Genomic DNA, 57,671 nt, shown 5'->3' with positions numbered 1-57,671 from the left:
TGCAAGTTCAAATCGGTGGTGCGGACCAATGGGGAAACATCACTTCAGGGCTTGAGTTAATCCGTAAAGTAGAAGGCGCAGAGTCTCGTGCGTACGGTTTAACAATTCCATTGATGTTAAAATCAGACGGTACAAAATTCGGAAAATCAGCTGGTGGTGCGGTATGGCTCGACCCTGAAAAGACAACTCCATACGAATTCTACCAGTTCTGGTTAAACCAAGATGACCGCGACGTGATTAAATACATCAAGTACTTCACATTCTTAGACCGTGAAGAAATCGAAGCTCTCGAAGAAAAAGTGGCGACAGAACCACATAAACGTGAAGCACAAATCCGTCTTGCTGAAGAAGTCACTCGCTTCGTTCACGGCGAAAAAGCCCTAGAAGACGCGAAGAAAATTACAAACGCGCTCTTCACAGGAAACGTACAACAATTAACAGCCGACGAAATCGAACAAGGCTTCAAAAACATGCCAACATTTGAAAGTTCAAAAGAAAGCCAAAACCTAGTAACATGGCTCGTTGACCTTGGCATTGAACCTTCAAGAAGACAATCACGCGAAGACATTCAAAACGGCGCAATTTCTATCAACGGGGAAAAAGTAACGGACCTCGAATTCGAATGGACGAAAGAACAATCCTTTGAAGAACGCTTCGTCATCGTCCGCCGCGGTAAGAAAAAATACTTCTTAGTGGTGTTGAAATAAAAGACTTATGGATGATTCTTTTGAATCCTTGCGGATTTAATTATCATCACTGTAACGTTGCATCAGCGCAAGCATTGGTCTTGCGCCTTAAAAGCCTCAAAGCGGGAGTAAGACAAAAGACAAAACAGGACTCACAGTGTGAGTCCTGTTTGCTTTGTAGTCTTACCCCCGCAAGGCTGATTAGGCATAAGCAAATCACGAGTGATGAAGCTTGTGCCAATCAGCTACTGCGTCTAATTTTATAAAGTACTTTAAGTACGGATTATAAATCCTACGCCCTCTTAGCACAGTGGTTGAATGGAATGAGTCTAGCTGTAAACAGCTATCTCATTCCTATTCAACTTTGTGGGGGAAAGAAAACGAAATGCCATAGATACAAATGTATCCATGACATTTCTGTCTTTCTCCCTCGTTTTTATGCTCTACCACGTTACTGTGATGATAAAATCCGCAGTATTCTCCAGAATCATCCTGTGCCTGTTATATATAAAGTCACTTAGAAAATTACTCTTAACTAACCTGACGATAACGAGCAGTTCACAAAGTTGAAAATAAAAAAAGTTTTTAAATAGATTTTTGAATCCTCTATAAACGCCTACACAATAACATTTCAAAAGCGAATGTAAAAAACACAATATGACATATACGTTATATTGCAAAATAACTTTTTGGTCAAAAGCCCGAATTTGTTGGCTCAAAAACTCACGATTTTGTGTGCGCATTCCGAGTGCAAAAGCTTTGCATTTTTCCATTTAAAACAGCACTCGCTCAATCCATAGAAGCTCAATTTACTTTAAAGCAGAATTCGCAGAGTTATATTCAAGCAGAGAAAATATAAAATTCCAAAGAATGGGCGGATTTTATAATAACCGTAATGGGGAATAGGATTAAATGCGAAATAGCGACCGTCAGAAATTTTTCTGTACGGCCGCTTTGAGGCTTTAAAGGTGAGAGACTTCGGCTCGAACCGGTCTCCCATTACAGTTATTATGAATAAATCCGCAAGGATTCTTTGGAATCATTTTTACTTATACTTTCTCCACGGTTACCGCATTGAAAATAGTATCGAAGTTTTCCATGTTTATAAAACCTGTCTGAGCTTCCATGGCATTGAGCGTACCTGCAGTCACTGCAGTTTTCAAAATGGACTCAACGCTTTCGCCTTTTGCAATCGCATGCGCTAACCCAGCAATCGTTGAGTCTCCAGAGCCAACAGGATTCACGGCGTTGACTTTGGGAATGTTGACTTGATAAAAGACACTTTCATGTTTTGCAAGTGCGCCTTTTGATCCAAGCGAAACAACCACCCAATCCACCCCGTCAAATAACGGAGAGTTCAATTGCTCCTTCAATTCTTCAACCGTTGTCGCTTCAGGAACCCCTAATAACCCAGCGAGTTCTTCTTGGTTTGGCTTAATTAAGGCTGGTTTAGTAGCAGCTTCGAGCGCAATCTTTAATGTCTTTCCAGAAGTATCTAAAAGTACAGGGACTCCGACTGCAGCAGCTTTTTCGATAATCGTTGCGTATAAAGTCTCATCCATTCCACTAGGTAAGCTGCCAGAAATCGTGATGAGATCGACCTCTTTTAATAAGGTTTCAAAATGAGCGAGGAACCCCGCTTGTTCCTCTGGTGTAATGGTAGGGCCAGCCTCTAAGATTTCCGTTTGAAGCCCTTCATGTAGGATGGCAATACAATTACGAGTTTCCGATTGGATAGGGTAGAAGTTGTTTTCTAAGGCAACTTCATCCAATTTTTCTTTAATAAAATCACCGATGTGGCCACCTAGTAAACCTGTTGCGAGTACTGGAGAACCGAGTTGCTTTAAGACACGACTCACGTTGAGGCCTTTTCCGCCAGGTGTCTTGCTTACCTTTTTTGTTCGATTGACGGTATCAATCTTTAATGTGTCAACGGTATATCCGATATCGACCGCTGGATTCATCGTCAATGTTAAAATCATAAAAATAGCTCCCTTCTATTTGTTTGAAATTAATTGAGTAATGTTATTAAGATTGTAAAAATTATATAAATCAGTTTTCCCAAATTTAGTAGAATCTATCAATAAATATTTTTCCGTCGAATTGTCTAGAGCAGTTGCTTGAGTCTGACCTTCTGTAAGAGTAGCTGTCATAATTTTATTGTCTAAAATCCCGTTTGCACTAAAAAACATTTTATTAAATGTTAAATGTGAAATTGCGATATTAGCTAATTCTCCAACAAAAGCTTCTGTATGCTTGCGGTATTCACCACCTACTAAAAACAATTCTAATCCTTCAAGTTTTTTCCTACTTAAAATATTAAAAACTGAAAGGCTGTTCGTAACAACTTTAAGATTTGGAATATCTATTTTCATTGTTAACTGCTCTATAGTAGTTCCAGGGCCTAAAAAAATATGATCATATTCCTTAATTAGCTTCACAGCTTTTTCCGCAATAATTTCTTTTTTATCAACATTTATTACTTTCTTTTGCTTATGAGAAAGTTCGATGGGAAGGTCTGAACTTATATTTGTCGCACCACCATGAATTTTAATTAATTTGTTTTCTCGATCCAACTCTGTTAAATCTCTTCGTACAGTTGCATCGGTAACGTTAAGTAATTTCATTAACTCTGACACAGTTACACTGGATTTTTGTTGAAGTGTACTAAGTATAATTTCGTGTCGTTGTGACTTAAGCATAAATATCCTCCTTTCCCGATATTTCTAATCTCCCTCAGTTAAAATATAGCATAAACAAAAACAAAAAGAAAGAATTTAAACAAAAGCAGACAAATAAAAACGACATAAAAAGAAAAAATAAAACAAAAACAAACAAAAATATGTTGACTTTTATATATTGAGTGCTATAATCGAGGTATAAGAAAGCGGTTTATTAAATATTGGAGGGCTATAATTATGAAAGTAATCATTGGTTCAGATAATGAAGGTCGTGAAATGATGAAAATAATCAGAAAATATCTAAAAAGTCTAAATTTGTCGGTTTTAGACGTGACGAGTTATGAGGAAACAGATTGCGTGACGGGAAGTGTACGGGTTGCAAAAGAAGTATTATCTGATAATGACAGTTTAGGGATTTTTATTGATGGTTACGGTGTAGGAAGTTTTATGGCAGCCACAAAAGTAAAAGGAATGGTTGTTGCCGAGGTGTCTGATGAAAGAACAGCTTATATGACTAGAGAACATAATAACGCAAGAATGATAACACTAGGCGCGAAAATTGTTGGTGAAGAATTAGCAACGAATATTGTAAGAGATTTTTTAAACGGAAAATATGCAGCTGGAAGACATCAAATAAGAGTAGATATGTTAAATAAAATGGCTTAGGAGGTATAAACATGAAAATTGCATTGGGATGTGATCATATTGTCACAGATACAAAAATGGCCATTTCTAAACATTTGAAAGAGTTAGGGCATGAAGTTATAGATGTTGGAACATATGATTTTATGAGAACACATTATCCGATTTTTGGAAAAAAAGTTGGAGAATTAGTTGCTAGTGGCGAGGCTGATCAAGGGGTCGTACTTTGTGGCACTGGCGTAGGTATTTCAAATTCAGTTAATAAGGTCCCGGGGATTCGAGCAGCGTTAGTTAGAGATATGACTTCAGCGGTATATGCAAAAGAACAATTTAACGCAAACGTAATTGCTTTTGGAGGACGAATAACTGGGGAGTTTTTAATTTGTGATATTATTGATGCATTTTTACAAGCTGAATACCATCCGAATTCAAAAACAGAAGAATTAATTAGGAAAATTGACAAAACTATTCATGCTGATGAAGACCAAAATGATCCAAACTATTTCTGCGAGTTTATCAATAAATGGAATCAAGGAGAATACAAAGATTAAGGAGGACTTAGGGTGAAGTATTTATTAGCTAGTCATGGACCTCTAGCAAAAGCAGCTATAGAAAGTGCCCAGATGATAGTAGGAGCTGTTGATAATTTACAAGCAGTGACAGTATCGATTGATTCTACTCTAGAATCTACGACAGATGAAATAAAGAAAATACTAGATTCTTGTAAAAATGAAGAATGGATTATTATTACCGATATTATTGGGGGAACGCCTTTTAATGCATCTTATCGACTTCTTGACGAATATTCTAATATTTTGTTAGTTACAGGGTTAAACCTCCCGATGCTATTAGAACTATTAATGAGTAATAACAAATCTGTTGGTGACTGTAAGTTACAAATAGAAAACATGAAAGATACAGTAATCTCAATTGTTGAAAAGGTTTCGAATCATCAAATTGAAGATGATTCAGAATATGATTTATAGGAGGTGAAAATATGGGTATAGAGTTAGTAAGAATTGATGATAGATTGATTCATGGACAAGTAGCGACAACATGGACAAGAAATTTTGATATCGAACAAATTTTAATTATCAACGATGCTGCTAAAGCAGATCCTGTGCAACATAGTGTTGCAAATTTCGCTGTTCCATCTGGAGTAAAAGTAATTATTTTTGGGGTTAAACAATTTGCAGAAGTAATGAAAAAAAGCGAAATAAAGAAACGAACTATGCTGTTGTTTACCAATCCTATTGATATTAAGTTTCTTGTGGATGAAGGTTTAAAAATATCAGAAGTCAATGCTGGTGGAATGAGATACCAAGAGGGTAGAAAAAGATTAGAAAAAGCGATTTCGGTTACGGAAGAGGAACATAATGCATTTCTGTATTTAATTGAAAAAGGAATTCACATTAATGTTCAAATGATTCCAAAAGATCCAAGAGTAGACTATAAAACATTATATTAATAATAATTAAGGAGGAATAGCAATGATTTTCAAAGCGATAATCGTGGCCATTTGGGCTGGTTTGTGTGCGTTAGACCAATTCGGACCACATTTAGGCTTCAGAAAACCATTACTAGCAGGTGTCGTGGTAGGTATTTTGCTTGGGGATCCAATGCAAGGTTTAATTATTGCTGGGACGCTTGAATTAGTATGGTTAGGAACAAACAATGTAGGAGCGTATCAACCACCTGATGTAATTTCTGGATCTGTAGTAGGAGTTGCAATAGGTATTCTTTCTGGCGGCGGTGAAGCAACAGGTGTCGGAGTAGCAATCCCAGTTGCTCTTCTTGTTCAACAATTAAGTATGATTGTTATGACAACAAATGTTTCTTTAGTTCATGCGGCAGATAAAATTGTACAAAGCGGAGAATTTGGGAAAATTGATAAACTTCAGTATCTAGGAGGTTTAGCATTTTTCTTAAGTAGAGCAATTCCTGTTTTTATCGCAGTCTGGTTAGGAGCTCCTGCAGTAGAAGCGGTATTAGCCTTTATTCCTAAATATATGTTAACAGGATTGACAGTTGCTTCAAAAATTATTCCAGCTGTAGGTATTGCAATGTTACTATCTATGATGTTAAAGAAAAATATGTGGGTATTCTTAGTTTTAGGATTTGCATTAGCAACATTCCTTAAAGTTCCAACGATCGGTATAGCAATATTTGCCTTAGTAGCAGCAGTTCTATATGACATTATGATGAATAATGAAGGACGAGTTGATAGTTCTAAAGAAGATGACGACACTCATGTAGTCATTGCTGATGGGGAAGGAGAGTTTGATTTATAATGGCAGAGAATAAAATCACTAAAAAAGATTTAAATAAAATGTTCTGGCGTTCGCAGATGATTCAATTTTCCCATAATTATGAGCGAATGCAGAGCTTGAGTACTCTTTTTGCGTTGACTTCTATTTTGTCTAGATTGTATAAAGATAGACCAAAAGAGGAACGAGTTAACGCCCAGAAACGTCATTTAGAGTTCTTTAATAGCCATCCAGTGCTTATTCCTTTTATTTTAGGTGTAACTACTGCTTTAGAGGAAAATACTGAGGAAAATGAAAAAGAATCAGTGATTGCTGTAAAAACTAGTTTAATGGGACCTTTAGCCGGTTTAGGAGATAGCTTATTGAACTTTACGTGGTTTCCAATCGCTGGAAGTATAGGTGCTTCATTTGCCGTTGAGGGCAACTTCATTGGACCGATTTTAATGTTCCTAATGATTAATCTCTTGTATTTCCCATTAAAATATTATGGAATCCATTTGGGATATCAAAAAGGTAGAGATATTCTTACATCTAAATCAGGGAAGAAAATCTTGGATAGAATTACTACCTCCGCAAACGTTCTAGGAGTTATGGTTGCAGGTGCTCTTATAACAAGTACGGTCAAACTGAATCTAGGTTTGCAGTTTGGTGACGGGGATGGGGCAATCAAGCTCCAAGAAATGTTGGATAAAGTATTACCAAATATGCTTCCATTATTAATCACACTTTTATGTTTATATTTAATTAAGAAATGGAACGGAAAGCATATTGTTGCTATTATCCTATCGATTATTGTAGTTGCGATGTTGCTGTCAGCTGCAGGTATTATTGTGTAAAGGAATGAAGAAAAATGAGAGTAATATTGGTGTTAATGGATACTCTTAGAAAAGATTTTCTAAAAACATATAATCCAGAGACTTTTGTTAACACTCCGAATTTAGATAAATTTGCAAGTGAATCAACGGTGTTCGATCATCATTATATTGGGTCGACACCTTGTATGCCGGCTCGAAGAGATATCATGACTGGAAGATTAAATTTTTTAGAAAGGTCATGGGGACCGATAGAGCCCTACGATATTACCGTTTCGAAAGTGCTTCAAAAACATAATATTTATTCTCACTTAACAACTGACCATACCCATTATTTTAGATTGGGTGGGGAAGGATATATTAATCAATATACCACTTGGGATTTCCATAGAGGTCAAGAAGGAGATCCGTGGATTTCTCGTATAAAGGATCCGGAATGGATGCCTGAGCAGTATTATGGGAAGTTAAGAAGACAATATCAAGCGAATCGGGAAACTTGGTATGAGGATGAAGATAAGTATCCGACGCCTCGAACCTTTAAATCGGCATGTGATTGGTTAGAACTAAATAAGGATGAGAAAGATTTCTTCCTCCAAGTTGAAGTGTTTGATCCACATGAACCTTTTGATGTTCCTAGCAAGTATATGAAGATGTACGATGATTCGTATACCGGACCATATTTTGAGACACCAAACTATGGATCAGTAGATGTCCCAGAAGAGGCTGTTGATTATATTAGAAAAAGATATGCAGCGTTAATGACAATGACAGATGTGCATTTTGGCAGATTAGTCGACAAAATTAAAGATTTGGGAATGTATGATGATACGTTAATAATTGTGACTTCAGACCATGGATACTTTTTAGGAGAGAGAGAGCTGTTTGGGAAAAATTATATGCATAATTATAACGAACTGGCTGCTTTACCATTATTCTTAAAAGATCCTCTTGGGAGAAAAGTAGGAGAGAGAATTTCAGCAGTATCTCAAAATATAGATATAATGCCAACAATTCTAGACTATTTTAATATTGAAACCCCAACCGAAGTTCAAGGGAAATCCTGGTTGCCACTAATTGAAGACCAAAATTATGATAAAAAATATGCTGTTTATGGTGCTCATGGTATTACAGTAAATATTACTGATGGCCGATACACTTATTTTAGATCGCCTAATAAAGACAATAGTCCTTTATATGAATATGCAGGGATTCCAACTACTATTCGACACTATCTTGGAGAGAAAAATCCTGAAGATATTGAAATGGGGCAGTTTTTGAAGAGAACAAAATATCCTGTTTACAAGGTTCCTATTGATAAACCTGCTATTTTGGACGGTTTAGGAGATATGCGAGAATATACTAAGGATAGTCTCTTATTTGATTTAAATACTGATAAAGAACAAAAACATCCTATTCAAGATGCTAAGATAGAAGACAGAATGAAAAGAGCTTTAGTTGAACAGTTGGAAGAGCTAGAAGCTCCAGAAGAACAGTTTAAGCGACTAGAGTTAGATGATTTAGAGTAAATTTTAACCGATTGTGGTGAGTATCTTACTACAATCGGTTTTATTAACGGAGGCAAGTATAATGAAGTTGATACCAGGTGGGTTTTATCAAATTGGTTCTAATAAAAAGAATGGATTCGAATATGATTTTGAAGGGCCAAAAGTAACGGTAAAAATTGATTCTTTCTATATCGATGAAACACAAGTAACAAATGAGGAATTCAAAAAATTTGTTGATTTAACAGGATATATAACGGAAGCAGAACGAATGGGTTGGTCTTATGTTTTTAGATATTTTCTTCCAGATAACATAGAAAATAAAATTGAAGTGCATAAGGCTCCTTGGTGGATAGCTATTGAAAATGCGAATTGGAGGGCTCCTTTAGGTGAAGGGTCATCAATAAATGAGATTATGAATCATCCGGTTGTTCATGTTACAAGAAACGATGCTGTTGCATACTGTAAATGGGCTGGAAAAAGATTACCTACAGAAGCGGAGTGGGAAATAGCCGCAAAAGGCGGAACCAACAATGAAGAATATTTCTGGGGTGACGACTTTAAATCAGAGATGAATAAATACTGTAACACTTGGCAAGGGGAGTTTCCAATCTTGAATACGAAAGAAGATGGATATGATGGAACAGCTCCAGTAAGAACGTATTTGCCAAATGGGTATGGACTATATGAAATGGTTGGTAATGTTTGGGAGTGGTGTGTCAATCCAGGAAAATTAGAATTAATAACTTTTGATAAAGTATCTGGAAAAGATTTTTGGAGAGAACATCAATCGATTGACGACGAACTATATGCAATTAAAGGAGGATCCTTTTTGTGCCATGCGTCATATTGTAATAGATATAGATTGTCTGCAAGAAACAGCAATACAGCGATGTCTAGTAGTCAGAATATGGGTTTTAGATGTGTTAAGGATGTTTAGATAAAAAAGAGTTACATTTTGGTATGTAACTCTTTTTAAATTTGTGCTTAACCAAGTTTTTTGTTCAATAAACATATTAAACCAGAACAGAGTTGAAACCGTTTGTAACAAAACTTTTTCATGTGTCATAAAGGGGAGTGCGCAAGAGTTAAAAAGCAGAAATTCGCTTCAAAAATCTCCAAAGATTCACATTTTAGCCTGTAATATTTTATAAATTTCTCCTTTTTTTGTATCAAAAAGGTCAGCTAATCGTTTTATGTTACAGCTTTGTTACAAGGTATTGTCAATTCAAAGAAAATCACCATCGGGCTAAAGTCCTATGGTATTATAGTACCAAGTTAAGTTTTATTTGAGCCGAATCGGCTACTTCGAATATATAATTGATTTTTTATTGGAACTATTGGAGGGACTCACTTGAAGAAACGTTTATTAACAGTATTAGTAACAGGGACAATATTAACATTAGGAGCTTTAACACCCAATGTTAGTGCGCAAGACTTTGACTCACAAATAAACTCAGTTAACTCAACAATTGCAAATATCAATGATAAAAAAGCTGCAGTTAATGCAACAATTGATTCATTAGTATCTGAATTATCAGGAGTGCAAACTAAGATTGATGCTACTCAAGTTCAAAAAGCTGAAGCTCAAGCAGCAATAGACTCATTAAAATCAGAAATTTCTAAATTAGAAAAAGTAATTGCTGAACGTAACAAACGTTTAGAAGAACAAGCTCGTGCAGTACAAACAAACGGAGCTCGTTCATATGTTGACTTCTTGTTAAATGCAGAAAACTTATCAGATATCGTTAATCGTATCGGTGTTGTTATGGATTTAATCAGTGCTAACCGTGATTTAATGCAACAACAAGCAGAAGATAAGAAACAAGTAGAGGCTAAAGAACAGCAACAACGAGCTAAATTAGCGGAACAACAAAAAGCTGAGGAAGAATTACAAGGCTTACAAACAAAATTAAATGAAACTTTTGACAAAAATAAAGTTTTATTAGCAAACTTATCTCAAGAAGAGTTAGCTGAAATCTCAAAACGTGATGGCTTAGTAGCAGAAAAAGAAACTTTCCAAAAACGTTTAGCTGAAGAAAAAGCAAAAGCTGAAGCTGAAGCAGCACGTATTGCAGAAGCCTCTCGTCAGGCTTTAGCAGCAGAGGTAACGAATTCTGTTGCCACAGCGACTTCTTATCAGTCTCCGACATCACGAGCAACATCTAGTGCTACTGCAGCAACACAAACTTCTAACTACACTTATACAGCTGGTGGAGGATTCCCAGCGGTTGACCCAAGTTACCGTGCAGCTTTAAACGGTGGATACTTCGGACAATGTACTTACTACGTATTCAACCGTATGGCACAAGTTGGAACACCAATTGGACACAGCATGATGGGGAACGCGGCTGAATGGCCAGCATATGCTCGTAGCTATGGATACTCAGTATCTAACTCACCTTCAGCTGGTTCAGCAATCGTATTCCAACAAGGTTTAGCGGGTGCTGACCCAACTTACGGACACGTAGCATTCGTAGAAGCAGTTAATGCAGATGGTTCATTATACATCTCTGAAATGAACGTACAAGGATTAAACGTAATCTCTTACCGTACAATTTCAGCAAGCGTTGCAGCTCGTGCGACTTACATCCGTTTCTAATAAGAAATAAAATAACCGTCTCCTGAAAAAGGAGGCGGTTTTTGTTTGCACAATTTGGCCCAACACACTTCAAGTATAATTTGACATCCTACACTAGATTTTCTATGATAACAATAAGTCGCAATAAAGGAGTGTAAAATGAAGAAAATAATTAAATTATCGATTGTATTATTAGGAGCATTTTTTGTTTTATTAGGATGCCGGTCTGAAAGTAAAGCGGAATTTGCCTTAGAAGTTTCTATTTCTAAGCAAAAAGTAACATACATGTACGACCAGGAAAAAGATTCGGTTTCCTCACTAACTTTTAACATCAGCTATGATCTTTCTAAGAACAAGGAGTACGAAGAAAAGGCACGTAGACAACGTGAGAAAATCGTAAAAGAAATGGATGGGATTGATGGAATTAAAGTCACTCAATCGGATAGTGAAAAGGAAATCGCATTTACGGTTGAGGTTGACCTTAAGAAGTTCAAATATGATGATGAAGAGAGTCGTTCGAAAGCACCAGCACTCTATAGCAGTGTTCATTCAGCTTTGGTGAAGAAAAATGATCGTTACAGTTTCGAAGAATCTAAGAAAAAGATTTTAGAAGAAGGATTTAAAGAGGTTAAGTAAGGTTTTCAGTGCACGTCAATAGATGTCAAAATATTGATTTTAAGCGATTTTTGATTTTTTGAAACTCATTATATCGCACTACAAATCAATAAAAACTCTAACCTTTTTTAGATAAATATATCATCTGGATATTGAAGTTAAGCCCTGCTATCATTTCGATGGCAAGGTTTTTAAATATTTGGTACCCTAACTTCTTATCTATATTTTGGTGGATTTTAAGTTGACATCTACAAAGTTTAATGTTAGAATTCATTCAAAAATATATTTGAATGAGGTACTTTATGATTCAAAATGTTGTTACTTCAATAATCCTGTATTCTGGGACAGCCGTAGACTTACTTATTATCCTAATGTTATTTTTTGCCAAAAGAAAAAGCAGAAAAGACATCATTAACATCTATTTAGGACAATTTCTAGGCTCTGTTAGTCTAATATTGCTAAGTTTGCTTTTTGCATTTGTCTTAAATTATATTCCTAGTAAAGAGATTTTAGGTTTGCTCGGTTTGATTCCAATTTTCCTAGGCCTCAAAGTCTTGCTTTTAGGAGATTCTGATGGAGAAGCTATTGCAAAAGATGGTTTGCGCAAAGATAATAAAAACCTGATTTTTCTAGTTGCTATGATTACTTTTGCAAGTTGTGGTGCTGACAATATTGGTGTTTTTGTCCCATATTTTACTACCTTAAATTTAGCGAATTTGATAGTAACTTTACTTACCTTTCTAGTCATGATTTATCTCTTGGTTTTTTCTGCCCAAAAATTGGCACAAGTCCCTTCTTTTGGAGAAATTTTGGAAAAATATAGCAGATGGTTTATTGCCAGTGTTTATTTAGGACTGGGGATACATATCCTGATTGAAAACAACATTTTTGACATGCTATGGACTGTGTTAAGCTAGGAGAAAATATTATGAAAAAAGATAGTATCTGCCAAGTGAATGTTATAAATCAACAAAATGTTACAACCGCAACGAACTACCTTGAAAAGGAAAAAGTCCAAAAATCACTTCGCATTTTATCAAAGTTTACCGATAATAAACAGATAAATATCATATTTTATCTCCTTGCTGTTGAAGAACTCTGTGTCTGCGATATAGCCCTTTTACTAAATCTCAGTATGGCATCTGCCTCCCACCATCTTCGTAAACTAGCCAATCAAAACATCTTGGGCACTAGAAGAGAGGGGAAAATTATATATTATTTTATAAAAGATCAGGAAGTCAGAGATTTTTTTAATCAACTAGGATAACAACTATTTTTACTACTTATCCATGAATATAGGGAGCTTATCTATAAAATTTTTTGATGAAAATTACTCATAAGAAATACCTACTCGTATTAAATGTTTAAGACAAAGTATAATTTAAAGCAAAGCGACATAGATAATGCAGGTCAAGTTAGCCAAGTTGAATTTGAAGAAAAGACTAGCAAGTTTAGGATTACCAGATTATGGTTTCTATTTGTTTCGACACACTCATGCTTCAATGTTGCTTAATGCAGGCATAAATGGAAAGAACTCCAAGTCAGAACGAGGTATAAGTCAATTTCAACTACTATGGATATTTACACAGAGTTAGCACCTCAAAGAAAGCTAGAAGCAGTCAGCATTTATTTAGATAAGATTGCTGAATTAACTCATTAACTACTTTACCTTTCGCTATACCTTTTGAAAGACGAACCTCATAAACGTTGATATAACAGTGTTTAAACTCGCTAAAACAGAAAATTCTTAACCCTTACAGCAGTAAAATAGTCGAATAGAAACTTGGATTGCAGTGGATGTAATCCAAGTTTTTTATTAGAGAAACAGCATAAATTCACCTTTTTGAGGCAGAGAGATTGCCTAAGTGGCTACATGGTGCTACAATACAAACATAAATAACATTTTCGGGGCAAGGTGAAATTCCTGACCGGTGGTATAGTCCACGAGCCGCTTGGCATGATCTGGTGTGATTCCAGAACCGATAGTATAGTCTAGATGTGAGAAAATGGCACTATTTCAACGAGTCTATTTGACAAGCAGTATTGGAAGGTCCATTTCAATACTGCTTTTTTATTGGAATTGAGTGAAAAGTGCAATTTCCTTCGCCCTAAGAAGGAGGATGTACGATGAGTACAGATGTAAAAAAGTCGACAGGAGCAGCGACTAAAAAAATTGTTCTAGTAGGTGTTTTTGGTGCCTTCAGTACCGTTTTAATGTTTCTATCTTTTAACGTGCCGTTTATTCCAACATTTGTGAAGTTGGATTTTTCAGACTTACCGGTATTGTTGGGGGGATATATTTTAGGTCCAGTTTATGGAAGTTTTATCGCCATTATCAAGATATTATTGAATTTTGTCTATAATGGGTCGATGACATATGGAATTGGGGAAACGGTGAACTTAATAGGAAGTTTAAGCTTTATGTTACCAGCAGTCATTTTGTATCAACGAAATCGTAATTTTAAAACGGCAATTATGAGTTTAATCGTTGGGACGATTGCCGCTACAGTTGTCTTATTAACAGCAAATTATTTTGTGATGTTTCCTTTATATGCGACTGCTATGAATTTTCCAATGGAAAAAATTGTCGCTGCAGCTCATGCACTAAACCCTTATGTAACAGACTTAGCTTCATTAATGACGTTTGCATTATTGCCATTTAATATCATTAAATTTGGGCTCAATAGTATTCTTGCATTATTCTTATATAAACGTCTTGCAAAAGCATTAAAATTTGAACATTAAACAAGAGCCAGGGACTGCCCTGGCTTTTTTATTTTGGGGAAAATTTTCCTATATTAATATAGAAGAAAAGTGATGGCGGATTCCAAAGTTTATTCCTAGTTTCAATAGCAATCTGATCTAAAATGAGGTAGGATAGATAAGAATGAGGTGAAACAATGAAAGGAAAAAATTGGACGAAACCGCAGCGATTCATTATTGCAATTAGTGGTATTTTAATAGCTATTAGCGGTTATTTAACCTTTACACAAGGGACTCTTTTTGGATTAGCAGCACCAACGATTTCTATTTTATCCATTTTTTTGAGCAGTTTATTGCTATGGTTATTTGTTGCAACTGATTGGCCAAGCGTTCTCTGCTATGTACTATTAGGAATCGGGATACTTCCAGGAGTATCTTATGGGCAGATTTTTAATCTGTCGTTTGGAAATACGACTTTTATCTTCCTATTATTTACATTTTTAATGACCTATGCTTTGGAGCAAACTCCGGCTCTTCGAAGATTTGTCGCAATGGCCTTGGGAAGTTCATTTGCAGGAAAAACACCTTGGCATTTTATCGGAGCTTTCTATACAAGTGTCTTATTTATTAGTCTTTTTATTTCGCCGACGATTCTCTTTATGATTGTTTTTCCAATTTATGAAGAGATGATGGCTCTGTTAGGATTTAAAAAAGGAGATAGAGAAGCTTCCATTTTATTAATTGTGCTATTCTCGACAATTGCCATCGGAACCGCGATGACACCAATCAATCACGTCTTTTCCGTAACAGCGATGGCGCTCTATAAGACCGCAACGGGAATTGCGATTTCCAATGCACAGTATATGATGATTGGCATTCCAGCAGGATTTGTTCTTTTCATGGTGATGGGAGTGTTTCTACGATTCTTTTGGCGAGTGGATTTATCCCAAGTAGAAATGAAACAAATGACTTCGCTAGAAAATTTACCACCAAAAAGTAGACGTGAGAAAGCAACGGTCCTTATTTTTATGAGTGTTGTCCTTCTATGGGTTCTTCCAGAGCTCATTGGAGGACTATTGCCAGACGTGGCTACCTTCTTAAAAGGCACTGGAATGGCATTTCCTCCGATGATTGGAGTAATTCTTTTAGCGATTCTATCATTTGAAGGGAAACCACTCCTCTCTGTTCAAGAAGGCCTACAAAAGGGTGTTTATTGGCCAAGTATGTTCTTGGTGGGAGCAACATTGAGTATGGGCACCTTAATTACGAAACCTGAATTTGGGATAATTAGCTTACTCGAAAGCTCGTTAGTGCCTCTATTTGCGACACTTTCGCCATTATTGGTTGTGATTATCTTTGTATTGTGGGCAGGATTTCAAACAAATGTCTCTTCAAACTTAGTCACCGTTTCGGTTGTAACAACGGTGTTAACGACTGTTTATGCTACAGGATCTATTGAAGTTCAAGCTGGAACGATTGCCTGCCTGATTGGGTTCATGGCGAGCCTGGCGTTTATGACACCACCATCAATGCCTTATGTAGCCATTTCGGTTGGTTCTGGATGGACGAACGCAAAAGATGCATTTCTTTATGGGGGAGTTTTATTCTTGCTTAGTGCGATTAGTGCCATTGTTATCGGCTATCCATTAGGAGTCTTTTTTGGAATTTAGGAGGTTTACGATGTTAGACAAACAACGTACTGAAATTGATGCCATCGACCGCGAAATCGTCTCTCTTTTTGAAAGACGAATGCAAGTCGTTATGGATGTTGCTCGAATTAAAAAGGAAAATGGGATGGCCATTTTCGATGCCAGTCGTGAAAAAGAAGTGATTGCCAAGGTGCAGTCGTATTTGAAAGATGCCACATTGAAAGAAGAGTTGGCAGAAGCGTACGAGACTTTGATGAAAGTTTCAAAGGACTATCAACAAAAACAAATAAAAGCATAAATCGTGAGTGAAGCGGATTCCTTCGAATGCTCACGGATGTCTTTATATGAACTGTTACAGGGCACCGGTTCGAGTCGGTGCAAAACAGAAGAAAGACATGGACTCACAGTGTGGGTCCATTTTTTATTGATTTCTGTAAGACTGATTCGACATAAGCTTTGTCATCCTTCTTTTATAGAGGTAAGAGTGATAAAATAAGAGAGAAGATTCGAAGGGGGAGGAGGAGCCTGATGTTAGAGCATTTAGCTTTTAAAGGCGAGTGGCGCCAGTACCAAAAGCGTATTTTAGAAAAGAGCGATACGATTATGGCGGATGGCCATATTCATTTGGTGGCGGCTCCAGGTTCTGGGAAAACGACGTTAGGAATTGAATTTATCCGTCGGAATAGTAATCCTGCGCTCATTCTAGTGCCGACAGTGACGATTCGCCAGCAATGGGTTGACCGTATTCGTGAGGCGTTTCTGGATGATGAGCTTCTAGCCGATGAAATGATTTCGCAAAATCTCAAACAGCCAAAGACGATCACCGTTGCGACGTATCAAGCGTTGCACAGTGCCGTCAACCGTCTGGAAGGCGATGCGGAAGTTGAGGATACGGACGATGTCGTCGAAAATGAGCATTTTGATTTTAAAGGAGTAGATATCGTTGGGCTCTTTGAGGAAGCAAATCTTGGAACATTGTGCCTCGACGAGTGCCATCACTTACGAAATGAATGGTGGAAGAGTCTGGAAATCTTCCGCAAATCCTTTGCGGATATAAATGTGATTTCGCTGACGGCAACACCTCCATATGAAGGAGAGCCTGCACTTTGGGATCGTTATGTGGCTATGTGTGGGGAAATCGATGAAGAAATTACTGTTCCAGAACTCGTCAAAGAAGGCAGTTTGTGTCCGCACCAGGACTATGTGTATTTCTCTTTCCCAACGAAGGAAGAAGAGAAACAACTCGATCAGTTTTCTACGCAAAAGAGAACCTTCTTGAAAAATCTATCCTCTGACTCGATGTTTTGCGAGGCGGTGAGAACTAGCCGTGCGCTCGATGGAACCATTTCGGAAGATGAACTCTTAAACGAACCGAAGTATCTCTCGGCTACACTGATTTTTCTACGTCATAAAGGAATCGAGTTCCCGAAACAGTTTCAACAATTACTAGGGGCAAGCCGCCTTCCGATGTTTGACTTGGCGTGGTTTGAAATCCTCTTACAAGGAATGTTGTTTGATGTACCACATTGGTATGATTTATCCGAAGAAGATTTGAAAGAGTTGAAGAGTGAATTGAAATCTCTGGGGTTAATCGACCGCAAACAAGTACAGTTATGTCGCAATAAAAAAATAGACCAGCTATTGAACCAATCTCTTGGGAAATTAAATGCTGTCAGAGATATTTTTAAAGCAGAGTACGAAACTCTAGGAGGAAATTTGAGACAACTGATCCTGACCGACTTCATTCGAAAGGACTTTGAGGCGCACTTAGGAAATCCAAAAGTTCAATATAGCCAACTGGGCGTATTGCCCTACTTCGAAGTTCTTCGTAGAGAGCTTGTAGAGCAGCAATTAGACGTTCCTATCGCTGTTTTAACGGGAAGTATCGTGATTATTCCGACAGGTGTAAAATCGCGTCTAGAAGCTGTTTTTGGAGCTGATAAGATTACCTTCCAACCAGTCGGACAACTAGACGAGAAGGATTATGTAAAGGTGCGTTTAGTAGGTTCGCAACATGATTTAGTCAGAGCCGTGACGCAGCTCTTCCAAGAAGGGCATATTCATGTCGTAATTGGGACAAAATCGCTCCTAGGGGAAGGATGGGATGCGCCGTGCGTGAACTCATTGATTCTCGCTAGCTTTGTCGGAAGTTTCATGCTCAGCAATCAGATGCGAGGGCGTGCGATTCGTATTTGGCCGGAAAATCCCGATAAAACAAGCAGCGTTTGGCATCTTGTGTCCATTAATCTGGCCGAGAAAAAACTCTTCAAGAAGGAAGAAGACGAAGAGGTTGCCGTCGGAATCGATAGTCCGGATATGGAATTGTTGCAGCGTCGCATGAAGCAGTTCTTAGGACTACACTATAATGAAAATACAATTGAATCAGGCGTAGAGCGACTAAACCTTGGAACTATCAAGTTTACGAAGAAGGATTTAACAAAGCTTAACCAAGAAACTATCGAACGCTCGCGTAACCGCGAAGAGTTGAAGAAGCGCTGGAATGAATCCCTTCCGCTTTTAGAAGACATGGAAGTTTCCAATGAAGTTGAAGTGGATAAGACGTTCTTGCCAACCGTTCTGCTAACAGATGCGCGGAAAATTCTAACCTATGCGCAAGCAGTCGTACTGACGGAACTGATTGTCTACCTTATTCTCGATTTTGCGAAAGGACCGTCTCAACTCTTATATCCAGTGGGAATCCTATCGCTCATCGTGTTAAATATCGTCTGGTTGAGATATTTCCTATACAAGAGTCCGTATAAACGCCTCGAACTCTTTGCGGAAGCCGTCCGAAAAGCATTACTGGCGTCTGGACATTTGCAGACACAAAACTGTAAGGCCAGAGTCGTTCGCGGTGATAAGAATTCGATTCAAACAGCTACTTATCTAAAAGGTGGAACCTTGCGTGAGAAAGAACTCTTCGCACTGGCGCTATCTGAATTCTTCGCTCCAATCGAGAACCAGCGCTATATTCTAAGAGCTACGACTTGGGTCAATGACCAAACGAAATATTTTGCCGTTCCTAGTATGTTCGATAAACGCAAAGAAGACGTCATTGCCTTTGTGGCTAACATTGAAAAATACATTGGCAAGTACGAAATTATCTACACTCGTAACGTAGAAGGGCGTCATATTCTCTTGGATGCACGTCTGAACGCTTTAGGAAATAAACAAGAGCGTACTTTCTCAAAGAAGAAAGTCACATCTAAATTAAAATAATCCATAAAGAATCTATTCAGAAAACTGACTAGATTCTTTCTATTTTTACGTTAAAATCCTTGCATTCTATTTCAAACTATTGTAAGATATCTGAGTACGAAATTTTAATATTTGCTGGAGGGGTAGCGAAGTGGCTAAACGCGGCGGACTGTAAATCCGCTCCTTCGGGTTCGGCAGTTCGAATCTGCCCCCCTCCACCATTGGGGTATAGCCAAGCGGTAAGGCAACGGACTTTGACTCCGTCATTCGTTGGTTCGAATCCAGCTACCCCAGTCCTACAGGCACCGATTCCGGTGCCTTTTTTGTTGCCTAAAATTCCCATGAAAAGCACACACTCTGTACTGTCCTTCCCGTCCCACCGCTGAAACCATTCGTAATTTTCTTATTCACTCATTTTGCTGAGGTGTGCTGAAGGGAAAATTTTTAGAAAGTTGTAATTAAGAAGTAGTCTATGGAGTCTCAGAAGAACTCCTAATGGATTTCATCATAATAACAATAAGGTAATCGCAAGCAATGTGAATTACTGAGGGTTAGCGATTTATCACTTACCCTCAGTTTGAAGCTTGCTACCCTTGAGACAAAGACTCAAGGGGGTGCCGTTATTGTTATAATGATGAAAATAATCCATAGGAGTTCTAAGAGACTCCATCTACTTTTTACATAAGATTACTCTTATAATTTTTCCTTTAGCACATCAATCATCCAAAATTAGTTAAAAAGTGAGAAAATTACGAAATGTTTAAAAAAGGCACTAAAAATTTCCTAACAATAGGAAATCATTTTAGGTATAATGGAATCAAAGAATCTGATATAGTCAAATTGAGGTGGAGGGATTTTTAATGAAACAACGACACCAACAACTATTGCACTTACTTGCACGCCACGAATGGATTAAAGGACGCGAATTAGCTTCCTGCCTCGGCGTTAGCGCAAGAACAGTGCGTTCCGATATCGAACAAATCAATCGAGAAATGCCGCATATCATTCAAGCGGATCGCCAAAAAGGATATCACCTCGTGGCTTTCCAACAAAATCGATATGCAGACCCAGAAGGAATACTAAGAGCGCCACAAGATAGCGCAGAAAGAAGCGCCAACTTGCTGAAGCAGCTCTTGTTCAATGGGGAGGGCGTTTCTATCGAAGCTTTTTGCGAGCAATGTTTTGTAAGCGCTAAAACGATTGATATAGACCGCATTCGTGTCCAGCAACAACTTGAAAAATACGACGGCTTGGAACTCGTGACGAAGAATGGGGCACTTGTATTAGAAGGGCCAGAAGCCAGCAAGCGAAAATTGTATAGAGAACTACTGAAAAAAGAATTAAACGAAGACTTCTTGAATAGTTCAGAGCTCATGAATGTGTATCCGGAGTTGGATATGGAGCAATTAGAGGCGATTATTTGGGCGAAATTAAAAGAGTATCGCTATTCGATTCGCAAAACACTCATGCCGTTTTTATTATTGCATTTAGGATTAGTCTTGCAACGAATACGTCATGGACAAACGGTGCAAGAGAGTATTGTAGAAAAACTAGATTTAGAAGTCGAAGCTACGATTGTTCGTTCGATTTTTAAAGAAATTCTAGGCGACAAAGAGATTCCAGAAGGAGAAATTCTTTCCTATGCGAAACTCTTAAAGGCCTATCATAATTCAAGTGTGATTCAATCGGATATCTACTTTAAGGGCGAGAAAATCAACCTGGAGGAATTGACAAATAAGATTGATGGAATGCTCTTTAAACGAATGGGCATCTCTTTCGTGGATCAAAAGGAATTCAAGGTGCGATTCCAATTACACTTGCAAGGGCTACTCGAACGAGTGCAGATGAACTTAAGTCTACCTAATCATTATGTGCAAACCTTTAAGCGACAATATCCGCTGGTGTTTGATACGGCAGTTTCCGTGAGTCAGTATTTAATGAACAAGCTGCAATGTCAGATTACTGAAGAGGAAATTGGATTCCTTGCACTGCATATTGGTGCCGCGTATATGCAAGGAGCGACAAATGCGAAATTACGCGCGATCCTTATTGCAAATACACAATATCCGTTGATTGCTGGAAGTGTCGAACGATTGAAGGAGCAGTTCCAACATCGGATGGAGTGTGTCGCAGAAGAATCGACGTTTACCACAGGAGTAACCGAGTTTTATGAAGCGGATTTACTCATTACATTCGAGCAAATGGAACCACCCGTTGCGATTCCAGTCGTTCGATTAGGATTATTTTTCAATACGCAAGACGAAATTCAACTCATTAAAATGATGAATCAACTTGAAACGCAGAAGATGAGTGAAACGATTCGCACGCAAATAGGGCAGTTGATGGATGAAGCTTTCTTCTATGCGAATGTGGATGCGACGAGCCGAGAAGAAATCCTACAGCAAATGGGTTCGCACTTAGAAGCAGCAGGTATTGTGACTGAGGACTTTCTACCATCGGTCATGAAACGCGAAAGTCTCTCTTCGACGGATTTCGATTATTCGATTGCGATTCCGCATCCATTGCATCCATCTAGCAAGCGTTCGATGATTTCCATCGCGGTATTAAGAGAGCCGATTCAGTGGAATCATTTCCCAGTGAAACTCGTAATTTTACTCGCGTTGAAGGAAGAGGATATGGAATTCATGCAACTCTTCTTACGATGGCTCGGGAAGCAACTGGACTCCCCGGACAAAATGATGTGTTTATTAGAAGCAAAAAATGTAGAGTCGTTTATTCAGGCGATTCGATAAGGAAGGAGGAAATCGTATGGAAGGCATTGAGCTAGTGTGTTTTAAGATGATTAGCGCACTAGGTGCAGCAAAATCCAGTTTTATGGAGGCGGTGCAAGAAGCGCGTTTAGGCCATTTTGAAGAAGCGCGCCGTTGTATTGAAGAAGGAGATAAATATCATGCAGAAGGTCATGAAGCACACTTTGGCTTATTACAACAAGAAACATCCGGTGAGCCGGTGCAATTATCTCTCTTACTGGTCCATGCTGAAGACCAGTTGATGAATGCGGAATTTCTTAAAATTACAGCTGAAGAAATTATCGCCCTTTATGAACGGATTGAAAGTATTAAATAGAAACGGAAGGAGGAAATGAAAATGAAAAGAATTTATCTATTTTGTAGTGCGGGGATGTCAACCAGTCTAGTGGCTAGCAGAATGCAAGACGTGGCAGATAAGCATAATTTGCCGCTAGAAATTAAAGCGTTTCCAGACCGCAATATCGATACGATTTACGAGCAATACCATCCAGACGTAATCTTGTTAGGACCTCAAGTGAAATTCAAATTCAATGCGGTTCACGAAAAATACGATCCGATGGGAGTTCCTGTCGATGTCATCAATCTCGAAGATTACGGAAACGCAGATGGCGAACGTATCTTGAAACGTGCCATTCAATTATTAAAATCAAAAAAAGAAAAATAGGAGGTTAGTACAATGTTTGCAGGTTTAGAAAATACGATGGGGCGCGTGGCAGAACGCCTTAGCACGAACAAGGTGCTAGTTGCGATTCGTGACGGGTTCTTAGTCGGTACACCATTAATTATCGTAGCATCCATTTTCCTTGTTATTGCCAACTTCCCGGTGCCAGGGTATAGCGACTTTATGGCGCAATTCTTCGGTAAGGGTTGGGAAAACTCGATGGATGCCGTGATTGATTCAACGTTTAGTATTTTAGCAGTTTTAGGGGCAGTTGGTATCGGGTATTCTTATGCCAAACAATTAGAGAGTGACGCCATTGCAGGGGGAGCTTTATCACTTGTCTGCTACCTCATCATGACTCCAAAAGTTCATCCAGCATTTGTGAACGAAGCTGGTAAAAAATTTAGTGGTTTTGCATTCTCAAACCTTGGATCTGCAGGGGTGTTCTTAGCGATGATTACTGCCATTGTGTCAGTAAAAATCTTCGTAACGATTCAGAAAAAAGGATGGGTTATCAAATTACCGGATGCAGTGCCACCAGCAGTTTATCATTCATTTGCAGCTTTAATTCCTAGTGCGTTTGCGATGTTCTTTGCTTTTGCAATCTATCTCATTTTCTCATTAACAGAATATCAATACGCACAAACATTTATTTATAAAGTGTTACAAGCTCCGTTAGAAGGATTCGGTCAAACAGTATTCTTCGAACCAATCTATCAATTCCTATCAACTCTATTCTGGTTCTTCGGAATTAATGGTCCAGCTGTAACAAATACAGTATTTAACCCAATTCACTTAGTATTAACAAACCAAAACTTAGAAGCATTTAAAGCAGGTCAACCATTACCAAACATCTTCACTGGACCTTTCGGGGACTTCTTCGGTAACTTCGGTGGTGGAGGTAGTACTTTATCACTTGTGTTCCTTATGGTCTTCCTTGCTAAATCGGAACGAATGAAGAAACTAGGTCGATTAGCCCTCATTCCTGGTATCTTTGGAATTAATGAAATGGTTACATTTGGTTTGCCTGTTGTATTAAACCCAATTATCGCGATTCCATTCTTATTAACACCACTTGTAAATACAATCTTAGCAACAATCGCTACAATGGTAGGAATTATCCCTTATACAACAGGGGCATCTCTCCCATGGACAACGCCATTCTTCTTCTCTGGATGGTTATCAACAGGTAGTATCGTAGCCGGATTCTTCCAAATCTTCTTGATTCTTTTAGGCTGCTTAATCTACTTCCCATTCTTCAAAGCATTGGATAACCAATACTTGAAAGAAGAAGCAGGCCCTAGCATGTTAACAGGTGATGAATTAGACGACGTTGACTTAAACGACTTATCATTTGATGACTTATAAAATTACAAAAGCATAAGTCACAAGATTTCATAACATTGGGTGGCATGCAAAAAAAACGCTGCCACCTTTTTGTATAGAGAGGAGTGAACAGATGAGAACACTATTATTATTTGACCAAGTTCAAGCAGGATACGGCGGAAAGGAACGTGGCGATACAGAATTAGGCCTTGAAAAGGGTGGGGTTGGTTCTTATTTAATGTTCAAAGACGACTTCGAAAAAGCAGGACTTACAGCGCTTGCGACGATTTATTGTGGACCGGATTATTTCCAAGCGCATAAAGAAGAAGTGATTCATAAAATCAAAAATCTGATTTTAAAAACGAAAGCAGAAGTGCTGTTTGCAGGGCCATGTTTTAACTACGGCACCTATGCGCAAATGGCAGCAGAAATTGCGTTAGTCATTCAAGAGCAAACCGACTGCAAGCCTTATGTGATTTGTTCGAAAGAGAATGAAGAAACCATCGCAGCTTATAAAGATAAAGTCGTCTTACTCGAAATGCCGAAAAAAGGCGGCGTAGGCTTACGGGAAGCATTAGGCGGAGCCGTTGCGATTATTAGCGGAGCCAAAGACGAAAGTGAACAAAGATTTCAGTAAAAGAGGTGACAGAGAATGTGGGGTATGATTGCGACATGGCGAATGGCGCTCGAAGGAATCCAGAAGGTGACCCCGAATTTAGAAGCGGGCGGAACTGCTGGAGATGCCATCGAAGGCGCGATTAAAGAAGTGGAAGACTTCCCTTACTTTAAATCTGTTGGATATGGCGGACTTCCAAATGAAGAGATGGAAGTGGAGTTAGATGCCGCTTATTTAGATGGATCGACGTTTGATTTTGGTGCGGTCTGCGCCTTGAAACAGTTCGCCAATCCAATTTCGGTGGCGCGTGCCTTGAGTGCTTATAAAGTGAATAATGTGCTGGTTGGAGACGGGGCAGCAGCCTTTGCGAAAGCTCATCATTTCGAAGAAAAAGACATGCTAACGGACCGTTCGAAGATTCATTTCCATAACCGATTGAAGGACATTGGACGAGAGCAACTTACACCATATGCCGGACATGATACGGTCGGTATGGTGGGATTGGACCTAGCTGGAGACATGGTCGCAGGGACATCGACAAGTGGACTCTTTATGAAGAAACCAGGGCGTGTTGGGGACTCTCCATTTATTGGATCTGGATTATATGTCGATAGCACGATTGGTGGCGCCACAGCAACAGGCTTAGGCGAGGACTTGATGAAGGGCGTAATCTCTTATGAAATCGTCCGCTTGATGAAAGAGGATCTCAGTCCGCAAAAGGCATGTGAGAAAGCCGTGAGCGACCTTGCAGAACGATTGAAGAGAACGCGTGGTGAGGCAGGAGATATCTCTGTAGTGGCCATGAATGCCAAAGGAGACTTTGGAGCAGCTTCCAATATCGAGAACTTCTCATTTGTTGTTGCGACAAGTGCATTAGCACCAACGGTATTCCGTGTGCATCCGCAAAGTGATGGCACGATGCGACATGAATTAGCGACAAAAGAATGGCTAGAATCGTATTTAGAAGAACGAATGAAGCCATTGGAGGTCAAAGAATGAATCAAGAGGAATGGATTGCGGAACTAAAAGGAATTCAGCCTGCACTATTTGATGGACTGAGACGGATGGTCGCTATCCCAAGTATTCGAGGAGAAGCAGAAGATGGGGCTCCATTTGGTAGGGGACCTAGACAGGCGCTCGATGAAGTACTTGCGATTGCCAGTGAACTTGGATTTCAAACGAAGAATATTGATAACAAGATTGGATATGCACAGTACGGAGAGGACCAATCAGATGGCACTTACTATGGCATCTTTGGACACGTGGATGTAATGCCGCTTGGTGAAGGATGGATTTCTCCAGCATTAGCATTGACCATTCGTGACGGAAGACTCTACGGACGCGGCACATTGGATAACAAAGGGCCCATTCTATCGAACCTTTATGCGTTATACGTATTGAAGGAAAAAGGTGTTACCTTTGATAGACCGGTTCGAATTGTCTTTGGAACGAATGAGGAGACCGGATTTGGATGTGTAAAGCACTATTTAACCAAAGAAGTGCCTCCAACATTCGGGTGGACGCCAGACTGTAAATGGCCAGTCGTCTACGGGGAACGCGGTCGTCTCAGAGTACGATTGTCTCTCCCTTCGGATAAAGTGTCCGGATTGTATACATTTGCCAACGAAAAACTTCTCCATACAAACCATCGCGGGGAAGAATTGGGCATTGCTTATGAAGATAGTGATTTTGGGATGATGCAATTGCGAGGAGAAACGTTTGGAGTGGAAGACGGTCGTCATTATGTCGAATGGACGATGTGCTATCCAGCAAGTTGTACGAAAGGCGAGTTGATTGAGAAAATTAATGCGCATGTGCCAGAAGGTGGCGTGCTAGATGTGATTTCGCATTGGGATCCAGTGCTTTATGACAAGGATTCCGCCTATGTGCAAGCCTTGCAAAAGGTGTATACGGATATCACGCAGAGCGATAGCGTTCCAGTGACGACAACGGGTGGAACCTATGCCAAAATCATTCCAAATATCATTGCGTATGGCCCAAGTTTCCCAGGGCAAAGAGATATTGCGCATTTGCCAAATGAATGGATCGGTATAAAAGACTTAGAAACAGATACGATTATTTATGGATTAGCGCTACTCGCATTGTCGCGCATGAAAGAGGGGACGGTATGACAGTAGAAGTATGTGTTGGAAGCATCGCAGACTGCCAGATTGCCGAGCGTGCTGGTGCTGACCGCATTGAATTGAATAGCGCACTGTTCTTAGGAGGATTAACGTCAAGCATCGGGACTTTACAAAAAGTACTCGAGTCTGGAGTGAGCCTTCCGATTGTGTGCATGGTTCGTCCTCGTGGTGCAGGCTTTTGTTACACGAAGGAAGAGTTTGAAAGCATGCTAATCGATGCGAAACTCTTATTAGAAGCGGGTGCGAAAGGGTTAGCGTTTGGATTTCTATTAGAAGACCGGACGATTGACTGGAACCGTACGAAGCAGATGATTGAGTTGTGTCAGAAATATCATGCCGAGAGTGTGTTCCATAAGGCGTTTGACCTTGTGCCTGATGTGAATAGTGCCATCGAGGGCTTGATTAAGCTAGGATGCACGCGCATTTTAACAGGGGGACAACAGGCGAAAATTGAAAAAGGAATCCCACTTTTAAAAGAGTTGCAGTCTCGCTACGGAAGTCAAATTGAATTGCTTTGTGGCGGCGGTGTCACGAAAGAGAATGTGCAATTCTTAATGCAGGAGACGGGAATTTCGCAAATCCATGGAACGTTTAAGACGTGGAAGACGGACCCGACGACTGCAGGCGAGGAGTTGAGCTATGCCTATCATGAAAATGGAGATTACGAACAGACGGATGAAGCGTTGTTGAAAGAAGTAGTGGCGCTTGTTCGTGGACAGGAGGAAACGAAATGAGTAAACGATTGTTAAATTGTGTGGCCAGTGATTTCAGAAAAATGACAGGAAAAGAATTGAAAAAGGCGATTGAAGCTGCAGAAGGAAGAACGGTGTGCTGTGAAACGGTATGCTCACGTCCAACGATGCTGAATGAATTATCTAACGCAGAAATCGCAAAGGCGTTCGGTGGAGACATGGTGCTCTTGAACGGGTTTGACTGTATTGATCCACTGATTTATGGTGCTGAAGAAAGTGAAAATCCAGTACAACGCGCGAAAGAACTGAGTGGGTTGCCAATTGGGGCGAACTTGGAGCCGGTGGACATGAATGCAGAAATGCTAGAAACACGTATCGAAATCTCACCAGGGCGTCAATGTACGGTGGAAACAGTGAAACGTGCGGAAGAACTTGGTCTTGATTTTATCTGCTTAACAGGAAATCCAGGAACAGGGGTAACGAATGAAACGATTGAAGCGTCTCTTGCTATGGTGAAACAACATTATTCAGGGCTTGTCATTGCTGGTAAAATGCATGGGGCAGGCTCGAAGGAACCTGTGATGAACGTGGACATCGCGAAACGCTTCATTAAAGCAGGAGCTGATGTGATTCTTGTTCCAGCGGTTGGAACGGTGCCAGGGTTTACAGACGCAGAACTGGTGGAAATTGTGAAAGAGGCGCATGCCAATGATGCACTTGTGCTTTCTGCGATTGGAACAAGCCAAGAAGGTTCTTCAAGAGAAGTCATCGAACAAATTGCTATCCGTAATAAAGTTGCCGGTGTGGATATTCAACATATCGGGGACGCAGGATACGGCGGGTTAGCGACAGTGGAAAATATTTACGCATTGTCAGTTGCGATTCGAGGAATTCGTCATACAGTAGCTCGTATGGCACGCTCAGCTGTTCGATAACAGAGAAAAACCAGCACACTAGCTGAAGGCTGGTGTGCTGGTTTTTTATTTAGAGTTTTATAGTTACAAAGCGCAGGGAATTACATTGGAGTGGATATTGCAATGTTTTATATGACGTATACTACTATGCAAATGGTAATGCTCACATCCAAATTCTTCGCACTGTGAAGGATTTTCGAGTGCTCTTCGCAGTGGGTTATTGACTTTCTTTTCATCACTCGTGATTAAAGAAAGTCTAATAAACTGTGCGGGGAAAGACAAAGAAGCAAAAAGAGCTCACACTGTGAGCTCTTTTTTGTCTTCTGTCTTTCTGCCTTGTATCCTGTAGTTGAGTTCGCAAAAGCAGAGACTCAAGCCTTTCTTGCTTTGTCCGCGCGACTTTACAAGTCGCTTACGGCAAAGCTCGAACCGTCACCTAATATTCGCACTGCGAATATTAGGTGAGCGCTTTTGCTCACATCCTGTAGTTGAAATCGAAAAGGCAGAAACGACGTCCACTTCCCAGAAAAGTCGCACGACTGCAAGCAGTCCCTTGCGTTGTTCTGGTCCAGTGATTCGTTTCTAAACGCCTTTTCTCGTATCCTTGAAGTTGAACTCGCCATCGCAGAAATGGCGTGCGTTTCCCGAAACGTCCGCAGAACGTTGCACGTTCCTTCCGGTGTTCCGGTTCAACGTTCCATTTCTGAACGCTCTTCGCAGTGGTTTATTGACTTTCTTTTCATCACTCGTGATTCAAGAAAGTCTAATAAACTTTGCGGGCGAAAGACGACGAAGCGAAAAAGACTCGCACTGCGAGTCTTTTTCTAGCTTCTGTCTTTCTGCCTCGTATCCTAGTAGTTGAGTTCGGGCTCACAGGACTGACGTCCACTTCCCGAAATGTACGCAGAACGTTGCACGTTCCTTCCGTCATTTCGGTCCAGTGATTCAGTCCTGAGCGTTCGCCCTCACATCCTAGTTATTTTGCAAATCCTCCACCTCAGCGACTGAGTAGTCTTTTTTCTCGAGGCCATCGACGATTTGTTGAAGGCTGTCTTTTGAAACACCAGCAGGTAATGTAATCAACAGACGACGTAAGCTTTTATCTTTTTGTGTGTCAATCGTCATTACGTTGGCAATGGAAGCGTACTTGTTAATCACTTTAGAGATATTTGCAAGGGCTCCTTTTTCACCGCCTGAAATAATAGTCAATACATATGAACCATTTTTCACGTTCCAAGACTCTTGAAGCATGCCAAGGAGGCTACTGTGCGTTAAGATTCCATAGAATCGTTGTTCTCTATCTAAAACAGCAATATAAGGTAATTCTTTGATGGTAAAGAATACTTTGAAAAAAGAACTATCTACACTAATAAACTTCGTAGAATTCTTAATGAGATGTGTAACGGGAAGGCTCATATCGCCGCCGTTTGCTTTGTGGCGATAAATGTGCATTTTATAAATATTTCCTCTAAAGAAAGTTTCTGTTTCATCTAATACAGGCACACAACGATATCCTGATTCTTCTAAAATCGTAATGGCTTCTTCTAACGTGCAAGATTCTTTAACGACCGTTAGATTCTTTTTTGGAACTACAAGAGATTTTAATAACATATTCATTCCTCCTATATATGTCTTTCTTAATAATAGTACCATTTTTTGAGAGAAATGTAACTAGAAAAGTGAAGAAATGATGAGAAAATGAGAATGGATAGAGGAGAAAAACGATAAAATGAAGCTTCTAACATTAAAGAACCATTACAAAATAATACTAAATCTTGATTTTTCATCAAAAACTGATATGATATCTCTATACCATTTTCAATAATGGGTAAAATCTATAGTTAAAAGGGGTTAACAAAATTATGACAGCTGATTCAGATGGGAGTTCGCTGGGAGTCCAGATCTTAATCATTGTATTATTAACTGCATTAAATGCATTTTTTGCTGCAGCGGAGATTGCGTTTGTGTCGATTAATCAAGGGAAAATGGCACAAAAAGCGCAAGAAGGAGATAAAAAAGCGATTAAAGTAATGCGCTTATTAGAGAATTCAGATGAATTTCTCGCAACGATTCAAGTAGCGATTACATTTGCAGGATTCTTCTCGAGTGCGTCTGCCGCTACAAGTTTCTCTTCACGAATTCAACCATTATTAGGAAACATTCCTGGAGCCGAAGCATTAGCATTAGTCATTGTGACGGTTGTTCTATCATACCTCACTTTAGTTTTTGGGGAATTATATCCAAAACAAGTGGCGTTACAAGTGGCAGAACCAATTGCATTACATACTGCAGGGATTATTTTGTTTGTCAAAAAGATTGCAAAACCATTCGTTTGGATTTTGACGTTCTCAACAGGATTATTAAAACGAATTACACCAATTGAATTTACTCAGGTGGAAGAAAAATTAACACGAAGCGAGATGAAGTCTCTACTTGCCAATAGCCGTAACGACGGAGCAATTGATATTTCCGAATTTGCGATGATGCAAGGGGTGCTTTCTCTAGATACGAAACTAGCACGTGAAGTGATGGTTCCTCGTACGGATACGTTGATGCTGGATGTCGACGATGAGTTAGCCGAGAACTTAGAGATTATCTTGAATTGCTCTTATTCACGTCTTCCTCTTTACAAAGAAGATAAAGATACGGTGATCGGTGTGGTTCACGTGAAAGACGTTTTCCGTGCTGCAAGAGAGCAAGGATTCGACAATATTGACTTACGTACCTTAGCACATGAGCCAGTATTCGTTCCATCGACGATTTTCGTTGATGATTTATTTGTAGAATTTAGAAAAACTCGTCAACACTTAGCGATATTAAAAGATGAATACGGTGGGGTTGAAGGGATTGTTACATTAGAAGATTTGATTGAAGAAATCGTCGGAGAAATCGAAGATGAGTACGATATCGCAGAAAAAGAAGTCGTTGAAATCGACGAAAACAATTCGGTAATTGATGCCGGAATTTCGCTACACCGATTCAATCAAATCTATCAAACGTCATTAGAGTCTGATGAGGTGGACACAATGGCGGGTGCGATTATTGAGAAGCTTGGCTACTTCCCAGATGATGATGAGGTAGTGAAGGTGAGATTCGAAGGGTATCTATTACAACCAACGGAAATCGAGAATGATCGTATTCGTAAAATCCACGTGACAAAGCTTTCTGAAGAAGAACTCGAGCAATTAGCTGCAGAGGACGCAGAAGAAGTAGAAGTCATAGAAGAAAATGAATAATCAAAAAGGAGGGGGTAACCCCTCCTTTTTTGTGTGCTGTAAGTGCTAAAAAATGGATAGACTTACGTCTATCTTCCAGATTCCGCGGATGTCTTTATAATAGCCATAATGGGGGACCGGACTGAGCCCAAGGTCTCAATTCCTACCAAGCTTCAAACTGACTCTACGGGTTACACCCTAGAGTCAGTAATTCACATTGGTTGCACTTTCCCACTATGACTATTATAGAATCCGGAAATCTTCCAGATAGACCATTTTTTATAAGCATACAAAAAAGAGGGTTGTCGCCTTTATGGTTCTTCACGGTTTGTGCTGTAAGTGCCAAGAACTGAATAGACTTAAATCTATCTTACAGATTCCTCAGATATCTTCGTAATAGTGATAATGGGGGACCAGATTGAGCCTTTCGTCTCAATTCCTACCAAGCTTTAAATGGACTTGGCGGGTATATTTAAACAAAAGAGAATAAATGATATACTTTTGATACGGGGGTGATTCGGTTGAAAATTATCTTAAAAGAAGACATTGAATTGTATCGTTATTTAATTGCTAAATTAACTTTTCTTCAGACACATGCACACTATAAGGTAGAAGAGTCTTATCCAGATAGTAATTGTTTTTTATTGTTGAATACCTTAACTAATAAACGTGAGCTGGTCTCTCTTTTGAAACAGCCACAGTTCTCTAAAAAGAATCCACCTGATATTTCATTAGAGGCTCAAAAAAGAATCTTTATTCAAAATCCAAACGCAAAAATTCCGGATGACTTTACTGTAGAAAAGGCGGATAAAGTGTTTAATGACGCATTGAATAATAATATTCGATTGGGATTTTTAGCTCCAGAGCAATTGATTGAACAATGTGCAGTTGAGTTTAAAGAAGACATAGGGTTTTACTTCAAAAAAGCGGAACAGAAGATTTTAGAAGAGCAAACCTATTTTGTAAAATATTACGGAAAAGAAACTGTGGAGAAAAATGCCTATCAGGTGGCAGAGGGAAATGTGTCCTTTAGCCATCCTAAGTGGTTTAATGATCCTTTTGATTGTAATTGTTACTATGCGGATGGGAATACGATGATGGATGTTTTTAGAGTTTTTTGCTTCACGCATGCATACGATAATATATTAATGTGGTCCTATTATGCTAATAGTCATGAAGGATATGTTTTACAATATTCATACTCTAGCTTACTCGATAAAATTCAAGGAGTTGCTCTTGATGGATTATGTGTGTATGGGGAAGTCGAATATATCGATCAAAGGCCTAAAACAAGAAGTCGCAGTAATCGCTTTTCTTTTTCAAACTTGAATTTCTACATCCAAGCAACCTTCGCGAAATTCAAGGAATGGAGTCACGAGCGAGAGTATCGATTTGTGTTTATTCTCGATAACCAGGAAGCGGAGGCTACTAAGAGAGAAGCCGAAGAAAAATTGTCAGATTGGGTAGTTCTTCCTAAAGTAGATATTCTTCAAGGATATGCAGGGTGTCATGCAAAGAAAATCATGAAAGATACTCCGTACCCAATACGTCAATTGAAAAAAGATATTGTCAATTATCAACTCAAAGGGTAGAAAAAAGGAACAGAGGTCACTCTGTTCCTTTTATTGTTTTAGTTTTTCAAATGGATTCAATCGTTCAAAGATAGGAATCAGTAATATCCAAAAGGCAATGTTTCCAAGAGCATGATAAGTATCAAATAGAATTCCGTTGGCATAATAAATCCAAAAATTCAGACCGGGCATTGACAACACCCAAATGCCCGAAATGATAAACCCGTATAAATATCCCATCAAACCTGCAAAAATCGGGAAGATAAGAAAGCTTACTTTCGGATAGCGAGCCCTTTTTTTCCATAAAGGGGAGAGTAGGGTCGTACATAGACAAACAATTGAAAAACTGATCATCTGATAAAGAGTCCACGGTCCCATTGAAATGAGCAGATTCGAGATTAAAATGGAAAGGATGCTAATGGAAACACCGTATCTCCATCCTAATTCTAAAGTCATCCAAATGACGACGACTGTAATCGGCTGAACGTTCGGAAGGGCAAGCATTCCCAGTCTACCAATCACGCAAAATGCCGACATCATTGCGATAAATGCGATTTTTTGAGTCGAGATTTTCATAGATTATTGAAGTTTGTTTAATTTCCAGTCGATGACATCTCCAGCTTTGAGGAGAACTTCTTTTGCACCTACAGGACTCATTTGTCCATTTACATCAAATAACCAGTATTTTTGTTCAGATGGAACTTGTTCAACTCCGTTAATAGAAGAAATGAATCCGTCTTTTTCAACGATTTTTAGTTGTGCCTTCATGACATCTAGAAGATTATCTCCCTCTTTAAAAGTGAGCGTAAACGGACTGCCTTCAATCGCTTGACCATCTTTTGTAATGTTGAGAGTAACGCTAGTAGTTTGGACAGCAGTAGTTGTTTCAACACTTGTCGTTGTTGAAGTCGTATTTGCAGGGACTTGTCCACATGCAGTTAATAATAAAGTCGCTGTTAAAATTCCAATAATCTTTTTCATAAGAATCTCCTTTTTGCTGTTTTAATCAGCCCTCATTCTAACAATCTTCATAAAACTTGTAAAGGATTTTTTGCCAAAAACAATAAAAAAGACTTTGCATTTGTGAAAAAAATGGTATACTGAAGTGTAATTATTTTTAGGAGGAAATTTATGGAGCATACAAGTGAATTCAATATGAAAATCAAAAAAGCTTGTCATAAAAAAGAGGAGTTATTCGCAGAAAGTAAAGCGCGTTACGCGATTCGCTCAATGTTTGCGGGGGCTTTTTTAACAATGAGCACAGCTGCAGGAGCGTACGCTGCACAAAATATTGCAAGCATTAGCCCTGCACTAAGCAAGTTCACATTCGCATTTATTTTTGCATGGGGTTTGGTATATATTCTATTTTTAAATTCAGAACTTGCGACTTCAAACATGATGTATTTAACGGCAGGAGCTTACCAAAAGCACATTAAATGGTCAAAAGCTATTACCATTCTATTGTATTGTGGGATATTTAACCTGATTGGTGCAATGATTGTAGGCGCTGCTTTTGCGAACACGTCTGCTTTTAATGGATTAGAAGCTGGACAGTTTATTGCAAAAGTTGTTGAAGGGAAATTGGCGCGAGGGAACGAAGCCGTATTACTGGAAGCCATTGTTGCCAATGTATTCGTAAACGTTGCGATATTGTCATTCTTACTCATTAAGAGTGATACTGCTAAATTATGGATTGTAATCTCAGCCATCTTCATGTTCGTTTACTTAGGAAACGAACACGTTGTTGCGAATTTTGCATCATTCTCAATCGTAAAATTCACTGCAGTGGGAAGTTCGTTAGACTTTATGAACTGGGCCAACATTCTTCGTCACTGGATCGTTGCCTTTATGGGAAACTGGGTCGGTGGAGGTATCCTTATTGGAGTGGCATACGCCTATTTAAACCGTTCCAAAACAGTATATGTTGATTAATTGTAAAAAAAGAATCTCCAAATGGGAGGTTCTTTTCTTTTACTCTGAGGATATTATTTCTTAATGAGGAAAGAAGACTACATAAAAATTCCCCCTTTACTGGTTTGTCCAGTAAAGGGGGTACATATCAATCATTGCGAGTCTTTTTTTTGAACCAGTAGGCCTTTTATTTAGAAAGGTCTCTTTTTGTTTTCATATCCTAATAGAACCTCTGGGAATTCTTGGCTTACTGCAAAGAAGAATGGTTGTAGTAAGTCATCGGTGTCTTCGCCCACATTCTTAATGAGAAGAGTAGTTTTCTTTCTGCGATAAGATGTGTCTGAGGTTAAAATGATTAGTTGTGAAGTACGACTTACCGTCATTCCATATGATTTTTGGGTGTAGATATAATGGTAAATGCGGTCAGCTTTTGATAAATCATATACTTGAAAATTTTTGAATGTAGAAATAAGGTGATTTTTGTATAATATAATACCTAATTGATTATCTACATAAGTGGCATTTTCTAATACCGTATTCATTGAATAATTTAATTCTGGATAAGCTACATAAAGTTCAGCATAGGCTTTATCTTCTCTTTTACGAGTTGCATAGGCTGAGCAGAAAAATACAATGCCGAATAACACAGCTATACCTGCTCCAACCGAAGCATAGAGACGATCAGTATTAGCTTCATGAGCAGAAACATAGTATTCCGTTTCAGCTAACTGAGAAATAGCTTTATTCTCTCTAATCGTGTCTTTGAATTCTATACTATAGTTCTTAACAGCACCATCTGCTCCAGATTTACGAACTTTTGCGAGAACATAGACTGGGTTATCGAGTAAGTCATCCTGTTTAGCTTTGAGTTCATCAATCAGTTTATCCCCTTCTTTTATCTCAAGGCTTGTATAACCGTAATCTTCGTTATCTTTACGAGAAAACTCGATTAAATATAATTGGGTTCCTCCATCTACATTCGCAATTGGATCTGATAAAAAGCCAGTAATTTTAACAGAAGTTGTTGATTTGTCTTTCATAGGGCTTACACCAAAGATATTTCCTTGTTTATACAAATTATCTCCAGTTTGTAAGAAATAGAAGAAGCCCAAAAGTCCAATGGCAATAATAAATGAGATAACTCCCATAACAATTAGTGAAATAATCCCGCGAGTATTACGTTTTTCAATCATGATAATTCTCCTTTTAGAGGTGTATATAATAGACATAATATATCATAAGATAGTTTGAAGTGCAAAGGTTTGTTTAAGGATTCACTCACTAAAATTGAAGATACTAGAACTATTTTTTTCATAACCGACTTCTAAGTGAGGGAATTCGTGATTAGCTGTAAAGAAGAAAGGTTGTAAGAAGTTATCGGCTTCCTCACCGATATTTACAATTTGAAATTTTGCTTTTTTCTCATAAGAAAATGCACTGCTTAAATCATAGATTTATAATACAAATATTACAAACTGGATTTTTATGAAATGCAAGAACGAATATAGCTTCATAAAGCGAGGGATTTTGTTCTACGAATGAAAGTTAGAGTTATTTTTTGATATGAGCAGAAAATTTTTTGCTTTCTATTTTCCATGCTATCATGTAGCTATCGTGAAATGCGATGTATTTTACCAATAAAGGAGAATTGTTATGAAAAAATCAACCAAATTATTAATGACAACACTGTTAATTTCGTTAGGTTTGGCTGCATGTGGTGGCAATTCAACTTCGACGACAGCAAATAATCAACAAGGTTTAACGATTACAACATTTGGAGAATTAGCAACATTGGATAGTGCTGACTATGATGATGTGCCAAGTTCTGATATGTTAGGACAAATTTTTGAAGGGTTATACCGTGTCGCAAAAGACAATAAAGTTGAATTAGGGATGGCTGCAGAAGAACCAACTGTGAGCTCGGATGGTCTTGTTTATACATTTAAACTACGTGACGCTAAATGGTCTGATGGCACTCCAGTAACAGCCGGTGATTTTGTATATACGTATCGTAAATTAGTGAATCCAAAAGAAGGACATGTGGCTCAATCAGCGGATGTTTTCAAAAATGCTAAAAAGATTCGTACGGGAGAATTAGGCGTTGAAGAACTAGGTGTTAAAGCAATCGATGATAAAACACTAGAAATCACCCTTGAAAATCCTGCACCATATTTACCAAAATTATTAACAGGTTCTCGTTTCTTACCGCAATCTGAAAAAGTGGCAACTGAAAAAGGAGAAGGGTATGGATCTACTGCGGACTCCGTTGTAACGAATGGACCTTTTAAATTAGAAGGCTGGACAGGTTCGGAACTTTCTTGGAAACTTGTGAAAAACGAAGGGTATTGGGATGCTTCAAACGTTGCATTACAAAATGTCACAGTGAACGTATCAAAAGAAGTCGCAACTTCTGTTCAATTATTTGAAGGAAAACAAGTACAATATACAACCATTAGCGAACAATTCGTGGATCAATACAAAGGGCAACCAACCTACCATGCAATTCCAAAAGCAACTATGGGATATATGAGTTTCAACGTGGAACGTAAAGTGACAGGAAATAAACATTTCCGTCGCGCAATTGCGATGGCATATGATAAAGCTTCTTTAGTGAATAATGTCATGAAAGATGGTTCCATTGTTTCAAACGGACTAGTTCCAAAAGGATTTGGTGAAAATCCAGAAAGTGGAAAAGACTATGTAGAAGATCGTGGCGACTTACTCAGCTATAATGTAGAAGAAGCTCAAAAAGAACTAGCGTTAGCAAAACAAGAGCTAGGAACGGACACTATTGAAGTAACATTACTAACTTCTGATGCAGGTAGTGCAAAAGTAGTCGGTGAATACTTACAAGCACAAATTCAAAAGAATTTACCAGGTGTGAAATTCAACATCAAATCTGTACCATTGAAAAACCGTTTAGAATTACAAAGAGCGGATGATTTTGATATTTTCTTTGGAACTTGGGCACCAGATTACCAAGATCCAGTGAACTTTTTAGAGCAATACGTTACAGGCGGAGGTATTAACTTTGCTAACTATTCAAGCTCTACTTATGACGAAGCTGTGAATGCAGTGAAAACAAAATATGCAACACAACCAGCTGAACGTTATAAACAAATGATTGCTGCAGAAAAAATCATCATGGATGATGCTATTGTTGCGCCAATCTATCAAGCAAGCCAAAGCTATTTACTTGCTGAAAACGTAGATGGATTTGAAGTTCTTCCGTTTGGACGTACAATCAACCTACGACAAGCAACTGTAAAATAATCCAAAAAAAGAGACTCGAAATTTCGAGTCTCTTTTTCATTTGAAAAAGCAAAATGTAACAGTTATGTTACATTTTATAAAATCTCTCTTTGAACGATTTCGTACAAAAACGGATTTTTTATAAGGCTTTCGTCATATGATAATACGAATGACCGCTTAAGACACGTTCACTTTCTGGGGTGTAATTCAGTTTTTCATATAATTTGTATGCTTTTGTATTCTCCTTTTCGCAGTTGAGGGCGATTTTGGTGGCCCCTTGCTGGCGCGCTAAGTTTTCTACTTCTACCAATAATTTACGACCAATCCCATGGCGACGATATTCGGGATAGACCGCTAAAATATCAATATACCATTCTCCTGGCATCGTCTCCTTATCCTCGTAGAGCGGGATTTGATGCTCAATGTTGTAAGCCTCGTATAATTGGTGGAACGGATCATCAATCGTGTCTTCTAAGTGCCCGTGATAGCCAAAAATTGCCCCCGCCACTTTTCCCTCATGGATATAGACCAGGGTTTGGCTAAGACCGTAGCGAAACTGATCGTCGAGCATCGCTTCTTCTAGCATCGCATAGAGCATTTCTGGACTTGTATGTTCCAGAATTGGCAGTTCCATATCTTGCATAATTAATTCGATGAGCGGGATGATTTGACGGCGTTCATCTCGCTTTGGTTTTCGTATCATTGGGACTCCTTTTGATATTTCTCGCGGTAATCCGTTGGGGAAATTCCCGTTATTTTTCTAAATTGTTTTGAGAAGTAAGTTGGTGTTGTAAATCCAACGATGTCCGCCACTTGAGAAATAGAATAATTCGTTGTTCGTAGTAAAATTTTACTTTCTTTGATACGAATGGTCATTAAGTATTCCATTGGAGACATGCCGACTTCTTTTTTAAAACTGTGGGAAATGTAGAAGCGGCTTAAGTGGGTCATTGACGCTAAGGCTTCTAGCTGAATGCTTTCTCGGTAGTAAGTCTTCAAATAATGTTTGATAAAAGCAATATCTTTTGTCGTTTTACTATGAGCACCGACTTCCAAATCAAAATGCTGGTGTCTCAAAATTTTAATCAATAAAATTTCTAACAGATTATGACAAACTAAATCATAACTGAGCGCTTGATTCGTGGCTTCTTGCACCATCGCGTTTAAGTAGCGCAAAATGTCCTTTTGCTCATCTCGTAAATTAAAGAACGAAAAAGGATGGCCCCCTTGATCCACAGGGGTTAAATTCGAGAAGGACAGACCTTGGATTCCCACCACAATGTATTCTAGAGGAGAATCTGGTGAAGAAACTTCAGTGTGTTCTACCTGAGGATTAATAATGACAAAATCATTGGCTTTAACCGGAAAACGTTGGTGTTGAATAATAAATTCGCCCTTACCATCAATAACATAGAAAAGTTCAGTAAAGGGATGAGTGTGTAGCGTACTATGCCAGTCGCTATCGTATTTGGATTTGGTAATAGACTCTAATCGGAAGGATAAATTTTTAATATCAGACTCTATCATTAAAAAACGTTCGTTACTCATGTTGCATCCTTTCTTTGGCAATCTTACTATCTAATTATACAGATTTTAGAAAACGGTATCAATAATATTTTCGGATTTTATCTTTTTAGAAAATATTTTTTCAGTCAAAACCGTTCAAAAGACGATGAACATCGATTTTACAAGCCCTAAAAATAGAGAGGACTTGACGCTGGGACACGAAGAAGGTATCCTTACCAAGAGTAAGAAAGGAGATTCATGGAAAGTAGGAACTAAATTTTCTAGAACCTAAAAATCAGAGTAGACTTTATTGCGTTAAGTGCCCGGAGGATGGAATGTTGCCACTGGGACGAAAATGGAAACATTGCGGTAATTTAGTCGCATTCGCTGCATTTAAACAACACTAGAAATAGAAGTAGTTAAATGGAGCAACTCTTTACAATTAAAGGAGATGCTAATATGGAGAATACAAAGAAATATAATAGAAAACAAATACTTGATATTACAGTGATGGCGCTAATCTTGGCCATTCGTCTTGTGATGGAAATGTTGCCAGCAATAAAATTCGGAGTTTACGTACAACTTGGCTTCGGGTTTATCGGAGCTGCCATTGCAGGGGTCATGCTTGGACCGTGGCGTGCGGCGCTTGTGGGAATCCTAGTCGATATCCTCGGGAACTTCTTCCGCGGAGAGAGTGGACAGTTCTTTATCGGCTATACACTGACAGCACTTGTCGGAGGACTCATCTACGGATACTTCTTATATAAGAAACCACTCAGATGGGAACAAATCTTGATGGCAGTATTACTCGTCACAATCGTCTGTAACCTCGGATTGAATTCATTATGGGTGTATATGATGACAGGTAAAGCCTTCGCCGTCTTCATGCCACTGCGAATCATTAAGAACCTAATTTCATTCCCATTAAACACAGCCATATTAACCGTGCTGTTTTCTAACCAAACCATGAAAACCTTAATAGAAAAATATAGGGTGTGAGAAAAAGCGTTTAGAAACGAATCACTGGACCGGAACGCCGGAAGGAACGTGAAACGTTCTGCGGACGTTTCGGGAAGTGGACGTCATTTCTGCTTTTTCGAACCCAACTACACAGGGTGTGAGGCAGAAAGATAGAAGCAAAGAATGATTTCACAGTGTGAAGTCATTCTGCTTCTATTAAATTCCAAATCATTCACACTGTGAATGATTTCTCGCAAAGTTTATTAGACATTCTTGAATCATGAGTGATGAAAAGAATGTCAATAAACCACTGCGTCGAAGCGCTAGCGTATAAATATGGTGACCACCCTACCTAGCATTCCCTCCCGTTTAGGAGTAGAATAGAACCAAAGAGCAACTAGATAAATTATTTCAAAGCGAAGGGAGGCACAACCATGCCATTTATTCATGTTGAAATGATCGAAGGAAGAAGCCGTGAACAAAAAGAAGCCCTTGTCAAAGAAGTGACAGAAGTGGTCTCTAAACATACTGGCGCTCCAACAGAACACATTCATATCATTATTCAAGAAATTAAAGCTGAAAACCTTGGCCAAAACGGCAAATTAAGAGGTTAATCAACTTCATTTAGAAAAATACAGGACAGCTCAAAAGTTAGAATGCTTTTGAGCTATTTTTGTTAGGAAAACTATCGAATGAATGAACTGCAAATGATATAATTTAGCTAACAATAATAAAGAGCTCATAAAATGAGGTAAATGATGAAATTTAAAAATATTTTATGCTTGTATAATGAGAGGACATATTAATAGAAAAAAACGGTGTTGTACGTCGTGAAATATTTATTTATATATTGCTAAATATTTATGAATATGCTACTATCGACGTATAAATGTAACAAAAATTTAATTTTAAGGAGTTCAAGATTATGGGACAAATTAGAGTATCACCAGAAACGTTACAAACACGTGCACGTGAATATAATAAAGCTTCAAACGAAGTGAACAGCATCTTATCAAACTTAACTGGTTTACAACAAACATTAGCATCAGAATGGGAAGGTCAAGCTTTCCAAGGTTTTGATCGTCAATTCAATGAACTAAAACCAAAAGTAAGAGAATTCGCTGAATTATTAGAACAAATCAATTTACAATTAGTAAGTGCTGCTCGTGCGATGGAAGAACACGATCAAGCATTATCTCAAAAATTTGGCTTAAATTAATGGATAGACCATCTATCCTTGAAGGTGGGAGAACATCCCACCTTTTTCTAATTAAAAAATAATAAGGGAGAAGATTATGAAACATAAAAAAGTGTTCCTATTTTCAGGGGTTCTTTTAGTATTAGTATTATTATTAGCTCTAGCTGGGATTGTAAAGCCACAAAACACTTCTAGAACATTGTCCACTCAAGAACATTCATCTGCAAAAAATGATGTTTCTATAGCCATTGTGAATGAAGACAGTGGGACTGCATACAATGGAGACCAAGTGTCAATGGCCAATGTCCTCATTGACTCATTTGCCAAAACGACTCCTTATAAAGTGGAAACGGTCTCTCGTTCAACTGCAGAAAAAGGATTAGAAAACGGTAATTACCAAGTGATGGTGATTATGCCAAGTCATTTTTCTAAAGACGCACTTTCTTTAGAAGAAACCGCACCAAAACGCGCATTATTTCAATATAGAGTTAATGCGGATAAGCAAGTGTTAGTGAAGCAGGCGGAACAAGCAGTATCTGATTTGAAGCAAGCATTTAATCAGGATATGATTCGAATCTATTTTAGTAGTGTCATTGCTAATTTAAAGACTGCTCAGAATCAGGTAATGGGAGTTGTTAAAAATCAAGGAGATACAGTGAGTCGGTTCGAAGATACTCTTTTAAATCCTTTGACACAGTATTCTCAACAATTCACAGGATTATCCAATTCTTCGAAAAATGCAACAGAAGTAATGGAGAACTTTAATACTGTCATCCAAAATACGAATACTTCTTTTACACAAATTATTTCTGTTAATAAGACTTACGATGAAGAAATCGCTAGAATTAAGCAACTTCAAGACGCTTGGACACAGTCCGTTTTAAAACGTGAAAATGAATTAGCGGTATATGATAAAGGAATTTCTAGTTTGACAGTGAATGATCCTTTAAAGATTATGCAAGATATTAATTCCAAAGATTTACCAAGTTTGAATAATAGCCAAGATTTAACAAAGATTCTAGAAAATTCTAATCAGTTAAATCAACGCTTAAACGATTTTCTTACAGATATCAAAAAGAGAAATGAAGAAATTAGCACTTATTTATCAACTACTTACAAAGAAAAGATTAAACAAGCTGTAGCGGAATCGTTGTCAGATAATAGTAATCAAACGAAAAAGACATTAGGTCTAATGGTATCAGAGCTTCGTAACAATATTGACAAGCAAGTCATTTCTAGCGCAAAGCAGATTTCACTTTACGATGATGCTACGATTGACCGGATGGCTTTGCCAGAAGAAGATAAGCAATTTTTGAAAAATACTGTTCATTTTGTTCAAAAAGTCAATCCTAGTGCGACCGTTCAAACGAGTCGTAAGGATGAGTTTGTAAATACGAAACAGAATGAAATCAAGAATAAGCCAATCTCTGGAGCAATGACGGTCAGTGAAATCGCTGGGAAAGTGAAAAAAATAGTATTTACAGTGGATAGTCACTATACCTTACAAAGCCTAACAATTGATGGGCAAAATGTTTTATTTACTCAAAATGGTTCTTCCGTTGAGGTAACTTCAGGATTCAATCCTTCTGCAAAACGATTAAGAGTTGCGTATGAGTTAAAACATAAAAATGAGTCGATTTCAGAAACAGGATGGTTCGCTCCAATTGCTTCGAATGTTAAAGTGATAACAGAAGAATCTATTGCTCACTTGAGTGATGCTCAAAAACAAGCATTGTTGAGCAATGTTTCTAAACTCAATGAAAGTATTAAACAATCCAATAAAGTTATTCAAGCTTTTAATACTTATCAGAAATCTGGAGCAGCAACTTCGCAAAAGTTTAATTCATTAAATGCTTTAGATGAAAATAGTGTAACTGTAAACCCTAGCGAACAAACCATTCAAAGAATTTATTCAGAGAGTGATACGAGAACAGTATTTGCGGATTCTAAGCAATTTTTAGGAGAGCTTTCTTCAGCAGTATTCAATGATGTGAAATCATATCTAGAGTTTGCTGGACAGGTGAAGGCGGTCTTTGGGGTTGATTTATATTCAAATAGACAGGCAGATCCAAAACAACCAGCTTCGGATTCTTTATATGCTCAGTTAGCGTTAGATAGACTGGATGAAGTGTTAGTTGATTTAGTAACGAATACTCTTACGAATGATGTAAAAGATAAATTAGTGATTCCGTCAGAATTTACAACGGAAACAAGTGCTTTATCAACAGATGTTCAGGCTTTAAAAAATAATATAGATGCCTATCAAAAATTAATGAGGGATGTCAACGCAGAATTAACAAAGGCTGTAGCACAAACTCAAAAAGTTAAAGAAACGCTCGAAAGTAAACCAATCTTTGTAGATTCTGAAAAACGAGATAACACGGATTTAACGAATGTGGGATTAGCGATTAACAAAGATTTAGCTACACTAATGCAGGCTAGTCGTTCGTTAATGGATAACACGAAGAATCATCAGCAAATTGCGACCTCTATTCGTCAAGAATATAATCGATTAAATGAAGATGTGAAATCGCTAGAAAATAAAGGGACTGAGTATAAAAATTCCGTAGCAACAATGGATGAAGTGATGGCAAAAGAGTATGAATCAAACAGTTCATTCTTAAAAGAATTTACTCAAGTAATGTCAAATACTCAGTCAGGAAATACGGCTAATACAGTAGTATATGACTATTTGTCACATCCAGTAGATAGTTCAATGGCGGATGTTCGTTCTTCTAGCAATTCTCGTCAACAAACCGATAACAGAACAGGTGTATTAATGGTGCTGATTATTGCTGTAATGACCTTAGCGTTTGTATATATGTTACAACACAGTAATTGGCAAATTCTCGAAACCAACAAGTACCTATCAAATCAGCCTACAGTTAACTTCCTACCGTTAGCGTTGTTAGCCGGTATCGGAGCACTTATCGGACTGTTTGTAAGTGTTGTGGTAGGGATGAAGTTGAACCTTCCAGCAGACCAATTATTTGTACTCTGCGGGGTGTCCCTTGTTATTGGTGTAAGTATCATATTTATGCATCATGCACTGATGACATGGTTAAAAGCTTATGGCTTATTAGTAAGTTTAGCTTTTGTTGTAATCTATGTAATTTCACTAGGGCAATTGTTTGATACGTACTATGGTAGTGTTTCGCCACTCTTAACGTATCTCACACCATTTATATCTGCAGAAGAAATGCTGCATACGGTTATTAATCAACAACCTACCTCATGGATTTCAGTTCTTATTATTTCTCTTGTTGGAATTTTAGGATTTGTAGGTAGTATGTTATTTTATAGAAAAAATAATCAAACAATAAAGGAGTAGACAATGAAAGTAATCAGTCGAGTGCTATTGTTAACACTTGGCATGATAGTTGTCCTCACGGGCAAAGTTTGGGCAGAAACAGGGTCATTAAAAATCAATGTTGATGTACCTGTCACACCACAAGTAACAGAGAAGACATATTTTGAACAAGACGTTTTGTTAAAACAACTGTTTGATGCCTCTTTGTCTCAAATGATTTCAAAACAACAGGCAGAAGAGTCATTATCTGGAACAGAAGATAATGCTCTTCTTTTTTTATCGACAACCCCACAAAAATTAAATCCAATAGATACTACTCAATTCTTTCTTACACAGAGCACAGCATCTCCTTCTAAAGGAGTGACATTACGGCCTCCTCAAAAAGAGTCTGTGTGGTTTGTGATAGCATTCATTGGTTTGGGATTTTTAGTTAGTGGTGTTTCGGTTTATCAATTTTTGAAGAAAAGGAAAACTCATCATGCGTAATACCTATATTAATATCACATTGAATTTAGAAAAGTTTGCCTATGGGAAATATGATCTTCGAATCCCAGTAGGAATAAGTATGAAGGAATTATTAAATATTGTGAAGGATGCCTATCAGTTAGAGTTTGAGGTGAATACTCCAAGTGTCCGCATTCATGAAAAAGGAATCGTATTAACAGCTTTACAAAGAATTGAAGATGTGAACTATTTACATGACGGAATCCAACTGATGGTTGAAACATTATAGAAAGCGAGCGAACGAAATTGAAAACTCTTGAAGTAACGAAAGAAGAATTTAAAGGCAATATTGCATTGGCTTTAACATTATTAGAAGTGAGCATTCCAGAAGCAGTATCTCTACAAATTGAAGAAACAGAAAGCGCCTATCTGTTTCATGCTGAAACAGATACCGTTCAAGATTACGGTGTAGTATATCAGCTTCCTTTAGAGGAACAACTAAGGTATTTAATGAATATTGGTCAATTGTATGAAGCACTAAAAACAAGTGCCTACACGTATTCTTTAATCCCTGATAATCTTGTGTTCACTCAAAATGGGATTGCGAAACTCATCTTCCGTGGGGTCAAAGGTCAAGTTCCTCCCTATGAAGAAATAACGGAAGCAACTTTCTTAAAACATTATAAATCTATGATTATTTCTGTCTTAGATACAAAAGCAAAGTATGAAGAGCTCGCACAAGGCAAACTCGAATTTTATAAAGGACATAAATTTACTGAGAGTATCCTCTCTGCAGAAACCATTGAGGAGGTTGTAAGTTTCCTAAATGAGCACTTGGAGTATGAAAAGCAACGCGTGGCAAAAGAAATGGTGCGTGTCTCTCATAAGAGATTATTCACATGGAAACTAACAGGGATTCTATTTGGGGTATTATCGGTAATCTTTGCCAGTCTTTTAGGATATCACATGTTTGTGACTCAACCACAACAGCAAACGATTGCGAATGTTCGCTTATCCTTCATCCAAAAAGACTATTCTAAGGTAGTATCTTCTGTTAAAAATATGGATAGTAAAAGCTTATCGCCGGAAGACAAGTATATCGTTGCGTACTCTGTAATAATGACCGAACCGTTAACGGACGCTCAAAAAACAACGTTAGGGAAAATTACGACTCAAACGAATGAAGACTATCTACGTTATTGGGTTCTTATCGGTCAGAATAAGATTGATGAAGCAATGGATATTGCGAGTTATTTAGATGATCCGCAATTATTAATGTACGGTTTAACGAAGAAAATCGATGATATCCAACGAGATCCAAGTTTAACTTCTGAAAAAAGAACGGAAGAAATTAATCGTTATAAAGGTAAGTTAGAAGAACTCAAGAAACAATATTTACCAACACAACAAAAAACGAAAGAAAACTAACACGGAGGAGTAAGATGATTTGTTTAATTAAACTGAAAGATACCATATACGACATTTCACAGGAAAGACCCTACCGTGTAGGTGTATTTATGAATGATGATATTGACATTAAAAATCCTTATGCGGATAAACTAACCGTCAAGAATGGACTAGTGACGTATAATCATGAAACGTATTCTTACGGGAAGCATGCAATTTCTTTGAGTGATGACATACATGCAGAATTATTTATGTTTGAATACACATTACAAACATTAATGACGAACGTGCCTATTACGATTGGACCAGAGGCTATTCATACAGTTCGAATCGTGGGAAGTGATGAGTTATTAATCCGACAAATCCCTACTGGATATGAAGTTATAACTTCAAAACCTATCTTCTTAAATGGACAAAAAGTGAACGCATCCATTCATATGAGTGAAGGAGACAGTGTATTTTCATCAAGTGGGTATTTTGTCAAAATCGATGGACAACGTGTTCTCATAGCTAGCATTCTTCCTATTGAATCAGAATTAATACAATTGGACTTTGAAGAGAACGGGGAAGATAAATTTAGTGATTTCCACCGTTCACCTCGTTTCATTTTACGTGAGCCAGATGATGTGGTGAGCATCTTAGCGCCACCAACTGAAGATAATATGCAGAAGCAATCGCTATTAAAATTAATTATCATGCCGCTTGCGATGATTGGGCTTACGGTAGCAACGCATTTTCTTACAGGAAATGGCGGTATGATGATTATGATGATGGGGATGTCGGTGATTACTTTAATCACCTCAGTCCATAGTTTCTTCTCAGACAAAAAACAAAATAAACGTCTGAAAGCTAAAAAGATGGAGAACTATAAGGCATATTTGAATGAAAAATATAAAGAGCTTTATGACTTATCTAAAGAGCAGGAAGAAGCGTTGAATTATCATTATCCAAGTATGGAGAAGGTCATGGAAATGGCTAAAAATACTGATAGACGTCTCTATGAAAAGACACCTCATCACTTTGATTTTCTAACGTACCGTCTAGGGACAGGAAGGATCATTCCTAGCTTTAAAATCGATTATAAGAAATCTGAGTTAACAGAATATAATGAAGCCATTAGTGAACAAGTAACGGAATTAGTGGCTCATTATCAATTCTTAGAAAATCTACCCATTACTAATGATTTATTATCGGCTCCTACAGGGTATATCGGTTCGCGTCGAACAGTCATTGAGCAAGTGCAACAAGCGATGATGCAATTGGCGACTTTTCATAGTTACCATGATGTGCAATTTGTTCCAGTGTTTCGTGAAGAAGAACTCCCATTGTGGGAATGGAGTCGTTGGTTACCGCATATGAAACTCCAACAGTTTAATTGTCGTAGTTTTGTATACCATCAACGTAGTCGTGATCAATTGTTAACGTCTCTTTATCAAATGATCAAAGAACGCAAACAAGCGGCTGAACAAGCAGGAACTAATAAGCAACTCACCTTTACTCCTCATTATGTATTTGTGATTACGGATTTATCTCTAATGCTAGACCATAATATTATGGAGTTTATTAATGAAGATTTATCCCATCTTGGAATTAGCTATCTTTTTGTAGAAGATGTGATTGAAAGCCTACCAGAACATGTAAACACTGTTGTGGATTTCAAAGGGAATCGTCAAGGAACATTACGCCTGCATAATGGCGAATATATGGATAAGCCGTTTGTGACGTTTGAGAAGTTATCCACTGAAGCCAAAGAACAATTCGCAAGAGACTTGGCTCAAGTGACGCATGTTCAAACATTACGAAACGCGATTCCAGATAGTGTCACATTCTTAGAAATGTATGGTGTAGATTCTGTAGAAGCATTAGATATGAACTATCGTTGGGCAACGAATGATACGTATCAAACAATGGCGGTACCATTAGGGCTACGTGGCCGTGATGAATTATTAATGTTGAATTTACATGAAAAAGCGCATGGACCTCACGGACTAATGGCAGGGACAACAGGATCAGGGAAATCTGAAACCTTACAGTCGTATATTGCTTCATTAGCGGTGAATTTCCATCCATATGAAGTGGCATTTCTCTTGATTGACTACAAAGGTGGAGGGATGGCGAACCTATTTGCAGACTTACCGCACTTAGTTGGGGCTATTACCAACTTAGATGTAGCGCAAGCCAATCGTGCCTTAGTGTCTATTCAAGCAGAATTGAAGAAACGTCAACGATTGTTTGCAGAATATGATGTAAACCATATTAATCAGTACATGAAATTATTTAAAGAAGGTGTAGCCACTGAGCCAATGCCTCATTTATTCTTGATTTCGGATGAGTTTGCAGAATTGAAAACGAACCAACCTGACTTCATGAAAGAGTTAGTATCTGCAGCACGTATCGGACGTTCGCTCGGAATTCACTTAATCTTAGCGACTCAAAAACCAAGCGGAGTAGTGGATGACCAAATCTGGTCTAACTCGAAATTTAAGATTGCATTGAAAGTACAAGATGTGGCTGATTCGCGTGAAATTATTAAAACGCCAGATGCTGCAGAAATTACACAAACGGGTCGTGGATACTTACAAGTTGGGAATAATGAAATCTATGAATTATTCCAAAGCGCTTGGAGTGGAGCCGATTATGAACCAGAAGCGGTACGTTCCACACACCGAGATACCACAGTGTATGCCATTAAAGATAATGGTCAGTATGAAGCAATCAATAAAGACTTAAGTGGATTAGATGATAGTGGCAACCAGAAACGATTGCCAACGCAATTGGATGCGGTCGTTCAAGAAGCGAAACGTGTATTCGAATCGCTACACCTTCCAAAAGTCGCAAGTCCTTGGCTACCACCATTAAAAGAGAGAATTGCAGCGGAAGATATCCAAGATATTCAATTTAAACATTATTGGGGAGAAAATAAACAGCCTGAGTTTTTATTAGGATATCAAGATATTCCGGAACAACAAGCGCAATTACCGCTGATAGTTGACTTCAACGATTGCGGTCATATTCTGGTCGTTGGAAGTCCAGGATATGGGAAATCTACCTTTATCCAAAATGCATTGATTGATGTAATGCGTAAAACAACGCCAGAGGAATCCCATATTTATTTATATGACTTTGGAACGAGTGGATTAATTTCTTTAGTGGATTTTCCACATGTGGCAGACTACTTTACAGCAGACGATAATGAGAAAGTGATGAAGTCATTACGACGCCTTCAAAAAGAAGTGAAGGTACGAAAGGCCGCTCTTAGTGAGGCGCGTTCAAGTAATATGCAACAATACAACAGAGACGCCGCAACACCATTCCCTTCACTATTTATTGCAATCGATAGTTTTGATGGTGTGAGTGATGCTACTTTCAGCGAAGCGTTTAACGAAACCGTTAATATTCTAGCGCGTGAGGGGGCTTCTCTAGGAATCTACCTCATCACAACGATGTCTCGTTTCAATGCTATGCGTGTACAATTACAAGCAAACTTTAAAACAAAAATTGCGCTTTACTTATTCGAACAGAGCGATGTTACAAGTATTGTTGGTCGTACAGACCAAGTGCTTTTGGATATCCGTGGACGCGGATTAATGAAGCAAGATACAGTCGTTTCCTTCCAAGTGTGTGTGCCGTATGCTGTGGAAGATAATTCATTCATGATTCAGCAAGTGAAAGCAGAAGCGCAAGAAATGTCTCGTTATTGGACAGGCGCATTACCACAACCAATTCCAATGTTACCAGAAGTGGTGACACCAGAAATGGTGGAAGCTCAAGTAGACCAATCAGAACGAAACCATCAAGTATTACTAGGGTTAACGAGAGAAATGGTCGAAGTGGCTGCATTTACATTAGATAAAGCCATCTCTTTAGTTAGTGATAATGTTCGAAGCGTTACTCAGTTCTACAAAGTATTAGCTTACCAGTTGAACCAATATACGACTCCTGTTCAAGTGGTGATTGTGGACCCATTAGGATTAGTGCAGTTAGATCAATTTAAGGAAGCGCATCGTTTCAGCGATACACTGAGTGCTAAAGAAGGGATGAATATCATCTTAGACAACTTAAAGGAACGTATGGCGCAACCTGGTGAGTATACTCAATCACTCATTATCATTCCGGACATCCAAATTCTCGGTCAAAGTCTCAACATTACAGAAAATCAGTTCAAAGAGCTTCTGTTAGAAGGACCTAAGTACGGTATTACGCCAGTGTTTGTAGGCAACTATAAAGACTTAATGACAAATTACTCTACGCTTGTCACCTTACACAGACAATTAGCAACACAGGTGTTCATGGGAATGCGTATCAGCGACCAAGAATATGTTCGCTTCCCGTATATCTCAAACGAAAAATCTCCACGTCCAAACGAAGGCTATATTGTTGATGCAGAAGGTTATGAATTTGTACAATTAATGAGTATAGAAGAATAGAGGAGGCGGAAGAATGAAGAAGATATTAAAGTTAGTTGCTATTTTATTTAGTGCATTTCTTATTGTTGCGTGTTCAAAACCTAAGATTACGAAAGAACAACAAGATAATGTTGTGATGTGGATAGTTAGAGGGTATGAAGTTAAAGAAGTGGAATTTATCAGTTTTACTAAGAACGAGAGCACAGGAACCTATATATTGAAAGTGAAGATTAATAATGATGATTCGATGGTATCCAATTTATCAATTTTTCATTATGAATACTTGAATAGTCAAGATGGGATTATTGCTCTAAATCCTAGTAATATTTTTGAAAGTGTTACAAAGGAAACCAGTTTGAAGTATGATGATACTGTTTCGATATCAAACATTAAAATTAAATATTTAGGGGACAGATGATGCTGAAGGATGAAGTGAACATTGTTTTATCAGATAAAGTATATCAATTAGACTCATCTAGAAAAGATTTTGATGATCAATTAAAGCCTAATACAAATTTAAAACTGAAAAATAGAATAGCGGAGATAGGTAACTTCAAAATCTTAAAAGTCGAAGATAACCAAGAAAATGGGATGCAAGCGATGGCGGTTGCTCCTATTGGGGCCGACGGACAACCAGATTATTCTCAAATTATTATTACGTATGCAGGGACTAATGCTGAGGATACTAGAGACAAAGTAACTGACTTAAAGATGATAGGTTATGGTAATACCGATAGGATGGCTTATATAGATTCAAATCATAGAGGTAGAGTGGTTGAAATGCAATCAGCTGCTGCTCTTCGTTTCGCAGCAGAGGTTCGTAAGCAATACCGTAATGCACAAATTACAACAACAGGGCATTCACTAGGAGAAGCTTTAGCAATCTATGTCGCATTAAAAAATGGATGGGACAATATGGGTTCTCATGGTCCGGACATTCATAACATGATAAGCCCTGAAGAAATCGAGTATATGAGAGCCCATCCAGAACAATTTAAGAACTACCGAGGTAACTATGATTACATTGGTGGAATTACGGGGAATACAACAGTTACGGGGATACATCTGGATTATGGATTGGGTATATATACACATAATCTAACGTATTGGCAATTTAATCATCTCCAACAAATTGTTTATGGTAATGGAGATGTTGTCTGGGGAACTGCAAAGAAAGATATTGACATTGATGGAGACGGAACGATTGATTTTCATGTTAAAGGAATTGATCCTAAACCCAGGGATTTACTAAGCGCGGATGAAAACTGGATTAGTAGCGGAGATAAGATTCAAGTAAATCCAGAATTATTGCGCATTCTAAAAACAAATATAACCAATCGACTAGAAGATATGGCTTATATCGTGAAGATTCTAGAGGCAAGTAGAAATAAGAACGATAAGATAGGAGAAAATTTTAACGAACGAAAAGAAGAAATTTCCGAGTCGATTAAATCAGTTTTTAAAGAAGCTGGACTTCCATATGTATTGTTTAAACTTCATGATACAGTTGGAGTTGTCATGAAAAATCGTCAAATTTTGAATGATGCTACGTACACAGCAAAACTGGATAAAACGAGATTTTATTCTAACCAAGAAGCTCTTGTAAACGGCTTGCCAATTCAGTATGGACGATACAATACAGATTTGTACAGGTTGAAGTTATCTTGTGGGGAGTTGGCGAAGAAAATTCATCATGAGAGAATTGAGGGAGTTTCCTCTATCGCAGGTGATAGCACGCCAACTTTGATGAAATCCTGGGAAGTAATTGAAGAAGAAACTCAAAAATTACTTAAAGATAGTGTAACGATTTTTGAAGGAGAAGGTCTTCGCGAAGGGAAACTAGATGGAATCAGGGAATCGTTAACAGTTGTGTTAGAAGTTATTGCTAAGAATACTACTGAAATCACATCAGAAATTATGAATATAATCGATTTCGTCAATGGTGTAGCAGAGAATTTTGAACAAATTGATGCGTGGTTAGGCCAACACCTAGAAAAGGGAAGTGTTTCTCCTAGATTAGGAATAGGAACAGTTCCGGCTAACTATAAGGCATATCTTGAGCGACATGGAATTTTTGATGATGTAAAAGATGTGCTCCAAGCTTTTGATAAACAAGTAGAAAAGCGCAGTTCAGAATATGCGAAGAAAGTTGAAAATGCATATAGTCATTCACTGAACAAACTCATAAGTGGACTCCAAGCGATTATGTCAGAAAAGAGTAGATTGAAGGAATTAGTGACTAAGATTAGTTCTGATTTTACCGAGAGTGTATTTGTCCGAGAAATTAAAGATAATTACAATCTGTTAGGTGATTTGACGGTAAAACCAAGTGCTTCTCGTGAGACTTATTGGGGAAAATTAGAACAACTGTATCCAGCTAGAACAAAAGAGAGTGTTCAAGGACTACAATCACATATTGTTCCTGCGATGGAGCGTATAGAACATGTTATCTGGCAGATTCGAGATGTTAAAAATTCGATGGCTCTTCTTGAACCTCAATTAAAACCCATTATTGAAGAGGGTGTATACCATGCCTTTGATTTGGATGAGATTGTGAAAGGTCAGAAGCTAGTGGCTGCTATCGCTAATCGACTGGGGCAAGAGTTAAATCACGTGATTCAAGTGATGGAGGCAGAAGGAATGCAAGCTAGTGCGATTTCTACATTAAAAGCGAAACTATCCCAAACACATCAACTGATTAGATACTACGTACGATTTGTGAATGACTGTTTCGGAGATAATGAATATAGTGACTACGTAGCCTCAAGCGCGGGTCCAAATACCGAAGCGACTTTTACTTTAAATTAGCAAGGCAACAAGGAAGGAATTAAGCGATATGTTTAATTCCTTCTTTTTTTTATTTATCAAGAGCTGATTAGAACCATAACGATAGCTTTTATTTAGTTGTAGAATTAACCAAAAAATGCAAATGTATCATTTTTGATACATCTCAAAAAAGTTCTCTTTGTGATATGTTTTAATAACGCATATTGGGATAGTATTTCAATGATTCAAGAACTAAGTGGTCTACTTAATACGAGTATTCGTTAAAAACGTAGCGATTTATAGAATAAGTCAATATTAATTAATAAATCGATATGAAAAATTAATGAAATATCTTATAATACTAGTAAGAGTAGTGTCTTTAGAAGATTAAATAATAAGCAGTATGTATAGAAGGTTGGAGGGTGGAATATGAAGAAGAAATTAGCCATTATAGGAACAATTGCATTATTAGGTGTAGGAGGTTTTACAGTGTTCAATTTAAATAACCCAGATTGGCGTGCAAATACAATTTTTGCGACAACCAGAGAAAAGCAGTTAGCGTGGTTGAAGGAACATGAAGAAGAGATTGTAGCGTGGATTAAAGCTCAACACCCTAAAATTACAAATGTAGATTTTGACTGGGCTACTTATCGAGTAGGAGCTATTAGCAATGGCGTTCAAACAGTTGGGTATAATTTATCTGTAAAAGGAACTTTTAACGATAATCCAGATACGGTTTTGGTTATTGACTTTATCCTCGACAATAAAGACAGCATTCCAAATATGAAAGATATTGGAATGAATAATCCTCCAAGTATAAAAAAAGGTAAAGGGTTATATATTTATGACTAATCTTAAAACATTTAATAATTTATATATTGATTTAGCACAGAGTGCATATGAGGATAGGCCATATAGTTTCTATAATCGGTTGCTTTATACCGATGATTATGCTGATATGAATTTTTCTAATACTTATAAAAAGGATACAGAAACCATTGTTGGTGGGAAAAATCTCCCAAATAATGGAATCCTATATGTACATAAAGATACTAGTGTAGCTTTTACTTCAAGAAGTATCGAGTCGATGGATGGAGATAAGGAACAATACTATAAGAAGGGGTTGCTTTCAGATGAAAGAGAAGGTTTTAATTCGTATTTTTTAACAGACACTCCAGAGTTGAGCAAAGATACAAAGAATGCCTATCTGGCTGTAAAGGGGAGTGATGGACCTGCCCTTTCGTCAGCAAATGACTGGGGCGGAAATAATTACCCGTTTACGATGCGAGATGCTTATACCAATCAGGGAAAATTAGTTGAAGAGGCTCTACATGTAAAATTATCAGAATTGAAAGAGAAAGCTCCAACTGCAAAATTAAATATCACAGGACATTCCCTTGGTTCAATTGCTTCAGTACAAGGAGTAGCTCATCTTAGTGTAAAAGAATTGGAACAAATTGGTGAGATTGTTGTTTTAAATGGACCAGATACTCTAAAGAGTTTAAGAAATTCGGGTGTTTCTGAAGAAGTAATTCAAATCCTCCATGAAAAAGTAACGTATTATGTAAATCCATTTGATATGGTTTCGATGTTAAATCGGAATACAGATGAACAATTAGGAAAAGTGAAAGTAATAGTGCCGTTTAATTTTACAACGACCTTTGACAATCCTAATTCGCATGATTTTGGAGAGTATAAAATTCACTCAGATGGAACTATTTTAGAAGCAACTGAGGATTTCTTCCCGGATTATTTATATGCAGGAAGAAAATTAAGTTCATTAATAGATAAGTATCTTACTAAAATAAAAAATAGAGGTTTGTTTCTAACGATTCTTCATGAATTATCAATGTATATCCAAGAAGGGATAGATGCTAGGTCTGGCAAATTTTCGGAATATCCGCACATCTATCCAGAATTTATGAAAGAATACAAAGCCATTATTGATGAGACCAAACAATCAGTAATAGCATGGGGGAATAAGAACATTCCGATTCTACAGAGCGCTATTCAAGGAGCTACTGGCGCAAAAAAAATAGAGTTACGAAGTAGATTATTGCTATGTATTTCTCATTTATCAAGAATAGAATCAGATGAAAAAGTAAAATTATTGAAAAATGAGTTAGAAAATTACCGCCAACAAGTAAAAGAAGTGGTAGAAAAGGCTAATCATGAAGCTTATCACGCAGGGGTTAATTTAGGAAGAAATGAAGTGTCTCAACTAGTTTCTCAATTTCAATTTTCGACGGTTTGGGATGAAGGAATGTTCAGCTATAATGTTGATGAATTAAATCGATATATGGATAAAATAGTTCGTTTTTCAGATAAATTATTTACTGCTGTTGAAACATTGGAAGATGTTGATAGAAAACAAAGCGAGATATTTAAAGTGGTGTCGAATAGTTCGTTTATTTTAAACAGTTATAAGATAGAAAGGGGATAGTTTTTTGGATGATCTTTACTGGAAATGCAAAAGATTATATTGATGAGGATTACTATAAAGAAGCTTATATTCAGTATATAAAAACACAAGAAAGAATTGCGATTAGAGCAATTTTAGCAAAACATGAGATGACAATTCAGGCTCTTCAAAAAGAGTTAGGATCAAAACTATCTAATGCTTCGAAAGAAATATTTTCTTATCACTCTGAAAATCTTGTCACACAATTAAAAGGGGCTTTTGAAGGAAAAACAGCAGATTCTGCAGAACAATATCTCAAGAGTATCCCTAAATTGAACTTGAAAAATCCAATCAAATAAACTGAGGGATAGATTGTATGATTCACAAAAAGATTGAACAAGTAGAAAAAGAATATTTAGATAAGCGTAAAGAATATCAACAAATAAAAGAACAATTGGAAGATTATCGTCGCGTTTCTAAGCGTAAAACAGAAAACCTTGTGGATTATATTCTAACAATATATCGAGATGTTGATATTGTTCATGCAAAGCCCTTTTTATCTGAGTTAGAACAGAACGAAGAACAGATGCATAAAACCTATCAAAAGCAAATAGAAGAGATAGAATATCAAATGTTAGAAGAAAAGAAAGAGTATTTAAAGCAAATTGAACGATTAGAAGAAGAGCACCAAGCGTATAAGAAAGACAAGGACGAACGATAACCCTTATGATTAAGAAAGAGGTTTTCGTTATAGAAATGAAGTCGTTGTTTAAACAGTATCTATCAAGAATTGCATCCACTACCATTATATGTACTGACCCCAAAAAGTTAGACAATTAATTTAAGCAAAGGATTTAGTTCTGT

At 37.9% G+C, this 57,671-nt stretch carries 53 protein-coding genes, 2 tRNA genes, 1 pseudogene and 2 riboswitches (1 of these 58 running past the window's edge); of the genes and pseudogenes, 47 read left to right on the top strand and 9 right to left on the bottom strand.

Going from position 1 to position 57,671, the window contains the following annotated elements:
* On the top strand, positions 1–707 hold the 3' portion of the coding sequence (gene tyrS / locus ACO5V7_RS05575; RefSeq protein ID WP_485485387.1) for a tyrosine--tRNA ligase. It extends 559 nt beyond the left edge of the window; only the last 707 of its 1,266 coding nucleotides appear in the window; its start codon lies beyond the left edge, outside the window; it ends in the stop codon at positions 705–707.
* A 1,028-nt stretch (positions 708–1,735) separates the two neighbouring features.
* On the opposite strand, the gene lacC is transcribed toward tyrS, so the two are convergent.
* Together lacC and ACO5V7_RS05565 are read right to left on the bottom strand one after the other, a co-directional pair.
* A complete protein-coding gene (lacC, locus tag ACO5V7_RS05570) occupies positions 1,736–2,668 on the bottom strand; it encodes a tagatose-6-phosphate kinase (RefSeq protein ID WP_485485386.1) in 933 nt (310 codons plus the stop codon).
* Between the two features lie 15 nt (positions 2,669–2,683).
* On the bottom strand, positions 2,684–3,388 hold the full coding sequence (locus tag ACO5V7_RS05565; RefSeq protein ID WP_485485385.1) for a DeoR/GlpR family DNA-binding transcription regulator: 705 nt from the start codon (positions 3,386–3,388) through the stop codon (positions 2,684–2,686).
* A gap of 216 nt (positions 3,389–3,604) precedes the next feature.
* Here ACO5V7_RS05565 and lacA point away from each other — a divergent pair, with 216 nt between their 5' ends.
* The 10 genes from lacA to ACO5V7_RS05515 all read left to right on the top strand — a co-directional run bounded on the left by lacA (position 3,605) and on the right by ACO5V7_RS05515 (position 11,807).
* A complete protein-coding gene (lacA, locus tag ACO5V7_RS05560; RefSeq protein ID WP_485485384.1) occupies positions 3,605–4,033 on the top strand; it encodes a galactose-6-phosphate isomerase subunit LacA in 429 nt (142 codons plus the stop codon).
* A gap of 11 nt (positions 4,034–4,044) precedes the next feature.
* A complete protein-coding gene (gene lacB, locus ACO5V7_RS05555) occupies positions 4,045–4,560 on the top strand; it encodes a galactose-6-phosphate isomerase subunit LacB (protein ID WP_485485383.1) in 516 nt (171 codons plus the stop codon).
* A gap of 12 nt (positions 4,561–4,572) precedes the next feature.
* The gene (locus ACO5V7_RS05550; RefSeq protein ID WP_485485382.1) at positions 4,573–4,995 is read left to right on the top strand and encodes a PTS sugar transporter subunit IIA domain-containing protein; all 423 of its coding nucleotides are present in this window, start codon (positions 4,573–4,575) and stop codon (positions 4,993–4,995) included.
* Positions 4,996–5,006: 11 nt separating this feature from the next.
* Positions 5,007–5,477 (top strand): PTS sugar transporter subunit IIB, encoded by a 471-nt coding sequence (locus ACO5V7_RS05545; protein WP_485485381.1) that lies wholly within the window; start codon positions 5,007–5,009, stop codon positions 5,475–5,477.
* Positions 5,478–5,499: 22 nt separating this feature from the next.
* The gene (locus ACO5V7_RS05540; protein WP_485485380.1) at positions 5,500–6,300 is read left to right on the top strand and encodes a PTS mannose/fructose/sorbose/N-acetylgalactosamine transporter subunit IIC; all 801 of its coding nucleotides are present in this window, start codon (positions 5,500–5,502) and stop codon (positions 6,298–6,300) included.
* Positions 6,300–7,112 (top strand): PTS system mannose/fructose/sorbose family transporter subunit IID, encoded by an 813-nt coding sequence (locus tag ACO5V7_RS05535; RefSeq protein WP_485485379.1) that lies wholly within the window; start codon positions 6,300–6,302, stop codon positions 7,110–7,112. The genes ACO5V7_RS05540 and ACO5V7_RS05535 overlap by 1 nt, the downstream gene beginning before the upstream one ends.
* 14 nt (positions 7,113–7,126) lie before the next feature.
* Positions 7,127–8,614 (top strand): sulfatase family protein, encoded by a 1,488-nt coding sequence (locus ACO5V7_RS05530; RefSeq protein ID WP_485485378.1) that lies wholly within the window; start codon positions 7,127–7,129, stop codon positions 8,612–8,614.
* Between the two features lie 61 nt (positions 8,615–8,675).
* A complete protein-coding gene (locus ACO5V7_RS05525) occupies positions 8,676–9,530 on the top strand; it encodes a formylglycine-generating enzyme family protein (RefSeq protein ID WP_485485377.1) in 855 nt (284 codons plus the stop codon).
* A 414-nt stretch (positions 9,531–9,944) separates the two neighbouring features.
* A complete protein-coding gene (locus ACO5V7_RS05520; RefSeq protein WP_485485376.1) occupies positions 9,945–11,192 on the top strand; it encodes a CHAP domain-containing protein in 1,248 nt (415 codons plus the stop codon).
* 138 nt (positions 11,193–11,330) lie between these two features.
* The gene (locus ACO5V7_RS05515) at positions 11,331–11,807 is read left to right on the top strand and encodes a hypothetical protein (RefSeq protein ID WP_485485375.1); all 477 of its coding nucleotides are present in this window, start codon (positions 11,331–11,333) and stop codon (positions 11,805–11,807) included.
* Positions 11,808–11,904: 97 nt separating this feature from the next.
* Here ACO5V7_RS05515 and ACO5V7_RS05510 read toward each other — a convergent pair whose 3' ends face one another.
* Entirely contained in the window at positions 11,905–12,060 is a 156-nt protein-coding gene (locus tag ACO5V7_RS05510; RefSeq protein ID WP_485485374.1) for a FanG protein, read from the bottom strand.
* 28 nt (positions 12,061–12,088) lie between these two features.
* Between ACO5V7_RS05510 and ACO5V7_RS05505 the strand changes: the two genes are divergently transcribed.
* From ACO5V7_RS05505 to ACO5V7_RS05420, 18 genes and pseudogenes are all read left to right on the top strand, one after another.
* Complete coding sequence (locus tag ACO5V7_RS05505; RefSeq protein ID WP_485485373.1) at positions 12,089–12,703, top strand: CadD family cadmium resistance transporter; 615 nt, start codon at positions 12,089–12,091, stop codon at positions 12,701–12,703.
* Between the two features lie 11 nt (positions 12,704–12,714).
* Positions 12,715–13,053, top strand: a complete 339-nt coding sequence (gene cadX, locus ACO5V7_RS05500; protein ID WP_485485372.1) for a Cd(II)/Zn(II)-sensing metalloregulatory transcriptional regulator CadX — start codon at positions 12,715–12,717, stop codon at positions 13,051–13,053.
* Between the two features lie 154 nt (positions 13,054–13,207).
* Positions 13,208–13,446: pseudogene (locus tag ACO5V7_RS05495) on the top strand (site-specific integrase); the annotation flags it as partial.
* A 237-nt stretch (positions 13,447–13,683) separates the two neighbouring features.
* A riboswitch (FMN riboswitch) is annotated at positions 13,684–13,798 on the top strand.
* Between the two features lie 115 nt (positions 13,799–13,913).
* On the top strand, positions 13,914–14,531 hold the full coding sequence (locus ACO5V7_RS05490; RefSeq protein ID WP_485485371.1) for an ECF transporter S component: 618 nt from the start codon (positions 13,914–13,916) through the stop codon (positions 14,529–14,531).
* A 155-nt stretch (positions 14,532–14,686) separates the two neighbouring features.
* A complete protein-coding gene (locus ACO5V7_RS05485) occupies positions 14,687–16,159 on the top strand; it encodes an SLC13 family permease (protein WP_485485370.1) in 1,473 nt (490 codons plus the stop codon).
* Between the two features lie 10 nt (positions 16,160–16,169).
* The gene (locus ACO5V7_RS05480) at positions 16,170–16,436 is read left to right on the top strand and encodes a chorismate mutase (RefSeq protein WP_485485369.1); all 267 of its coding nucleotides are present in this window, start codon (positions 16,170–16,172) and stop codon (positions 16,434–16,436) included.
* 230 nt (positions 16,437–16,666) lie between these two features.
* Positions 16,667–19,357 (top strand): DEAD/DEAH box helicase family protein, encoded by a 2,691-nt coding sequence (locus ACO5V7_RS05475; protein WP_485485368.1) that lies wholly within the window; start codon positions 16,667–16,669, stop codon positions 19,355–19,357.
* 116 nt (positions 19,358–19,473) lie between these two features.
* Positions 19,474–19,557, top strand: a tRNA-Tyr gene (locus ACO5V7_RS05470).
* A gap of 1 nt (position 19,558) precedes the next feature.
* Positions 19,559–19,630, top strand: a tRNA-Gln gene (locus ACO5V7_RS05465).
* A 566-nt stretch (positions 19,631–20,196) separates the two neighbouring features.
* Complete coding sequence (locus ACO5V7_RS05460; RefSeq protein ID WP_485485367.1) at positions 20,197–22,089, top strand: BglG family transcription antiterminator; 1,893 nt, start codon at positions 20,197–20,199, stop codon at positions 22,087–22,089.
* A gap of 16 nt (positions 22,090–22,105) precedes the next feature.
* A complete protein-coding gene (locus ACO5V7_RS05455; protein WP_285251674.1) occupies positions 22,106–22,423 on the top strand; it encodes a PTS sugar transporter subunit IIA in 318 nt (105 codons plus the stop codon).
* Between the two features lie 21 nt (positions 22,424–22,444).
* The gene (locus ACO5V7_RS05450; protein ID WP_298647337.1) at positions 22,445–22,771 is read left to right on the top strand and encodes a PTS sugar transporter subunit IIB; all 327 of its coding nucleotides are present in this window, start codon (positions 22,445–22,447) and stop codon (positions 22,769–22,771) included.
* A 12-nt stretch (positions 22,772–22,783) separates the two neighbouring features.
* Positions 22,784–24,136 (top strand): PTS sugar transporter subunit IIC, encoded by a 1,353-nt coding sequence (locus ACO5V7_RS05445; protein WP_485485366.1) that lies wholly within the window; start codon positions 22,784–22,786, stop codon positions 24,134–24,136.
* A gap of 91 nt (positions 24,137–24,227) precedes the next feature.
* A complete protein-coding gene (locus tag ACO5V7_RS05440) occupies positions 24,228–24,731 on the top strand; it encodes a GrdB-related putative oxidoreductase (protein ID WP_485485365.1) in 504 nt (167 codons plus the stop codon).
* A 15-nt stretch (positions 24,732–24,746) separates the two neighbouring features.
* A complete protein-coding gene (locus ACO5V7_RS05435; protein ID WP_485485364.1) occupies positions 24,747–25,709 on the top strand; it encodes a glycosylasparaginase in 963 nt (320 codons plus the stop codon).
* Complete coding sequence (locus ACO5V7_RS05430; protein ID WP_485485363.1) at positions 25,655–26,842, top strand: Sapep family Mn(2+)-dependent dipeptidase; 1,188 nt, start codon at positions 25,655–25,657, stop codon at positions 26,840–26,842. Before ACO5V7_RS05435 ends, ACO5V7_RS05430 begins: the two co-directional genes overlap by 55 nt.
* Positions 26,839–27,588, top strand: a complete 750-nt coding sequence (locus tag ACO5V7_RS05425; protein WP_485485362.1) for a copper homeostasis protein CutC — start codon at positions 26,839–26,841, stop codon at positions 27,586–27,588. Before ACO5V7_RS05430 ends, ACO5V7_RS05425 begins: the two co-directional genes overlap by 4 nt.
* Positions 27,585–28,481 carry a DUF7916 family protein gene (locus tag ACO5V7_RS05420; protein ID WP_485485361.1) on the top strand — a complete coding sequence of 299 codons (897 nt, stop codon included), beginning with the start codon at positions 27,585–27,587 and terminating at the stop codon, positions 28,479–28,481. Before ACO5V7_RS05425 ends, ACO5V7_RS05420 begins: the two co-directional genes overlap by 4 nt.
* A gap of 951 nt (positions 28,482–29,432) precedes the next feature.
* On the opposite strand, the gene cbpA is transcribed toward ACO5V7_RS05420, so the two are convergent.
* Positions 29,433–30,071, bottom strand: a complete 639-nt coding sequence (gene cbpA / locus ACO5V7_RS05415) for a cyclic di-AMP binding protein CbpA (RefSeq protein WP_298647356.1) — start codon at positions 30,069–30,071, stop codon at positions 29,433–29,435.
* A 251-nt stretch (positions 30,072–30,322) separates the two neighbouring features.
* Here cbpA and ACO5V7_RS05410 point away from each other — a divergent pair, with 251 nt between their 5' ends.
* Together ACO5V7_RS05410 and ACO5V7_RS05405 are read left to right on the top strand one after the other, a co-directional pair.
* Entirely contained in the window at positions 30,323–31,696 is a 1,374-nt protein-coding gene (locus ACO5V7_RS05410) for a hemolysin family protein (protein ID WP_485485360.1), read from the top strand.
* Positions 31,697–32,187: 491 nt separating this feature from the next.
* Entirely contained in the window at positions 32,188–33,267 is a 1,080-nt protein-coding gene (locus ACO5V7_RS05405; protein ID WP_485485359.1) for a DUF2971 domain-containing protein, read from the top strand.
* A 30-nt stretch (positions 33,268–33,297) separates the two neighbouring features.
* Here the strand turns inward: ACO5V7_RS05405 and ACO5V7_RS05400 are convergent, their stop codons facing one another.
* Both ACO5V7_RS05400 and ACO5V7_RS05395 read right to left on the bottom strand, forming a co-directional pair.
* The gene (locus ACO5V7_RS05400) at positions 33,298–33,822 is read right to left on the bottom strand and encodes an ECF transporter S component (protein WP_485485358.1); all 525 of its coding nucleotides are present in this window, start codon (positions 33,820–33,822) and stop codon (positions 33,298–33,300) included.
* A 3-nt stretch (positions 33,823–33,825) separates the two neighbouring features.
* Positions 33,826–34,227: a DUF4430 domain-containing protein gene (locus ACO5V7_RS05395; RefSeq protein WP_485485357.1), complete on the bottom strand. Its 402-nt coding sequence runs from the start codon at positions 34,225–34,227 to the stop codon at positions 33,826–33,828.
* A gap of 150 nt (positions 34,228–34,377) precedes the next feature.
* On the opposite strand from ACO5V7_RS05395, the gene ACO5V7_RS05390 reads away from it, so the two are divergent.
* Positions 34,378–35,178, top strand: a complete 801-nt coding sequence (locus ACO5V7_RS05390; RefSeq protein WP_485485356.1) for a formate/nitrite transporter family protein — start codon at positions 34,378–34,380, stop codon at positions 35,176–35,178.
* A 170-nt stretch (positions 35,179–35,348) separates the two neighbouring features.
* Here ACO5V7_RS05390 and ACO5V7_RS05385 read toward each other — a convergent pair whose 3' ends face one another.
* Positions 35,349–36,350: a hypothetical protein gene (locus tag ACO5V7_RS05385; protein WP_485485355.1), complete on the bottom strand. Its 1,002-nt coding sequence runs from the start codon at positions 36,348–36,350 to the stop codon at positions 35,349–35,351.
* Positions 36,351–36,810: 460 nt separating this feature from the next.
* Here ACO5V7_RS05385 and ACO5V7_RS05380 point away from each other — a divergent pair, with 460 nt between their 5' ends.
* The gene (locus tag ACO5V7_RS05380) at positions 36,811–38,430 is read left to right on the top strand and encodes a peptide ABC transporter substrate-binding protein (RefSeq protein ID WP_485485354.1); all 1,620 of its coding nucleotides are present in this window, start codon (positions 36,811–36,813) and stop codon (positions 38,428–38,430) included.
* Between the two features lie 118 nt (positions 38,431–38,548).
* Here ACO5V7_RS05380 and ACO5V7_RS05375 read toward each other — a convergent pair whose 3' ends face one another.
* A complete protein-coding gene (locus ACO5V7_RS05375; RefSeq protein WP_485485353.1) occupies positions 38,549–39,112 on the bottom strand; it encodes a GNAT family N-acetyltransferase in 564 nt (187 codons plus the stop codon).
* Entirely contained in the window at positions 39,109–39,957 is an 849-nt protein-coding gene (locus tag ACO5V7_RS05370) for an AraC family transcriptional regulator (RefSeq protein WP_049555699.1), read from the bottom strand. The genes ACO5V7_RS05375 and ACO5V7_RS05370 overlap by 4 nt, the downstream gene beginning before the upstream one ends.
* Before the next feature lie 252 nt (positions 39,958–40,209).
* Positions 40,210–40,307, top strand: a riboswitch (THF riboswitch).
* A 67-nt stretch (positions 40,308–40,374) separates the two neighbouring features.
* Here ACO5V7_RS05370 and ACO5V7_RS05365 point away from each other — a divergent pair.
* From ACO5V7_RS05365 to ACO5V7_RS05300, 14 genes are all read left to right on the top strand, one after another.
* Positions 40,375–40,914 (top strand): folate family ECF transporter S component, encoded by a 540-nt coding sequence (locus ACO5V7_RS05365; RefSeq protein WP_485485352.1) that lies wholly within the window; start codon positions 40,375–40,377, stop codon positions 40,912–40,914.
* Positions 40,915–41,309: 395 nt separating this feature from the next.
* Positions 41,310–41,489 carry a 2-hydroxymuconate tautomerase gene (locus ACO5V7_RS05360; protein ID WP_005606505.1) on the top strand — a complete coding sequence of 60 codons (180 nt, stop codon included), beginning with the start codon at positions 41,310–41,312 and terminating at the stop codon, positions 41,487–41,489.
* A gap of 308 nt (positions 41,490–41,797) precedes the next feature.
* Positions 41,798–42,094: a WXG100 family type VII secretion target gene (locus tag ACO5V7_RS05355; protein ID WP_039849004.1), complete on the top strand. Its 297-nt coding sequence runs from the start codon at positions 41,798–41,800 to the stop codon at positions 42,092–42,094.
* Positions 42,095–42,170: 76 nt separating this feature from the next.
* Complete coding sequence (gene esaA, locus ACO5V7_RS05350; protein ID WP_485485351.1) at positions 42,171–45,404, top strand: type VII secretion protein EsaA; 3,234 nt, start codon at positions 42,171–42,173, stop codon at positions 45,402–45,404.
* 3 nt (positions 45,405–45,407) lie between these two features.
* Positions 45,408–45,869, top strand: a complete 462-nt coding sequence (locus ACO5V7_RS05345) for a hypothetical protein (RefSeq protein WP_485485350.1) — start codon at positions 45,408–45,410, stop codon at positions 45,867–45,869.
* Positions 45,862–46,116: a type VII secretion protein gene (locus ACO5V7_RS05340; RefSeq protein WP_455049669.1), complete on the top strand. Its 255-nt coding sequence runs from the start codon at positions 45,862–45,864 to the stop codon at positions 46,114–46,116. The genes ACO5V7_RS05345 and ACO5V7_RS05340 overlap by 8 nt, the downstream gene beginning before the upstream one ends.
* Positions 46,117–46,133: 17 nt before the next feature.
* Positions 46,134–47,255, top strand: coding sequence for a type VII secretion protein EssB (essB, locus tag ACO5V7_RS05335; RefSeq protein ID WP_485485349.1), 1,122 nt, complete (start codon positions 46,134–46,136; stop codon positions 47,253–47,255).
* A 14-nt stretch (positions 47,256–47,269) separates the two neighbouring features.
* Positions 47,270–51,661, top strand: coding sequence for a type VII secretion protein EssC (gene essC / locus ACO5V7_RS05330; protein ID WP_485485348.1), 4,392 nt, complete (start codon positions 47,270–47,272; stop codon positions 51,659–51,661).
* Positions 51,662–51,674: 13 nt separating this feature from the next.
* A complete protein-coding gene (locus ACO5V7_RS05325) occupies positions 51,675–52,058 on the top strand; it encodes a hypothetical protein (protein WP_485485347.1) in 384 nt (127 codons plus the stop codon).
* Positions 52,058–54,448, top strand: coding sequence for an SA1320 family protein (locus ACO5V7_RS05320; RefSeq protein WP_485485346.1), 2,391 nt, complete (start codon positions 52,058–52,060; stop codon positions 54,446–54,448). The genes ACO5V7_RS05325 and ACO5V7_RS05320 overlap by 1 nt, the downstream gene beginning before the upstream one ends.
* Positions 54,449–54,835: 387 nt before the next feature.
* On the top strand, positions 54,836–55,258 hold the full coding sequence (locus ACO5V7_RS05315; protein ID WP_485485345.1) for a hypothetical protein: 423 nt from the start codon (positions 54,836–54,838) through the stop codon (positions 55,256–55,258).
* Positions 55,251–56,849 carry a lipase family protein gene (locus ACO5V7_RS05310; protein ID WP_485485344.1) on the top strand — a complete coding sequence of 533 codons (1,599 nt, stop codon included), beginning with the start codon at positions 55,251–55,253 and terminating at the stop codon, positions 56,847–56,849. Before ACO5V7_RS05315 ends, ACO5V7_RS05310 begins: the two co-directional genes overlap by 8 nt.
* Positions 56,850–56,857: 8 nt before the next feature.
* Positions 56,858–57,166 (top strand): hypothetical protein, encoded by a 309-nt coding sequence (locus tag ACO5V7_RS05305; RefSeq protein ID WP_485485343.1) that lies wholly within the window; start codon positions 56,858–56,860, stop codon positions 57,164–57,166.
* Between the two features lie 17 nt (positions 57,167–57,183).
* The gene (locus ACO5V7_RS05300) at positions 57,184–57,528 is read left to right on the top strand and encodes a hypothetical protein (RefSeq protein WP_485485342.1); all 345 of its coding nucleotides are present in this window, start codon (positions 57,184–57,186) and stop codon (positions 57,526–57,528) included.
* Positions 57,529–57,671: the final 143 nt, after the last annotated feature.

Source organism: Granulicatella sp. (assembly GCF_057274575.1).
This window is presented reverse-complemented; position numbering and strand designations above follow the sequence as displayed.

Excerpts from the sequence above, each read along its gene's own strand:
- ACO5V7_RS05450 (WP_298647337.1), top strand. The coding sequence starts at position 22,445 with ATGAAAAGAATTTATCTATTTTGTAGTGCGGGGATGTCAACCAGTCTA.
- ACO5V7_RS05505 (WP_485485373.1), top strand. The coding sequence starts at position 12,089 with ATGATTCAAAATGTTGTTACTTCAATAATCCTGTATTCTGGGACAGCC.
- ACO5V7_RS05410 (WP_485485360.1), top strand. The coding sequence starts at position 30,323 with ATGACAGCTGATTCAGATGGGAGTTCGCTGGGAGTCCAGATCTTAATC.
- ACO5V7_RS05545 (WP_485485381.1), top strand. The coding sequence starts at position 5,007 with ATGGGTATAGAGTTAGTAAGAATTGATGATAGATTGATTCATGGACAA.
- ACO5V7_RS05380 (WP_485485354.1), top strand. The coding sequence starts at position 36,811 with ATGAAAAAATCAACCAAATTATTAATGACAACACTGTTAATTTCGTTA.
- ACO5V7_RS05535 (WP_485485379.1), top strand. The coding sequence starts at position 6,300 with ATGGCAGAGAATAAAATCACTAAAAAAGATTTAAATAAAATGTTCTGG.
- ACO5V7_RS05395 (WP_485485357.1), bottom strand. The coding sequence starts at position 34,227 with ATGAAAAAGATTATTGGAATTTTAACAGCGACTTTATTATTAACTGCA.
- ACO5V7_RS05475 (WP_485485368.1), top strand. The coding sequence starts at position 16,667 with ATGTTAGAGCATTTAGCTTTTAAAGGCGAGTGGCGCCAGTACCAAAAG.
- lacC (WP_485485386.1), bottom strand. The coding sequence starts at position 2,668 with ATGATTTTAACATTGACGATGAATCCAGCGGTCGATATCGGATATACC.
- ACO5V7_RS05425 (WP_485485362.1), top strand. The coding sequence starts at position 26,839 with ATGACAGTAGAAGTATGTGTTGGAAGCATCGCAGACTGCCAGATTGCC.
- ACO5V7_RS05360 (WP_005606505.1), top strand. The coding sequence starts at position 41,310 with ATGCCATTTATTCATGTTGAAATGATCGAAGGAAGAAGCCGTGAACAA.
- ACO5V7_RS05460 (WP_485485367.1), top strand. The coding sequence starts at position 20,197 with ATGAAACAACGACACCAACAACTATTGCACTTACTTGCACGCCACGAA.
- ACO5V7_RS05565 (WP_485485385.1), bottom strand. The coding sequence starts at position 3,388 with ATGCTTAAGTCACAACGACACGAAATTATACTTAGTACACTTCAACAA.
- esaA (WP_485485351.1), top strand. The coding sequence starts at position 42,171 with ATGAAACATAAAAAAGTGTTCCTATTTTCAGGGGTTCTTTTAGTATTA.
- ACO5V7_RS05375 (WP_485485353.1), bottom strand. The coding sequence starts at position 39,112 with ATGATACGAAAACCAAAGCGAGATGAACGCCGTCAAATCATCCCGCTC.
- ACO5V7_RS05370 (WP_049555699.1), bottom strand. The coding sequence starts at position 39,957 with ATGAGTAACGAACGTTTTTTAATGATAGAGTCTGATATTAAAAATTTA.
- ACO5V7_RS05510 (WP_485485374.1), bottom strand. The coding sequence starts at position 12,060 with ATGAATTCTAACATTAAACTTTGTAGATGTCAACTTAAAATCCACCAA.
- ACO5V7_RS05490 (WP_485485371.1), top strand. The coding sequence starts at position 13,914 with ATGAGTACAGATGTAAAAAAGTCGACAGGAGCAGCGACTAAAAAAATT.
- ACO5V7_RS05400 (WP_485485358.1), bottom strand. The coding sequence starts at position 33,822 with ATGAAAATCTCGACTCAAAAAATCGCATTTATCGCAATGATGTCGGCA.
- ACO5V7_RS05305 (WP_485485343.1), top strand. The coding sequence starts at position 56,858 with ATGATCTTTACTGGAAATGCAAAAGATTATATTGATGAGGATTACTAT.
- ACO5V7_RS05325 (WP_485485347.1), top strand. The coding sequence starts at position 51,675 with ATGAAGAAGATATTAAAGTTAGTTGCTATTTTATTTAGTGCATTTCTT.
- ACO5V7_RS05445 (WP_485485366.1), top strand. The coding sequence starts at position 22,784 with ATGTTTGCAGGTTTAGAAAATACGATGGGGCGCGTGGCAGAACGCCTT.
- essC (WP_485485348.1), top strand. The coding sequence starts at position 47,270 with ATGATTTGTTTAATTAAACTGAAAGATACCATATACGACATTTCACAG.
- cbpA (WP_298647356.1), bottom strand. The coding sequence starts at position 30,071 with ATGTTATTAAAATCTCTTGTAGTTCCAAAAAAGAATCTAACGGTCGTT.
- ACO5V7_RS05420 (WP_485485361.1), top strand. The coding sequence starts at position 27,585 with ATGAGTAAACGATTGTTAAATTGTGTGGCCAGTGATTTCAGAAAAATG.
- ACO5V7_RS05530 (WP_485485378.1), top strand. The coding sequence starts at position 7,127 with ATGAGAGTAATATTGGTGTTAATGGATACTCTTAGAAAAGATTTTCTA.
- ACO5V7_RS05320 (WP_485485346.1), top strand. The coding sequence starts at position 52,058 with ATGCTGAAGGATGAAGTGAACATTGTTTTATCAGATAAAGTATATCAA.
- ACO5V7_RS05345 (WP_485485350.1), top strand. The coding sequence starts at position 45,408 with ATGAAAGTAATCAGTCGAGTGCTATTGTTAACACTTGGCATGATAGTT.
- ACO5V7_RS05430 (WP_485485363.1), top strand. The coding sequence starts at position 25,655 with ATGGCTAGAATCGTATTTAGAAGAACGAATGAAGCCATTGGAGGTCAA.
- ACO5V7_RS05340 (WP_455049669.1), top strand. The coding sequence starts at position 45,862 with ATGCGTAATACCTATATTAATATCACATTGAATTTAGAAAAGTTTGCC.
- ACO5V7_RS05315 (WP_485485345.1), top strand. The coding sequence starts at position 54,836 with ATGAAGAAGAAATTAGCCATTATAGGAACAATTGCATTATTAGGTGTA.
- ACO5V7_RS05390 (WP_485485356.1), top strand. The coding sequence starts at position 34,378 with ATGGAGCATACAAGTGAATTCAATATGAAAATCAAAAAAGCTTGTCAT.
- ACO5V7_RS05435 (WP_485485364.1), top strand. The coding sequence starts at position 24,747 with ATGTGGGGTATGATTGCGACATGGCGAATGGCGCTCGAAGGAATCCAG.
- ACO5V7_RS05300 (WP_485485342.1), top strand. The coding sequence starts at position 57,184 with ATGATTCACAAAAAGATTGAACAAGTAGAAAAAGAATATTTAGATAAG.
- cadX (WP_485485372.1), top strand. The coding sequence starts at position 12,715 with ATGAAAAAAGATAGTATCTGCCAAGTGAATGTTATAAATCAACAAAAT.
- ACO5V7_RS05480 (WP_485485369.1), top strand. The coding sequence starts at position 16,170 with ATGTTAGACAAACAACGTACTGAAATTGATGCCATCGACCGCGAAATC.
- ACO5V7_RS05515 (WP_485485375.1), top strand. The coding sequence starts at position 11,331 with ATGAAGAAAATAATTAAATTATCGATTGTATTATTAGGAGCATTTTTT.
- ACO5V7_RS05365 (WP_485485352.1), top strand. The coding sequence starts at position 40,375 with ATGGAGAATACAAAGAAATATAATAGAAAACAAATACTTGATATTACA.
- lacA (WP_485485384.1), top strand. The coding sequence starts at position 3,605 with ATGAAAGTAATCATTGGTTCAGATAATGAAGGTCGTGAAATGATGAAA.
- ACO5V7_RS05440 (WP_485485365.1), top strand. The coding sequence starts at position 24,228 with ATGAGAACACTATTATTATTTGACCAAGTTCAAGCAGGATACGGCGGA.
- ACO5V7_RS05310 (WP_485485344.1), top strand. The coding sequence starts at position 55,251 with ATGACTAATCTTAAAACATTTAATAATTTATATATTGATTTAGCACAG.
- ACO5V7_RS05485 (WP_485485370.1), top strand. The coding sequence starts at position 14,687 with ATGAAAGGAAAAAATTGGACGAAACCGCAGCGATTCATTATTGCAATT.
- lacB (WP_485485383.1), top strand. The coding sequence starts at position 4,045 with ATGAAAATTGCATTGGGATGTGATCATATTGTCACAGATACAAAAATG.
- ACO5V7_RS05455 (WP_285251674.1), top strand. The coding sequence starts at position 22,106 with ATGGAAGGCATTGAGCTAGTGTGTTTTAAGATGATTAGCGCACTAGGT.
- ACO5V7_RS05540 (WP_485485380.1), top strand. The coding sequence starts at position 5,500 with ATGATTTTCAAAGCGATAATCGTGGCCATTTGGGCTGGTTTGTGTGCG.
- ACO5V7_RS05385 (WP_485485355.1), bottom strand. The coding sequence starts at position 36,350 with ATGATTGAAAAACGTAATACTCGCGGGATTATTTCACTAATTGTTATG.
- ACO5V7_RS05525 (WP_485485377.1), top strand. The coding sequence starts at position 8,676 with ATGAAGTTGATACCAGGTGGGTTTTATCAAATTGGTTCTAATAAAAAG.